Source organism: Enterococcus florum, assembly GCF_004309355.1.
GTDB classification, from domain to species: domain Bacteria; phylum Bacillota; class Bacilli; order Lactobacillales; family Enterococcaceae; genus Enterococcus_A; species Enterococcus_A florum.
Genome location: NZ_BJCC01000019.1, coordinates 1 through 57,671, shown reverse-complemented (window position 1 = coordinate 57,671; position 57,671 = coordinate 1). Strand labels below are relative to the sequence as shown.

The 57,671-nt window shown below is 41.9% G+C and carries 46 protein-coding genes, 12 tRNA genes and 1 rRNA gene (1 of these 59 running past the window's edge); 14 read left to right on the top strand and 45 right to left on the bottom strand.

Annotated elements, in window-relative coordinates:
• Positions 1-824, top strand: partial view of a ClC family H(+)/Cl(-) exchange transporter gene (locus tag NRIC_RS11890; RefSeq protein WP_146622923.1) — the 3' portion only. Its footprint begins 721 nt before the window's first position; only the last 824 of its 1,545 coding nucleotides appear in the window; its start codon lies off the left edge, out of view; the stop codon is at positions 822-824.
• A 69-nt stretch (positions 825-893) separates the two neighbouring features.
• Here NRIC_RS11890 and NRIC_RS11885 read toward each other — a convergent pair whose 3' ends face one another.
• The gene (locus NRIC_RS11885) at positions 894-2,354 is read right to left on the bottom strand and encodes an alpha-amylase (RefSeq protein WP_146622922.1); all 1,461 of its coding nucleotides are present in this window, start codon (positions 2,352-2,354) and stop codon (positions 894-896) included.
• A 160-nt stretch (positions 2,355-2,514) separates the two neighbouring features.
• Here NRIC_RS11885 and NRIC_RS11880 point away from each other — a divergent pair, with 160 nt between their 5' ends.
• The 3 genes from NRIC_RS11880 to NRIC_RS11870 are packed head-to-tail and all read left to right on the top strand — an operon-like array spanning position 2,515 to position 6,104.
• The gene (locus NRIC_RS11880) at positions 2,515-3,267 is read left to right on the top strand and encodes a DeoR/GlpR family DNA-binding transcription regulator (protein WP_146622921.1); all 753 of its coding nucleotides are present in this window, start codon (positions 2,515-2,517) and stop codon (positions 3,265-3,267) included.
• Complete coding sequence (pfkB, locus tag NRIC_RS11875) at positions 3,264-4,178, top strand: 1-phosphofructokinase (protein WP_146622920.1); 915 nt, start codon at positions 3,264-3,266, stop codon at positions 4,176-4,178. Before NRIC_RS11880 ends, pfkB begins: the two co-directional genes overlap by 4 nt.
• Positions 4,179-4,190: 12 nt before the next feature.
• The gene (locus tag NRIC_RS11870) at positions 4,191-6,104 is read left to right on the top strand and encodes a PTS fructose transporter subunit IIABC (protein ID WP_146622919.1); all 1,914 of its coding nucleotides are present in this window, start codon (positions 4,191-4,193) and stop codon (positions 6,102-6,104) included.
• A 245-nt stretch (positions 6,105-6,349) separates the two neighbouring features.
• Here NRIC_RS11870 and NRIC_RS19865 read toward each other — a convergent pair whose 3' ends face one another.
• From NRIC_RS19865 to NRIC_RS11860, 3 genes are all read right to left on the bottom strand, one after another.
• Positions 6,350-6,457, bottom strand: coding sequence for a hypothetical protein (locus NRIC_RS19865; RefSeq protein WP_373862078.1), 108 nt, complete (start codon positions 6,455-6,457; stop codon positions 6,350-6,352).
• A 360-nt stretch (positions 6,458-6,817) separates the two neighbouring features.
• On the bottom strand, positions 6,818-7,006 hold the full coding sequence (locus NRIC_RS11865; protein WP_146622918.1) for a hypothetical protein: 189 nt from the start codon (positions 7,004-7,006) through the stop codon (positions 6,818-6,820).
• 13 nt (positions 7,007-7,019) lie between these two features.
• Positions 7,020-8,345 carry a hypothetical protein gene (locus NRIC_RS11860; RefSeq protein ID WP_146622917.1) on the bottom strand — a complete coding sequence of 442 codons (1,326 nt, stop codon included), beginning with the start codon at positions 8,343-8,345 and terminating at the stop codon, positions 7,020-7,022.
• Between the two features lie 128 nt (positions 8,346-8,473).
• Between NRIC_RS11860 and NRIC_RS19300 the strand changes: the two genes are divergently transcribed.
• Positions 8,474-8,623, top strand: coding sequence for an SPJ_0845 family protein (locus NRIC_RS19300; protein ID WP_175580069.1), 150 nt, complete (start codon positions 8,474-8,476; stop codon positions 8,621-8,623).
• On the opposite strand, the gene yihA is transcribed toward NRIC_RS19300, so the two are convergent.
• The 7 genes from yihA to NRIC_RS11825 form a co-directional block, all read right to left on the bottom strand.
• Positions 8,620-9,216, bottom strand: coding sequence for a ribosome biogenesis GTP-binding protein YihA/YsxC (gene yihA, locus NRIC_RS11855; RefSeq protein ID WP_146622916.1), 597 nt, complete (start codon positions 9,214-9,216; stop codon positions 8,620-8,622). The two genes, NRIC_RS19300 and yihA, sit on opposite strands and share 4 nt — an antisense overlap.
• Before the next feature lie 76 nt (positions 9,217-9,292).
• Positions 9,293-10,537, bottom strand: coding sequence for an ATP-dependent Clp protease ATP-binding subunit ClpX (gene clpX / locus NRIC_RS11850; RefSeq protein WP_146622915.1), 1,245 nt, complete (start codon positions 10,535-10,537; stop codon positions 9,293-9,295).
• A gap of 187 nt (positions 10,538-10,724) precedes the next feature.
• On the bottom strand, positions 10,725-12,008 hold the full coding sequence (gene tig, locus NRIC_RS11845; RefSeq protein WP_146622914.1) for a trigger factor: 1,284 nt from the start codon (positions 12,006-12,008) through the stop codon (positions 10,725-10,727).
• A gap of 110 nt (positions 12,009-12,118) precedes the next feature.
• Complete coding sequence (locus tag NRIC_RS11840) at positions 12,119-13,045, bottom strand: hypothetical protein (RefSeq protein WP_146622913.1); 927 nt, start codon at positions 13,043-13,045, stop codon at positions 12,119-12,121.
• Complete coding sequence (locus tag NRIC_RS11835) at positions 13,032-13,610, bottom strand: RDD family protein (protein WP_146622912.1); 579 nt, start codon at positions 13,608-13,610, stop codon at positions 13,032-13,034. Before NRIC_RS11835 ends, NRIC_RS11840 begins: the two co-directional genes overlap by 14 nt.
• Position 13,611: 1 nt before the next feature.
• Entirely contained in the window at positions 13,612-14,637 is a 1,026-nt protein-coding gene (sppA, locus tag NRIC_RS11830) for a signal peptide peptidase SppA (protein ID WP_146622911.1), read from the bottom strand.
• Positions 14,638-14,666: 29 nt separating this feature from the next.
• On the bottom strand, positions 14,667-14,954 hold the full coding sequence (locus NRIC_RS11825; RefSeq protein ID WP_146622910.1) for a hypothetical protein: 288 nt from the start codon (positions 14,952-14,954) through the stop codon (positions 14,667-14,669).
• Positions 14,955-15,347: 393 nt separating this feature from the next.
• Here NRIC_RS11825 and glmS point away from each other — a divergent pair, with 393 nt between their 5' ends.
• Positions 15,348-17,156: a glutamine--fructose-6-phosphate transaminase (isomerizing) gene (gene glmS, locus NRIC_RS11820; protein ID WP_146622909.1), complete on the top strand. Its 1,809-nt coding sequence runs from the start codon at positions 15,348-15,350 to the stop codon at positions 17,154-17,156.
• 222 nt (positions 17,157-17,378) lie between these two features.
• On the opposite strand, the gene glmM is transcribed toward glmS, so the two are convergent.
• The 4 genes from glmM to nifJ form a co-directional block, all read right to left on the bottom strand.
• Positions 17,379-18,734, bottom strand: coding sequence for a phosphoglucosamine mutase (gene glmM / locus NRIC_RS11815; protein WP_146622908.1), 1,356 nt, complete (start codon positions 18,732-18,734; stop codon positions 17,379-17,381).
• A 30-nt stretch (positions 18,735-18,764) separates the two neighbouring features.
• Positions 18,765-19,847, bottom strand: coding sequence for a CdaR family protein (locus tag NRIC_RS11810; RefSeq protein WP_146622907.1), 1,083 nt, complete (start codon positions 19,845-19,847; stop codon positions 18,765-18,767).
• A complete protein-coding gene (gene cdaA, locus NRIC_RS11805) occupies positions 19,848-20,729 on the bottom strand; it encodes a diadenylate cyclase CdaA (protein ID WP_146622906.1) in 882 nt (293 codons plus the stop codon).
• Between the two features lie 181 nt (positions 20,730-20,910).
• Positions 20,911-24,579, bottom strand: coding sequence for a pyruvate:ferredoxin (flavodoxin) oxidoreductase (gene nifJ, locus NRIC_RS11800; protein WP_146622905.1), 3,669 nt, complete (start codon positions 24,577-24,579; stop codon positions 20,911-20,913).
• 147 nt (positions 24,580-24,726) lie between these two features.
• Between nifJ and NRIC_RS11795 the strand changes: the two genes are divergently transcribed.
• Entirely contained in the window at positions 24,727-25,242 is a 516-nt protein-coding gene (locus tag NRIC_RS11795) for a thioredoxin domain-containing protein (protein ID WP_146622904.1), read from the top strand.
• Positions 25,243-25,278: 36 nt separating this feature from the next.
• Here NRIC_RS11795 and whiA read toward each other — a convergent pair whose 3' ends face one another.
• From whiA to uvrB, 7 genes are all read right to left on the bottom strand, one after another.
• Positions 25,279-26,208 (bottom strand): DNA-binding protein WhiA, encoded by a 930-nt coding sequence (gene whiA / locus NRIC_RS11790; RefSeq protein WP_146622903.1) that lies wholly within the window; start codon positions 26,206-26,208, stop codon positions 25,279-25,281.
• Between the two features lie 14 nt (positions 26,209-26,222).
• The gene (locus NRIC_RS11785; RefSeq protein ID WP_146622902.1) at positions 26,223-27,221 is read right to left on the bottom strand and encodes a gluconeogenesis factor YvcK family protein; all 999 of its coding nucleotides are present in this window, start codon (positions 27,219-27,221) and stop codon (positions 26,223-26,225) included.
• Positions 27,218-28,105, bottom strand: a complete 888-nt coding sequence (gene rapZ, locus NRIC_RS11780; RefSeq protein ID WP_146622901.1) for an RNase adapter RapZ — start codon at positions 28,103-28,105, stop codon at positions 27,218-27,220. Before rapZ ends, NRIC_RS11785 begins: the two co-directional genes overlap by 4 nt.
• 91 nt (positions 28,106-28,196) lie before the next feature.
• On the bottom strand, positions 28,197-28,907 hold the full coding sequence (locus NRIC_RS11775) for an amino acid racemase (protein ID WP_146622900.1): 711 nt from the start codon (positions 28,905-28,907) through the stop codon (positions 28,197-28,199).
• Between the two features lie 3 nt (positions 28,908-28,910).
• Complete coding sequence (locus tag NRIC_RS11770) at positions 28,911-30,164, bottom strand: carboxylate--amine ligase (RefSeq protein ID WP_146622899.1); 1,254 nt, start codon at positions 30,162-30,164, stop codon at positions 28,911-28,913.
• 95 nt (positions 30,165-30,259) lie between these two features.
• The gene (uvrA, locus tag NRIC_RS11765; RefSeq protein WP_146622898.1) at positions 30,260-33,088 is read right to left on the bottom strand and encodes an excinuclease ABC subunit UvrA; all 2,829 of its coding nucleotides are present in this window, start codon (positions 33,086-33,088) and stop codon (positions 30,260-30,262) included.
• A 96-nt stretch (positions 33,089-33,184) separates the two neighbouring features.
• Positions 33,185-35,176, bottom strand: a complete 1,992-nt coding sequence (gene uvrB, locus NRIC_RS11760; RefSeq protein WP_146622897.1) for an excinuclease ABC subunit UvrB — start codon at positions 35,174-35,176, stop codon at positions 33,185-33,187.
• 245 nt (positions 35,177-35,421) lie between these two features.
• On the opposite strand from uvrB, the gene NRIC_RS11755 reads away from it, so the two are divergent.
• Together NRIC_RS11755 and NRIC_RS11750 are read left to right on the top strand one after the other, a co-directional pair.
• The gene (locus NRIC_RS11755; RefSeq protein ID WP_146622896.1) at positions 35,422-37,587 is read left to right on the top strand and encodes an amino acid ABC transporter substrate-binding protein/permease; all 2,166 of its coding nucleotides are present in this window, start codon (positions 35,422-35,424) and stop codon (positions 37,585-37,587) included.
• Position 37,588: 1 nt separating this feature from the next.
• Positions 37,589-38,326, top strand: a complete 738-nt coding sequence (locus NRIC_RS11750) for an amino acid ABC transporter ATP-binding protein (protein WP_146622895.1) — start codon at positions 37,589-37,591, stop codon at positions 38,324-38,326.
• A gap of 39 nt (positions 38,327-38,365) precedes the next feature.
• Here NRIC_RS11750 and NRIC_RS11745 read toward each other — a convergent pair whose 3' ends face one another.
• On the bottom strand, positions 38,366-39,403 hold the full coding sequence (locus NRIC_RS11745; protein WP_146622894.1) for an iron-containing alcohol dehydrogenase: 1,038 nt from the start codon (positions 39,401-39,403) through the stop codon (positions 38,366-38,368).
• 107 nt (positions 39,404-39,510) lie between these two features.
• The gene (gene tuf, locus NRIC_RS11740) at positions 39,511-40,698 is read right to left on the bottom strand and encodes an elongation factor Tu (protein WP_146622893.1); all 1,188 of its coding nucleotides are present in this window, start codon (positions 40,696-40,698) and stop codon (positions 39,511-39,513) included.
• A 218-nt stretch (positions 40,699-40,916) separates the two neighbouring features.
• Between tuf and NRIC_RS11735 the strand changes: the two genes are divergently transcribed.
• The 4 genes from NRIC_RS11735 to NRIC_RS11720 are packed head-to-tail and all read left to right on the top strand — an operon-like array spanning position 40,917 to position 43,319.
• Positions 40,917-41,642 (top strand): DNA alkylation repair protein, encoded by a 726-nt coding sequence (locus NRIC_RS11735; RefSeq protein ID WP_146622892.1) that lies wholly within the window; start codon positions 40,917-40,919, stop codon positions 41,640-41,642.
• Positions 41,643-41,659: 17 nt separating this feature from the next.
• The gene (locus NRIC_RS11730; protein ID WP_146622891.1) at positions 41,660-41,914 is read left to right on the top strand and encodes a hypothetical protein; all 255 of its coding nucleotides are present in this window, start codon (positions 41,660-41,662) and stop codon (positions 41,912-41,914) included.
• A gap of 20 nt (positions 41,915-41,934) precedes the next feature.
• Positions 41,935-42,561, top strand: coding sequence for an ABC transporter ATP-binding protein (locus tag NRIC_RS11725; RefSeq protein ID WP_146622890.1), 627 nt, complete (start codon positions 41,935-41,937; stop codon positions 42,559-42,561).
• On the top strand, positions 42,558-43,319 hold the full coding sequence (locus NRIC_RS11720) for an ABC transporter permease (RefSeq protein ID WP_146622889.1): 762 nt from the start codon (positions 42,558-42,560) through the stop codon (positions 43,317-43,319). The genes NRIC_RS11725 and NRIC_RS11720 overlap by 4 nt, the downstream gene beginning before the upstream one ends.
• Before the next feature lie 39 nt (positions 43,320-43,358).
• On the opposite strand, the gene ilvA is transcribed toward NRIC_RS11720, so the two are convergent.
• From ilvA to NRIC_RS11685, 7 genes are all read right to left on the bottom strand, one after another.
• On the bottom strand, positions 43,359-44,615 hold the full coding sequence (gene ilvA / locus NRIC_RS11715; protein ID WP_146622888.1) for a threonine ammonia-lyase IlvA: 1,257 nt from the start codon (positions 44,613-44,615) through the stop codon (positions 43,359-43,361).
• A 20-nt stretch (positions 44,616-44,635) separates the two neighbouring features.
• Positions 44,636-45,631, bottom strand: coding sequence for a ketol-acid reductoisomerase (gene ilvC, locus NRIC_RS11710; RefSeq protein WP_146622887.1), 996 nt, complete (start codon positions 45,629-45,631; stop codon positions 44,636-44,638).
• Positions 45,632-45,683: 52 nt separating this feature from the next.
• Complete coding sequence (ilvN, locus tag NRIC_RS11705) at positions 45,684-46,160, bottom strand: acetolactate synthase small subunit (protein WP_146622886.1); 477 nt, start codon at positions 46,158-46,160, stop codon at positions 45,684-45,686.
• Between the two features lies 1 nt (position 46,161).
• Positions 46,162-47,871 (bottom strand): biosynthetic-type acetolactate synthase large subunit, encoded by a 1,710-nt coding sequence (ilvB, locus tag NRIC_RS11700; RefSeq protein WP_146622885.1) that lies wholly within the window; start codon positions 47,869-47,871, stop codon positions 46,162-46,164.
• Between the two features lie 11 nt (positions 47,872-47,882).
• Positions 47,883-49,565, bottom strand: a complete 1,683-nt coding sequence (ilvD, locus tag NRIC_RS11695) for a dihydroxy-acid dehydratase (RefSeq protein ID WP_146622884.1) — start codon at positions 49,563-49,565, stop codon at positions 47,883-47,885.
• A gap of 390 nt (positions 49,566-49,955) precedes the next feature.
• Positions 49,956-51,761, bottom strand: coding sequence for an ABC transporter ATP-binding protein (locus NRIC_RS11690; RefSeq protein WP_146622883.1), 1,806 nt, complete (start codon positions 51,759-51,761; stop codon positions 49,956-49,958).
• Entirely contained in the window at positions 51,742-53,484 is a 1,743-nt protein-coding gene (locus NRIC_RS11685; protein ID WP_146622882.1) for an ABC transporter ATP-binding protein, read from the bottom strand. Before NRIC_RS11685 ends, NRIC_RS11690 begins: the two co-directional genes overlap by 20 nt.
• 74 nt (positions 53,485-53,558) lie before the next feature.
• On the opposite strand from NRIC_RS11685, the gene NRIC_RS11680 reads away from it, so the two are divergent.
• Positions 53,559-54,392 (top strand): MerR family transcriptional regulator, encoded by an 834-nt coding sequence (locus NRIC_RS11680; protein ID WP_146622881.1) that lies wholly within the window; start codon positions 53,559-53,561, stop codon positions 54,390-54,392.
• A gap of 449 nt (positions 54,393-54,841) precedes the next feature.
• Here the strand turns inward: NRIC_RS11680 and mnmH are convergent, their stop codons facing one another.
• The 14 genes from mnmH to rrf all read right to left on the bottom strand — a co-directional run bounded on the left by mnmH (position 54,842) and on the right by rrf (position 57,534).
• Positions 54,842-55,882, bottom strand: coding sequence for a tRNA 2-selenouridine(34) synthase MnmH (gene mnmH, locus NRIC_RS11675; protein WP_146622880.1), 1,041 nt, complete (start codon positions 55,880-55,882; stop codon positions 54,842-54,844).
• Positions 55,883-56,257: 375 nt separating this feature from the next.
• Positions 56,258-56,341, bottom strand: a tRNA-Leu gene (locus tag NRIC_RS11670).
• A 21-nt stretch (positions 56,342-56,362) separates the two neighbouring features.
• A tRNA-Cys gene (locus NRIC_RS11665) sits at positions 56,363-56,433 on the bottom strand.
• Positions 56,434-56,503: 70 nt separating this feature from the next.
• Positions 56,504-56,575: transfer RNA gene (locus NRIC_RS11660), tRNA-Gln, on the bottom strand.
• Between the two features lie 15 nt (positions 56,576-56,590).
• Positions 56,591-56,663: transfer RNA gene (locus NRIC_RS11655), tRNA-His, on the bottom strand.
• 12 nt (positions 56,664-56,675) lie between these two features.
• A tRNA-Trp gene (locus NRIC_RS11650) sits at positions 56,676-56,746 on the bottom strand.
• 10 nt (positions 56,747-56,756) lie between these two features.
• Positions 56,757-56,837: transfer RNA gene (locus NRIC_RS11645), tRNA-Tyr, on the bottom strand.
• A 1-nt stretch (position 56,838) separates the two neighbouring features.
• Positions 56,839-56,914: transfer RNA gene (locus NRIC_RS11640), tRNA-Phe, on the bottom strand.
• Positions 56,915-56,944: 30 nt separating this feature from the next.
• Positions 56,945-57,020, bottom strand: a tRNA-Asp gene (locus NRIC_RS11635).
• Between the two features lie 3 nt (positions 57,021-57,023).
• Positions 57,024-57,096: transfer RNA gene (locus tag NRIC_RS11630), tRNA-Val, on the bottom strand.
• 13 nt (positions 57,097-57,109) lie between these two features.
• A tRNA-Glu gene (locus NRIC_RS11625) sits at positions 57,110-57,181 on the bottom strand.
• A gap of 16 nt (positions 57,182-57,197) precedes the next feature.
• Positions 57,198-57,286 (bottom strand) — tRNA-Ser (locus tag NRIC_RS11620).
• A gap of 51 nt (positions 57,287-57,337) precedes the next feature.
• A tRNA-Asn gene (locus NRIC_RS11615) sits at positions 57,338-57,411 on the bottom strand.
• Positions 57,412-57,418: 7 nt separating this feature from the next.
• A 5S ribosomal RNA gene (gene rrf / locus NRIC_RS11610) occupies positions 57,419-57,534 on the bottom strand.
• Positions 57,535-57,671 lie beyond the last annotated feature (137 nt).

Sequence of the window (57,671 nt, the reverse complement as noted above, 5' to 3'; positions counted from 1 at the left end):
TTTGTGGGTATCTCTATCAACATAGCTTACTCGCTTTGCCGAAACTGTTTCGGTGGACTCGATTGCCTAATTATTTCTACGGGGTTATTCCTTTTTTATTGATCGTGCCGATCGGGTACTATTTTCCCAGCAGTTTGGGCGGAGGCAATCAATTGATTTTAGCCTTTACATATCAGCATTTTTCTATCCTATTTTTAATTGGTCTGTTTTTCTTGCGCTTCGTTTTTTCAATGATTTCTTACGGCGGCAATCTGCCAGGAGGAATCTTTTTACCTATTTTGACATTAGGCGCATTACTCGGAGGGCTTTACGGAACCTTGCTGCACAGTCAATTTGGAATGGACAGTCAATTCATTCGCGATTTCGTTGTATTTTCAATGGCAGCTTACTTTACAGCAATTGGAAAGGCTCCTTTAACAGCCATCATTTTGGTCTCTGAAATGGTAGGCAGTTTCATGCATTTGATGCCGCTTGCCGTGTGCTCCTTGACCGCTTACATTGTTAATGATTTTCTGGGCGGCGATCCTATTTACGAATCACTGTTAGAACGCTTGATCAAGCACCCAATAAATTCAATCGATGGGTCTAAAACGATCATTGAATACCCCGTAACAGTTGAAAGTGCTTTAGATGGAAGAATGGTGAGGGATGTTTATTGGCCCAAGGAGATGCTGCTGATCTCAATTCGTCGAGGATCCTCTGAAATATTGACACATGGCGACACAGTGATGCGTGCAGGAGATCAGTTGATTATTTTGACAGATGCACAGCATGCAAAACAAATAAAACAACATATTCGAGCAGCTTCCCAAACATATATTTGAACAAAAAAGCCTTTCACTTCATCACACCCTTACGAGTATCTAAAGAGTGGAGAAGTGAAAAGCTTTTTCTTATTGATTTATTTTTTTCGCCAGCTTTTCATTGACGTAGACAGAAACCTGCCCATCATTGACTGGAAAGACCCCTTGCCCATTCTTGTCCAGCACGACTTTAACCTCATTATTTCCCAAGACATCGACAAAAGTTTCTCCTTGATGGATAGCACTGATCGTCATTTCTTTTTCGCCGCCGCCAGCATTAGTCATAACAACAGCCATCCCAGAATGCGCTTGCTCAAAATCTCCTGTACAGGTCCAACCTACAATATTTGCATCATCAAAGTAGTCTGCCATGCTGCCAAAAACCAGCTGGTCGCGCAGTCGCATCATCGTCGTAAGAATCGGTCCCACAGGCTCCACATCCTTTGTGCCGTACAGATCGCCCCAAAAAACTACAGGTGTTCCTTGGTTACGCAGCAGAATCAAAGAGTATGCATGACCTTTGAACCAGCCTTCGATCCAAGATTCTAAACTCTGACCTTTTTGAGTGTCATGATTGTCAACAAATGTCACTGCCCAATCTGGCCGTGTTTCGATTAAAGTATCCGTAAAAATTTGACGCATATCGAAATTTCCCATCGAATTTGAAGCCTGATACAAATTAAAGTGCAGTGGAACATCGAACAGCGAAATAAGATTGCCAGAAGAATCAAGGTATTCATGCAATTTTTCTAATTCATCGCTCCAGTATTCTCCCACCACAAATAGTTCATCATACTTTTCCTCACGACGGTGCAGCAGCCAATCTACGAATAAATCAAAACGAATGTGTTTTACTGCGTCCAATCGATACCCGTCGATTTCAGTCAATTCTTGGTACCACTTTCCCCATCGATCCAATTGTTCAACTGTCTCAGGGTTCTCCATGTCTAGGTTGCACCCCATAAGATAATCGAAATTGCCGTTTTCATCATCAACTTGCGGCTCCCAACCCTTTCCAGCAAAATTAAAAATGGCATGGTCTCTGTTGCGTGCATCATAATCAACACCGGAAAAGTTTTCCCAATGCCAATGATAATCATTGTACGCTCCTTTTCTACCGGGAAATGTGAATTTTGTCCATGCGTTGATCTCTTTCTCATCGGAAATCGGTTGGGTCCGATCATCGAAACGATATGCGACAGCTTGGACGCTTTCTTTCTCATCTGCACCCATAAAATGGTCAAAAACAATGTCCGCATAAACTTTTATGCCCTGTGCCTTCAAAGCTTTGATGCAGGCTAGGTACTCATCCTTTGTTCCATACTTGGTTGCGACCGTGTTCTTTTGGTCAAATTCTCCTAAATCATATAGATCATAGGTGCCATACCCTACATCTTCTACACCTGCCGCCCCTTTGTAAGCTGGCGGCAGCCATACCGCTGTGACCCCTAATCGATTAAGTTCATGACTCTTTTCAGCAATGCGATTCCAATGCTGACTATCCGCTGGCAAATCCCATTCAAATCCTTGCACGATCATTTCATTCCTCATACATACGCCTCACTTTTTATTTTTATTTTACATTGAAATGACAAAATCGCGAAGAAAAGGCTCTGATTGCATCAGTTAAACGTTTCCGAACGTTTTTGACTGTTTTTGGTTGATTTCCAAATTGTATTGTGATAATATGTTCGGTGAGGGAGGGTTGAAAATGCTTACAGAAGAGCGCCGGAAACAAATTATTGAGTTATTAGACCAACACTCTATTGTGAAATCACAGGATCTTATCACCTTATTGGATGCCTCTGAATCAACGATACGCAGGGATTTACATGAACTGGAAAAAGCTGGCTTGTTGGAGAGGGTTCACGGAGGAGCCCAGCGTCCCCAATATCTTGAAAAAGAATTAGGGATGGTAGAGAAATCGTCCAAAAACGTTCATCAAAAACAGGCAATTGCCAAAATGGCTGCTGATTACATTGTTGAAGGAGATGTCATTTATTTAGATGCTGGTTCGACAACGCTAGAAATGATTCCTTTCTTGAAGGGGAAAATAATGACTGTGGTAACAAATTCAGTTGGTTTAGCAGCAAAGCTGGTGGAACAGGAGATTCCTACAATCGTTTTAGGTGGACGCATCAAATTATCGACAGATGCTGTGATCGGAAATCAAGCCATCGAGCAATTATCAAATTATCGTTTCAATAAAGCTTTTATGGGAATGAACGGCGCACATCTCGAACATGGGTTTACTACACCTGATACTGAAGAAGCCGCTTTAAAACGAATAGCCATGGACCATGCTCAGGAATCGTTTGTATTGATCGATTATTCAAAATTCAATCAAGTCAGTTTTTCGCGCGTTGCCCCACTGGAAGCTGCTACGATCCTGACAGATAAATGTCCGATGATCATTTATGATCGAATAAAAGAGCTGACAACACTTAAGGAGGTCACTGTATGATTTATACAGTCACACTAAACCCTTCGATCGACTACATTGTTCATGTGGATCAATTAGCCATCGGAGACATTAATCGCATGAAAAGTGATTTGAAACTACCTGGCGGAAAGGGAATCAATGTATCACGAATTCTGCAGCGCATTGGCAGCGCATCTACTGCTTTAGGCTTTCTAGGAGGTTTCACTGGTCACTTCATCGAAGACTGGCTGAAAAAAGAGACCATTTTTTCCGATTTTACATCAGTCAACGATGATACACGGATCAATATCAAATTGAAGGCTGCAGAAGAAACAGAGATCAATGGTCAGGGGCCTGTAATCTCGATAGACGAAATGAATGCCTTGAAGGAAAAACTGTCGACCATTTCAGCTGAAGACGTTGTTGTTTTGTCTGGAAGTAAGCCTGCAAGTATCCCAGACGGGTTTTATCAAGAATTAATTGAGATCATCCGTTCTAAAAATGCATCATTTGTTATTGATACAACAGGGGCCGATTTATTAAATGCCTTGCCAAAGAATCCATTATTGGTCAAACCGAACAACCATGAATTGGCTGAACTTTACAATACCAGTTTTCAAAATGTGGAAGACATCTTTCCATATGGAAAAAAATTACTGGATGATGGGGCACGATTTGCTTTAGTATCGATGGCTGGAGACGGTGCCTTATTGTTCACGAGTGATGGGATTTACCAATCTAACGTACTAAAACATCCTGTTAAGAATTCTGTGGGTGCCGGAGACTCTATGATTGCTGGTTTTGTTGGGAACTTCAGTAAATCAAATGATCCCGTTGAAGCATTTAAATGGGGCGTTGCTTGCGGGAGTGCAACCACCTTCTCTGATGACCTGGCTACCAAGGCTTTTATTGATACGCTGTTGCCCGAAGTTGAAATTACCAAGATTGATTAGGAGGAATTATTTATGAATATTAAGGATTTATTGATTAAAGATGCCATGATTATGGACCTGCAAGCCACTGATAAGAAGGCAGCCATCGACGAAATGGTTCAGAAAATGTTTGATGCTGGCCGCATCAGCGATATTGCTATCTATAAGGAAGGTATCTTAAATCGTGAAGCCCAAACATCTACAGGTTTGGGAGATGGAATTGCCATGCCGCATGCTAAAAACAGCGCAGTGAAAGAAGCGACTGTTTTGTTCGCTAAAAGCAGCAAAGGCGTCGACTACGAGGCATTGGACGGGCAACCAACCTATCTATTTTTCATGATTGCAGCGCCAGAAGGTGCAAATGACACTCACTTGCAGGCATTGGCTGCATTGTCTCGTTTGCTGGTTGATCCGAATTTCGTGGCACAGTTAAAACAAGCAAACACGCCAGACCAAGTGCAAGAGTTATTCGATTCCGCAGAAAAAGCAAAGGCGGAAGCAGAAAAACAAGAAGCCGCTGAAGAGGAAGTAAAAGACTTTAATCGTCGTTATATCGTTGCGGTAACTGCTTGCCCTACAGGAATTGCCCACACGTACATGGCGGAAGATGCTCTAAAGAAAAAAGCCAAAGAAATGGGCGTAGATATCAAAGTTGAAACGAACGGTACGGAAGGTGTTAAACACCGTCTAACAGCTGAAGAAATCGCCCGTGCAGACGGTGTGATCGTTGCAGCAGATAAAAAAGTTGAAATGAATCGTTTTGATGGTAAAAATTTAGTCAATCGTCCTGTTAGTGACGGAATCAGAAAGCCTGAAGAGTTGATCGACATGGCGCTTAGCGGGAAAGCACCTGTTTTTCATGGTGATGGTTCCAGTGCTTCTGAAGGTGAAGCAAATGACAGTTCCTCAGTTGGCCAAACGATCTACAAAGATTTGATGAATGGTGTTTCTCACATGCTTCCATTCGTTATTGGCGGTGGGATCATGATCGCACTCTCCTTCATGATCGATCAATTCATGGGGGTTCCTAACTCCGAATTGGCGAATTTAGGGAACTATAATCAAGTTGCCAGCATGTTCAATCAAATCGGAGGAGCCGCATTTGGTTTCATGCTTCCAGTACTAGCTGGGTTTATCGCTTCTAGTATTTCCGATCGTCCTGGATTGATTGCTGGTTTTGCTGCAGGTACCTTAGCGAATGCGGGCGGCGCTGGATTCTTAGGTGCATTGATCGGCGGTTTCTTAGCTGGTTACGTGATCGTCTTCTTACGTAAGATTTTCAGCGGTCTGCCAAAATCACTGGAGGGAATTAAGTCAATTTTATTTTATCCTTTCTTCGGTCTTATGATTACTGGTTTCTTGATGCTGCTGGTGAACATTCCGATGAAAGCAATCAATGATGGTCTAAATGGTTTCTTGACTGGTCTAGGTGGCTCAAATGCGATCCTTTTAGGTGCACTGTTAGGTGGTATGATGGCAGTCGACTTAGGTGGCCCAATCAACAAAGCAGCTTATGTTTTTGGTACTGCAACCTTGGCAACTACTGTCTCAACAGGTGGTTCGATCGTCATGGCAGCAGTCATGGCCGGCGGGATGGTTCCTCCACTAGCTATTTTCATTGCTACACGTTTGTTTAAAAACAAATTTGAGAAGAGCCAAGTGGATGCTGGCCTTACAAATATCGTCATGGGATTATCCTTTGTTACGGAGGGCGCGATTCCTTTTGCGGCAGCAGATCCAATTCGTGTTATTCCAAGCTTTGTGGTTGGTTCCGCAGTTGCAGGCGGTTTGGTAGGAGCATTTAGCATCAAGCTTTTGGCTCCCCATGGCGGAGTTTTCGTTGCACTTTTGGTAAGCAACCCAGTAATGTACTTAATTTTTATTATTATCGGTGCAATCATTTCTGGTGTCATTTATGGAATGGTCAAAAAACCGGTTGAAGCTTAAATTAAAAAAGCGGCTTGTTCATCTTCAAGGTGAACGAGCCGCTTTTCTGTTGTAACGCTCTACTTTACTATCCGTACCAATGCCTCAGCAACTACTTGGTATCGAACTTGATTCAATGCTGATTCGGTCAATTCGAAATGAAGTAACGAATTTTCCGCTGAACCCTAATAATTCAATAAATCCGTTAGCACTTTTTGGATGTATTCTGGCAAAAAAATCTTATCCGAGTCATAGTTTTTGAGTTTCTACTCAAAAACTGGGTTCGAATTCAAAGATGTATTGGTAATCGGATAATCAGCAATGATATCTGCATCGAAAACCCCAGCAGCACGCAACAAAAGTACTTTAACGATCCCCTACGACCCTTCCTAGCTTACATAAAAAAATCCTCGTTGTGAATTGGCAAAAACATCAAAAATTTTCACACTATTTTCTGAATACCATTGAAGCGTCTCAACATAGAAATCTTCCATCGGATCAATCATGTGTGCCGCGACATTTTTTGTGGTGTCTACAAGATTTCTTGTGAGCAATGGCATGTACAGATTTTAAATCAAATCCAGTAGAATGCGTTGGTGCTTCGATCCTTTTAAGATTGCTGCATTTAAATCCTTTAAACTGAGTCGCTTTTTTTTGACGGGTATCCTCTTAGAATTTTTCGATGGATGTATATAAAAATCCCTCAACCGTTCAATCGTTGAGGGAAATCAATCTTAATTTCTACGATCGTATTTACTTTTCGCTCGCACAACCTGTGGTTGAGGTCTAAACAACAAAGCAGCTGCTCCTAACACAAGGAGCGATAGAACAACTGGCATATTTCCATCAAATAACGGTAATAATGCCAATGAGGCAATAGCAATGGTCGCTAAACTTCCTATCCATTTTACATAATGATTCATACGGTTCTCCTCCTTAAACTTCAAGTGCACTCAATTGATTTTTCATCGCGATATTTTTTTGGTCCACAAACAAAACAGTCAGTTGGTTGCTTCCTTTTTCCAAAGAGAGAGCAAATCCATCCTTTCGATCCTTGACTTGTTGAATCGTCACGTCGTTTAATCTTGCTGCCAGTTTTTCTAACGGAAACTCATTCAGCGCATTTCCAGGAATGAAGAATTGTAAGATCGCGGTATATTTTCTGAAGCGTTCATCATTTATGTCCAAATCCATTACGTCTCGGATATAATACTCATACGCGTCTATTCCTTGATCGATCGTCATTTCTGGATGGATCACATGATAATTCATCATCTTCTCGTTGTCATCGTCAATCCACGGAAAGTAGGCAAGTACATTCAGGGCCCCCTTCATGCGGTGTACCCGGTATTGATCATTCAAAAAATCATAGGTACGAGTCACAAAGTAAGCCGCATTCCTTTTTTCTGTTGGTTGAAATTGCTCATTTTGGTACTGAACAGTCTGAATCACAGTATCCTCAAAGGCGAATTCAATGTATGGCTGTGCCAATAATCCCACACCGTTCGTGTAAGAAAGCTGAGCAACTCCCAACTGATCACGAAATAACCGTTGAAAACGGATATTGCTTGGTTCCTTCCACTGAAACGGGTCCTTGTACAACTCGATAAAGACACCCGATCCAAGTTCCCTTACCTTTTCCACCTGCTGAATTTCCAGCAACAGTTGTTTAGGAAAAAGCTGTTTGTAGGCACTTCCAAAGAACATCCGCCAGCAAGAGGTTAGACAAAACCCCTTATGAAAAACATCAAACCCTGGAAACCTATTGCAGTCAACAATAACTTCCCCATTAACCCCTTTCATTTTTGGCAGCGCATCTGATTCCTGTGCAGATTCAAAAGCTCTTCTCTTGTCGATTTGGCTCGTGTTATGGTACAAATATTCGTCATAATCACGAATATAAGCAAAAAGTCCTTTGTGCTTCATTCTTTCATTTAAGTAATCCAAAAAAACAGCTTCCCAAGTCTCATAGCTTTTTCTCGTCACCAACGTTTTTTCTAGCAGCGTTTCGCCCCAAATGTGGAGACTTGATTCCGCTTCGTTGTTGCTGATCTGAACTAAAAGATCCTCCTCTGTCGTGACTGAAGCGATTTGGTCTTTTAGTTTGGAAAGATCAAAAGCTGTTTTACGCCCGTTGATCATCATTTCTACAGGTTCCAACAACAGGCGCGTCATCACTAGCCAATCCGCTGCTGCCGCTCTTAGATCTTCTTGATCCATCCGATGCAATTGTGCAACACTATATAATTGCTTTTCTCCCATTGTCTTTCCCCCTTGTTTCTCTATATAATAATTATAACGTAAACTTTTTAAAAATGATAAGAAATTGATTGAAAGTTTGCCAAATCACTTTGAATTGACTATAGTATGACATGTGGAGGTGTCAACTTATGGGATTAAAATTTGAACGTACAGATAATTTAGACAAGCTTTTTGAAGAGTTCGCCATCGACCCGGATAAAAAGGAAGAGATCCAACCCAATGAAAAGATTGAACAGTTTTTAAAAGCAGAGGACAAAAAGAAAGAGGACAAAGCTTAGACTTTGTCCTCTTTTATCATTTTTTCGATCGCTTTCCAAGCTTCTTCTTTTCCCTGCTTCGTTTCGGAAGAGAACAAAATGAAGGTATCTTTGGGATCAAAATCCAATTTTTTCTTAATAACACTGGTATGCTTATTCCATTTTCCCCGTGGAATCTTATCGATCTTCGTTGCTACGACAATAACGGGTATGCCGTAATACTTTAAAAATTCATACATTTGAACATCTTCAGTACTAGGTTCGTGCCGTGCATCTACTAGCGACACCACTGCTTTTAACTGTTTCCGGGACGTGATATACGTTTCAATCATCTCTCCCCATTTGGCACGCTCCGTTTTTGAGACCTTGGCATAGCCATAGCCGGGAACATCTACAAAGTGTAAAGCATTTTCGATCAAATAAAAATTCAACGTTTGGGTCTTCCCTGGTTTGCCAGAGGTACGGGCAAGATTTTTACGATTAATTAGTGTGTTGATAAAAGAAGACTTTCCAACATTGGACCTGCCTGCTAAAGCAATTTCTGGAAGATCGCTTTCAGGATACTGCTTAGGAGAAACTGCACTAATCACTATTTCTGCCTGATGAACTTTCATATAACACCCCTTTAGTTATTTTGCAAAAAAGACTGGTCGAAAAAGTCCGATCGACCTTTTGTCCCAGTCTGTTTATCTAACCTGCTTTTTTCTCATTTAAATACTGGATCACTGGTTTTCCGGTTCCTTCGACTGCTTCTTTAGTCAAGACAACCTTCTGGATCGTATCGTCTGACGGAATATCAAACATCACATCCATCATAATATCTTCAATGATCGACCGTAATCCACGGGCACCAGTATTGCGAGAGATCGCTTTTTCAGCAATAGCACGCAAGCCTTCATCTTCAAATTCTAACTCCGTGTCATCGTAAGACAACAGCTTTTGGTATTGTTTGACCAATGCATTTTTAGGTTCTGTTAAAATACGTACCAAATCATCAACGGTCAATTTCTCCAAAGCGGCAGTAACAGGCAATCGTCCGATAAATTCAGGAATCAACCCGAATTTTAACAGATCTTCTGGAATGATCTGTTGCATGATACTTTCGCTTTCATCGATTTTTTTGTTGTTGGTTCCAAATCCGATTGTTTTTTCACCCATCCGATTTTTGACGATAGTCTCGATGCCATCAAATGCCCCGCCAACGATAAACAAGATATTGGTAGTGTCGATTTGGATAAATTCCTGATGAGGATGCTTGCGTCCACCTTGTGGGGGAACGCTAGCTACCGTTCCTTCAAGAATTTTCAGCAGAGCTTGCTGAACGCCCTCTCCAGAAACATCGCGAGTAATCGATACATTATCTCCCTTACGAGTGATTTTGTCGATTTCATCAATATAAATAATCCCTTTTTCAGCGCGCTCGACGTTATAATCGGCAGCTTGTAAAAGTTTCAATAAGATATTCTCCACATCTTCACCGACATATCCAGCCTCAGTCAAACTCGTAGCATCAGCAATAGCAAACGGAACATTCAACGTCCGAGCCAGCGTTTGTGCCAAAAAGGTTTTCCCGGAACCCGTAGGACCGATCAAGCAAATATTGCTCTTTTGCAATTCCACTTCATCTGAAACATCCCTTTCTGTATTCACACGCTTATAATGATTATACACAGCAACTGACAAGGCGCGTTTTGCGCGATCCTGACCAATCACGTATTCATTCAACACGTCCAAGATTTCTTTTGGTTTCGGTACGTCAATAAACTCCCGAATGGCTTCTTCGTGGAATTCCTCATCGATGATTTCCTTGCACAGATCAATACATTCATTACAGATGTAAACCCCAGGGCCTGCAACAATTTTTTTAACTTCTTCTTGAGTCTTACCGCAAAAAGAACAACGTACTGTATCCCCTGCACCAGTGCTCTCATACATAGCCTTCACCTCTTGTTTCATTTTCCACAAGTGTTTCCACGATTGCAGTCTTTATCTATAATAACATATACGTAAAAAAAGACAAAGATAGTCGCTGAATTTAGATTATTTTTAATCAATCACATATCAGCATCAAGCGATGTGAAACCAAAAATGCACGACCCTTAAAGGATCGTGCACTCTGACTCTATTTTTCTACGGCAGTCCCAGTAACAAGTTCAACCGCTTTTTTAACTTTAATGTCGTGTTCAAGCATATCTTCTGTTAAGACACGACGAATTTGATCTTCTGGCATTTGATACATTTCAGCCAAATCCTTGATCTCTTTTTCCACATCTTCTTCAGATGCTTCGATTTTTTCAGCTTCAACAATAGCTTCCATGACTAAATTCGTTTTCACGCGATTTTCAGCTTCTCCTTCAAATTGAGTATGAAGGTCTGCTTCTGTTGAACCAGTTAGTTGGTAATACATTTCTGGAGAAATTCCTTGACGCTGCATGTTGTTTAGAAACTCATCCATTGAACGGTGTACTTCGTCATGAACCATCACATGCGGCAACTCAACTACCTCAGCATTGTCGACTGCTTGCTTGATCGCTGCTTCTTCAACAGCATCTTTAGCTGCTTGCTCTTTTTGTTCAGTCAATTCTTTACGGTATTTTTCTTTCAACTCGTCTAAAGATTCAACTTCATCATCTACGTCTTTTGCAAAATCATCGTCTAATTCTGGTAGTTCTTTTGATTTTACTTCATGTACTTTCACTTTGAAGACCGCTTCTTTTCCAGCAAGATCTTCTGCTTGGTAGTCTTCAGGGAAAGTTACTGTAACGTCGAACTCATCACCGGCTTTGTGACCAACCACTTGTTCTTCAAATCCAGGAATGAATGAACCAGAGCCAAGTTCAAGCGAGTAGTTCTCGCCTTTCCCGCCTTCAAAAGATTCTTCTCCAACAAATCCTTCGAAGTCAATGACTGCTGTATCGCCATCTGCTGCAGCTTCGTCTTCCTTAATCACTAATTCAGCTTGACTTTCTTGTTCGCGTTTCAAACGTGCTTCCACGTCTTCATCCGTTACTTCCATATCCTGCTTAGGCACTTCTAAATCCTTGTAATCACCTAATTTTACTTCAGGTTTTACGGTTACTTCCGCTTTGATGACCCAATCTTGCCCTTTTTCCATGCTTTCTACATCGATTTTAGGCTGAGAAACTGGATCAATCCCAGCTTCCTTAATCGCTGCTTCATAAGCGGCAGGTAATACATCGTTCAACGCATCTTCATAGAGCGCTTCTTCACCGTACATACGGTTAAATACTTGGCGAGAAACTTTTCCTTTACGGAAGCCAGGTACATTCAGATTTTTTTTCACTTTGTTGAAGGCATTTGTCAATCCTTTTTGGATTTCTGCTTGTTCAATCGAGAAAGTTAATACACCATCATTGGTGCCAGTTTTTTCAAATGTTGCAGTCAAGTTGGTTCCCTCCGAATACTAATATACTTGCATTTTTGCATACTATTAAATAGTACACTACTGGTTGTCAATTGTAAATATAAAGCTATTGAAATGGCTGACTTTCTCACTTAAAGAACCACCATTGCCTTCTTTAAAATCCCTCTGATTTTCTCAATCCTTGGATGAAGAGACAGTGGTCGTTCGAGGTACTCTGAATAAAGGCTCGCTGTCCATCCTTTTGGATCATCGTAAGCTGATTGGATCGGATAGAGAAGAGCCATTTCCAGACGCAATTCCTCCAACAGATTCTCTAATAAAACAGGGTCCGTGTCAGCCAACTCCTGTTTCATTTTTTCGGCAATGGATCGCTCCAGCACGCTATACTCAGGCAAACCGATCTCTACCGGATTCAATTTGAGTCTGCTTCCATCAACAGCGATGATCTCAATTTCTTGATTGACCCCGCTTCTGGACAATTCTTCAAATAGAAAATTTCGAACGATCGGTGTAACGGATGGATTAGTCAACATTTTCTGGCTCAACTGGACCTTTTGTTTTAATGACATTGCTGCAATTTCTTTTACCTGAACCATCTGCTCATAGGCTGTCTGATTTGGTAAATCCTCCAAGCGTTTCTTGATCTCCTTGATCATCTGCTGACGTTCTACCTGATGGAGCTGTTCCTGCAATTCTAACTGATAATCAAAGCCGTGCTGTTCTTCTTCAGAAAACAGCTTTCGCTGCTTTGTATCCCACAGAACTTTTCTCGCTAAGTCAAATTGCTTAACAACTAGAAGTGCTTGGAAGTATAAGGTAAATCGTTCGACAGACTCCAAATAAAAGGCCTTTTCCTCATTCATATAGTTCAGTGCTTTAACAAATTCTCCCAATTCAAAAGCTGTAGAAACGATCAGCCAATTGACAATTGTTTCTTGTTTTTTTAGATACGCTTCTTCTAAAAAATACAATCCCTCAGATAAATGACCTGCCTCCAATGCTTCTCGACCTTTTGATAAATAGAAATCATAATTCCTTGGAAACTCAATATTGCTCATTGGATAAATTGATTCCTTCCATTTCAGCACGAAGCAGATTGATCGTTACGACACTTGTATCTGTAAAAAAATCTCCCAAGTGCTGTTTATTCGGTGTAAACAAAACCAGCAAATAGCCTAACATGAAGAAAGGGTTCTTTAGAATAAACCGACAAGCCCCTTCACGAATCAGAACAGTTTTCCAGCTCAGTATCTCTTCCTGGAAGCAGACGACACGAATCCCGAATGCCATTTTTCCAATTGTTTGCCCGTGATTGATTTTAGTCAAAAGAATAAAATAGAGAAGATAAACGACTAAGGCCGCTACTCCATACGGACTAAACAGTTCTGAGTGCTTTTCTAAATTGATCAGATTGAAGATAGAACCGATCAATACATTGGTAATTGCCGTTATACATAAGGTGTCCAGCAAGAAGGCAAACATGCGAATCCAAAAGCCTGCATAATAATAATTAGGGTAGCCATGAAACTGCTGAATGATGGTTTTATCCTGCTGGATCGCAGCTTGAGACAATCGTTCTTGCGCTGTTTTCGGCCCAACCGCTGGCTTTTTATCCTCAGTCATTTTACTCACCTCCGTATAGGTACATGGCTTTCGGAGCTTGAGGGGTTCCTACACTTTCAAGAATTCCTTTGATCGTTTGTTCTTGCGTCGGTTTTAACCCCTGAATTTCCGCCAATTGATTACCTAACCAGCTGTTGATGAAGTCCGTACTGCCATCTGAATAGGAGACAACTTTAGCTCCCTCTAGATCTTGTTCCTTTTTGAGCGCAGCTAAGGCTTCATCCGGGTAGCCGATTTCATCGATTAATCCATTTTCCTTCGCTTGATCGCCATCATAAATGCGTCCATCCGCTAGCTCACGAACTCTGGCTTCATCCATTTCGCGCCCTTGTACGACGACATCCACAAATCGGTTGTAACTATTATCAATGTACGCCTGCAACACTTCGCGGTCTTGATCCGTTTGTGGCCGAGAAGAGGATCCAATGTCTTTTAACGCACCACTCTTGATTGTCGCATCCGTGATTCCTAATTTTTCCATCAGTCCCGAATAATTCGTATTGGACATAATCACACCGATTGATCCTGTGATGGTCTCATCGCTAGCGAAAATCTTGTCTGCATGTGCTGAAACATAATAACCTCCGCTAGCCGCTTGATTTTTCATGGCAACATAGACAGGAATATCTTCGCCAATTTTTTTAAGTTCTTTTGTGATCTCAGCGGTCTCGTACACTGTACCGCCAGGTGTATTTACTTCTAATAAAATCCCTGCTATTTCGCTATCCTGCTGGACTGTCTTTAATTGATTCATAAATGATTGATGATTGTACCCTCCTGACGAAAACAAACTACTGCTTCCGTCATTCATAATGGTCCCTTCAATACTCAATTTTACAATTTTCTTGCTGCTGGTCCCCTCTTCTTCAACCACTTCTTCAGGCTGTCCACTTCCAAAAAGCATTTGGTTGACCTGACTCATACTCCTATTCGTTTGCTCCTCGTTTCTAGTGACTCTTGACACCACTCCTGAAAAAACAAATAAAATAATCGCAATTCCAACAGCAGCCCATCTTCGTTTGTTCATCGTTTATCCCCTTATCTAATTGGTTCTCTTTAATACAAATTACGAATGACAACTACCTTCTCAATGTCACCAGAAGCCTGCATTTTTTCTGCTTTTTCTGTTAACGTATATCCAAGAAATACCTCTTCATTGAGTGGATCCTGAATCTGAAACGTTTGAGCTCCCTCCACGCTTAATGCGTCCGACAATACCTCTTGAAGACTATCCCAACCAGTATCCAGAAAGATTTTCGTCTCATCATTGATTGCTTTATTCTCTTCCAGCTTTTTCATAAAGGCCTTCAACTGGCCAACATTCAATTGATTGATGGTTTCCATGTTTCTCCTCCTTTGTTTTCTTTTTTATTGTACATTATTTCCAATAGATATGGAAATAGACGTGATGCTGCAGCTTTAGAGGCCAATTTCCCTTTCTTCCAATTATACCAATTTAAATTTTACGGCAAAAAAGGTTGACTTAATTCGGCATTTATATTATATTTATCAGTGTTTCCGTTAGAAATACCAAAAAATCTAATTGGTTAGACCAATAAAGATAGCGCCAGACCTTTTTCAGAGGTGACGAGGAAGAAGCTGATCGAAGATTTCGGCGGATAGCTTCAGGGTGCCACACTCTATAGGTTATTTTAAATCCTTTTTGCAAAAGAAGGGACAAAAAAATATCCCCGTGGTACGGAAACATATAATGATGATGAAAGTAGGAAAGACATTATGTGTGGAATCGTAGGAATCGTAGGAAATAGCAAAGCAGCAGACATTTTGGTTAAGGGTTTAGAAAAGTTGGAGTATCGTGGGTATGACTCAGCAGGGATCTTTGTGGCTGATTCTTCAACAGATCATCTCGTAAAATCTCAAGGCAGGATCAAGGATCTAAAAGGCAAAATTGATAGCAGTGTTCAAGGAAAAATCGGGATTGGACATACTCGCTGGGCAACTCATGGAGAACCTAGCGAACAAAATGCTCATCCTCATACTTCCGAAAATGGCCGGTTTGTTTTAGTGCACAATGGCGTAATTGAAAATTATGATGAGCTGAAAAAAATTTTTTTGGAAAGCGATCATTTTTATGGAGAAACAGATACTGAAATTGCTGTTCATTTGGTAGAATATTTCTCAAAACAGGGATTAGACACAAAGGAAGCGTTCAAACAGGCAGTCGCTGAAATTCGCGGCTCTTATGCGTTTGGTCTGATTGACAAAGAAGATCGTACAGTCATTTATGTAGCGAAAAACAAAAGTCCCTTATTGATCGGTTTAGGTGAAGGATTTAACGTAGTATGCAGTGATGCAATGGCAATGTTGGAGCAAACCAATCAATTTGTAGAAATCAATGACGGGGAGATTGTGATTGTCACAAAGGACAGTGTTCAAATTGAAGACCAAACAGGAACGATCATCGAACGCAGCCCTTACGAAGCAAAAATCGATCTATCTGATATGGAAAAAGGGACCTATCCTTACTACATGTTAAAAGAAATCGATGAACAACCTGCTACGATGCGTCGGATTATCAGTGAATATACCGACGAAACAGGAGCCGTAGCAGTTGATCAAGAGCTTCTAACCAGCTTACTAGCAAGTGATCGAATCTACATTATTGCCTGCGGGACAAGTTACCATGCCGGTTTAGCCAGCAAGCAAATCATTGAACAGCTTTCACAAATTCCAGTGGAGGCCCACTTGTCGAGTGAATTTGGCTACAATATGCCTTTATTATCTCAAAAGCCGTTCTTCATCTTTTTAAGTCAAAGCGGCGAAACAGCAGACAGCCGCCAAGTATTAGTTAAAACCAGTGAGATGGGTTATCCTTCGTTGACTATTACAAATGTGGCAGGCTCTACCCTTTCTCGCGAGGCGACCTACACGATGTTGCTGCATGCGGGTCCAGAGATTGCAGTCGCTTCGACAAAAGCCTACACCGCCCAAATCGCCGTCTTGACTGTACTGGCGAAAGCAGTAGGCGAAGCGAAGGATGTCTTATCTGCAAAATCCTTTGATCTTCCAATGGAATTAGGAATTGCAGCAAACGCCATGGATGTAATGATCAATGAGAAAGAGTTAATCAGTCAACTTGCGATCGATTATTTAAGCACAACGCGGAATGCCTTTTATATCGGGCGAAGCGAAGACTATTATGTATCAATGGAAGCAGCTTTAAAACTAAAAGAAATTTCCTATATCCAAGCAGAAGGCTTTGCTGCTGGCGAATTGAAACATGGGACGATTGCCTTAGTAGAAGACGGAACACCTGTCATTGGCATCATTACTGAAGCTGTTACTGCTCCACACACACGAGGAAATCTTCGTGAAGTCGAAAGTCGCGGTGCACACACCTTGGTGATCGTTTCCGAGGAGCTAAGTAAAGAAGGCGATCAAATCATCCTCCCAGTGGTTCATCAATTCTTACGCCCGCTGGTATCAGTTATTCCTGGTCAATTAATTGCCTACTTTGCAACGCTTGAACGCGGATATGATGTAGACAAACCACGTAATCTGGCGAAGTCAGTCACAGTTGAATAAGATACAGTTAAGAGGAAATCCTTTGTGATTTCCTTAGACTGTAGACAAAAGACGTTCAATACTCGTAATTTGAGTATTGAACGTCTTTTCTTTTTATCTAATTTCTTTTTTTGCGAAAAGAGGCTTGGCATCACTGTCATAGCCTCTTCAAAAGCCTACAATTGATGCGACTAAAGCAGCTCTTTCTCGAAGCTAACCGCTTCTGTCACAGCCTCATATTTCTTAATCCAATCCAATTTCTTGTTTAACGACAGCTGCGATTTTTTCTACATAATAGTCGACTTTTTCGATTGTTGGTGCCTCTGCCATTACACGAAGCAGCGGTTCAGTACCTGACGGCCGTACCAAGATCCGTCCTTCGCCATTCATTTCAGCTTCAGCATCTTCAATGACCTTCTTGATTGCCGGCACATCCATCGCTCCGTATTTATTGTTTACTCGAATATTCACGAGACGTTGAGGATAAATAGTTACTTCGTCTGCCAATTCTGAAAGCTTTTTCCCCGTTTGCTTCATGATGTTCAACAGTTGGATTCCTGTCAACATGCCGTCTCCAGTCGTGTTGTAATCCAAAAACAAAACATGTCCTGATTGTTCTCCACCTAAATTATAGTCATTCTTACGCATTTCTTCCACGACATATCGATCGCCTACAGCGGTCACAACGTCTTGCAGGCCAATATCTTCGATCGCTTTGTGGAAACCAAGATTGCTCATCACCGTTGTAACGACTGTATCTTTTTTCAGACGTTTGCGCTCTGATAAGTACTTGGCACAAATATACATAATTTGATCTCCATCGATGATTCTTCCGTTTTCATCTACAGCGATTACGCGATCGCCGTCACCGTCAAAGGCTAAGCCGGCATCAGCCTGTTTTTCCAGCACAAACTCTCCTAATTTCTCAGGATGGGTAGAACCCACGCCATCATTGATGTTCAAGCCATTCGGATTTGTTCCCATCGTATAAAAATCAGTTTCTAGATCGGCAAACAAACGATTGACGCTTGTAGAAGTTGCTCCATTCGCTGCATCGATACAAACCGTAATTCCAGCGAGGTCGCCGGGAATAGTTTGCACAAGAAACTGCGAATACTTCAACAACCCCTCATGAAACTCGTCTAACGTTCCTAATCCTTCCGCTGAAGGCCGAGGTAAAAGATCGGTTTCAGCATCCAAGAGTGCTTCGATTTCAGCTTCCTGTTCATCTACCAGCTTAAAGCCGTCCCCTCCGAAAAACTTGATTCCATTATCTTCAGCAGGATTGTGCGATGCCGAAATCATAACACCAGCAGAGGCCTTTTGCAAACGAGTCAAATAGGCAACACCCGGCGTAGAAATCACACCTAGTTGAAATACCTCAATTCCCACCGAAAGCAATCCTGCAATCAATGCAGATTCTAGCATTTCTCCCGAAACACGTGTGTCACGTCCGACTAATACTCGCGGCCGAGAATCACTTTCCTCATGTTGACTTAATACGTATCCTCCACATCGGCCCAATTTAAATGCCAATTCTGGCGTTAACTCCTTGTTTGCAATTCCTCGGACACCATCAGTTCCAAAATATTTACCCATTCTTCTGTATTTCCTTTCTCATCCTTTGATTTAATTCGTAGTTGTAGTGGACTCTCCGCTGCCATCAGGTTGGATCGATGATGACTGTGTAGTTTCACTGCCTTGTATCTCTGAAGTTGATTCATTAGGCTGCTGAGTCGAACTTTCCGTTGTCTCACCAGAGTCAGCCATTATCGGTGTAATTCGAACAGCCACAGAAGTTGGATTGACTTCATAATTCTCTCCAGCTGGTACATCGATCATACGGCGTGTGGCTTGAGTGATCCCCGAAATATTCACTGGCAGTTCAATCGATTCGACTGTATTGATCGCCTCACCAATTCCTCGAATCGTAACGACCGAACGATCAAGCTCAATTTGATAACGTTCTACATCGTCAGGAGTGGTACCTTCCTGGCGTGGAAGCAAGGTCACTTCTTTGCTTGTCATTTCGGATTGGAACGACACCACGACATTTTGCGGTTCAGCTTGGATCGCAAGTGCTTCACCATTGGCATTCAGGGCCTGAACCTGTGCTCGAAGTGAGCTTTCTTCTCCTGTTAATTTGCTTGCATCAACAGTGGCGATCACACGGTCGATCTGTTTCATGGTTTCCTCACCCGTAGTAATCTCAACTCTTTCAGGATTAACAGTTAGATTATCGATCTGCATGTCGTCATTATCCGTTGTATTGCTTAAAACTGGTGTCACATCAAACGTTTTGGTTTGTTTCTTTTCGATCGTGACCGAAATTGTTTGAGGCTCAATCGTCGCAACTATCGAGCTCTGCAGGTTATGAGCTTGCAGCTTCACCTCATGAGTGCCTGCACTCAGATTTTCTAAATCAGCAACGACGCTAAAAGCCCGCGTATCTTCATCGGCTTCCCGATTTAACTGTATTCGATTGGCGCTGCTTAATTTTACAGAGACTGTCGCAGCAAATCCATGAACGAAATACTCATCTGAATCATAGTTCAGCGTAACAGGAACATTTTGAAGTGCTTCCTGATAAGTCAAATTGGAATTAAACACTCGGCTGACACTCTGACTGTTGACATTAAAGAAAAGAGCCAAACTACAGGCCAAAGAAATCAAAATGTATGGAAGGTTTGAATTCTTAAATTTGCCGATCATCTATTTTCCTCCTTTAGAAACGCCATCAATAAAGGCTTGAAATAGATTCTTTTTATCACGATCTTTCTCTTCCAAGATTAGTTCTCTGCGCATGATCCGCAAATATTCCTCTTGCGTCAAATCGTGCAAAAAGTCAGTATTGAAGGTCAAACTGACTCCGCCAGTTTCCTCTGAAACGATGAATGTTAAAGCATCACTGACTTCGCTGATCCCGACTGCGGCACGATGCCGCGTTCCAAACTCTTTTGGAATCAGCATGCTGTCTGACAATGGCAAATAAGCAGAGGCTGCTGCAAGCTTACCGTCCTTTACGATTACAGCGCCATCATGCAAAGGAGTGTTCGGTATGAAGATGTTGATTAGCAGCTCTCCGGATATATCTGCATCGATCGGTATTCCAGTTTCGATGTATTCGTCTAATCCAGTGTTTCTCTGGATTGTTACCAGTGCTCCGATTTTACGGCGGGACATATACTGGATCGCCTTGTCAAAGGCCAAGATCATTCGTTCGTCTTCTCGGTCCTCTTTTTTCGAAGGCATAAAGAAGGAGCTTCGTCCAAGATGTTCGAGGCCACGTCTCACTTCTGGCTGAAAGATTACGACCGCTGCAATCACACCATAAGTAATGACTTGATTCATTAACCAAGACAAGGTATGAAGCCCCATAAATTCAGCTAGGATTCGTATACCGATAAACACGACAACGCCTTTGATTAGCTGAACCGCCTTGGTCCCTCTCACTAATTGAAACAGCTTATAGATCAAAAACCAAACGACCAAGATATCTAAAACATTGGCAATGATATTCCAAGTTGAAAGGTTTTCAGAAAATAAGCTTAGCCAGTAATCGGGTCTGAAAATTTCCACTAAACGATTGGGCATAGGAAACCTCTCTTTCTATACAATTTCTATACAAGTATAACACAGCGTCGCTTTAGGTAAAACACACAAGAATCCTTTCTTAACTCAGTAAAAAAGGCCTCACAAACCAGCCTGCTCATTTGAAGAGCAACTGCCGATTTGTAAAGCCGTAAATTTGCTGAACTGACACGCTCAAACAAAACTATCTATCTTGGCGTTTATCTGCTCGAGCAGCTCTTTTTGCTGCTCGTCGCGCTTCTGCCTCTTGGTCAACAGTTCGCTCTCGTTTTTCCCGATTATTTTTTTCAGCAGCTCGCGTGTTCTTACTTTCCAGCTTACTCCGTAGTTTCTCTTCTTGTCCTGCTAAACGAGCATAGTTGAAGAATCGTCTTTTCGCATCATCCACTGTCTTCGCATACAGTTTTTCCGCAAACTCCGGTTGAATCATAGCTAGAGCAGAAAAACGGACTTGTTTTTTCATAAAGTCAATCATTTGGTCAAAATCAGGTCGCTTATAGTCCAGCTTCATTGGATTTTTCCCGACTTCTCTCAATGCAGGATTGTAACGATACAATGACCAATAGCCAGACGACACAGCATCTTTCGCTTCCTGTAAGCTTTTCCCCATGCCGCCTTTCAGTCCATGATTGATGCAGGGTGTATAGGCAATAATCAAGGAAGGACCAGGAAAATTTTCCGCCTCTTCAAAAGCCTTGATTGTTTGGATTTGATTCGCCCCCGAAGCAATTTGAGCCACATAGACATTTTCATAAGTCATAGCCATCATACCAAGATCCTTTTTAGAAGCGTATTTTCCATTTGCAGAAAATTTGGCAATTGCGGAAGCTGGTGTTGCTTTTGAAGTTTGTCCTCCGGTATTAGAATACACTTCATTGTCCATCACAAGAATATTGACATCCGCTCCACTTGCTAGAACATGGTCGATTCCACCAAAGCCAATATCGTAAGCCCAGCCGTCTCCACCCAAGATCCATTGACTGGTTTTGACAAACAGATCCCGTCTTTCGTAGATCGAGAGAAGCTTCAAGTCATTTAATCCTTCTGCTTCAAGTGCAGCGATCAATTTGACCGCCCGTTGCTGAGTTCCTTTAGAATCGTACATATGGTCGACCCAATCAACCATTAATGTTCTCAAATCCTGAGAAACAAACTCAAAGACTGCTGCCATATCAACAGCTAATGCCTTCCTTCTGGTTTGATTGGCCAACAGCATTCCGTAGCCAAATTCGGCATTATCTTCAAACAACGAATTCGACCAAGCAGGTCCTTGCCCGTATTCGTTAGTTGTATAAGGAGTGACAGGCGCAGCAGCTCCCCAAATCGAAGAACATCCAGTAGCATTCGCAATCATCATGCGATCTCCAAACATCTGTGTCAGCAGCTTCACATAAGGTGTTTCGCCACACCCGGCACAAGCACCAGAAAATTCCAGTAACGGCTGATTGAACTGTGAACCTAACACAGTATTGGGTTTTGCCGGATTTTGCTTTTGCTTCAGAGTCATAGCAAAAGCCCAATTAATAGCTTGATTCTTTTCCTCTTCCAACGGCTTCATCACCAAAGCTTTTTCTTTCGCTGGACAAGCTTCAACGCATAATCCACATCCTGTGCAGTCTTCAACAGAGACCTGTATTCGATACTTTAGTCCGTCGGCACCACGCATTTCACGAACGATGAAACCTTCTGGTGCCTCTTGCATCTCCTCTTCATCGGCCAAAAAGGGACGAATCGCCGCATGAGGGCATACAAAGGAGCACTCATTGCACATCGTACAACGATCTGTGATCCATTCTGGGACTTGTAGAGCAACACTGCGCTTTTCAAATTTCGAAGTACCGACGGGAATCGTGCCATCGGTCATACCATTGTTTATCAATGTTCCCACCGATAATTGATCTCCCTGCAGTGAATTAATTGGTTCTAGGATTTCATCGACATACTTGATCGTCATGGTAGGACGCGCTTTTTTTGAAACGTCGAGGTTCTTCCAATGCTCAGGGACGTGGTATCGATGCAAATGCTCGAGCGTATGATCCATAGCAGCATAATTTTTTTCTACTATCTCTTGTGATTTTTTGCGATAACTGCGGTCAACTTCTGCCTTCAAAACTGGTAAAATCTGATCAAAGGGAATAATCTCTGTTAACTTAAAGAAGGCTGTTTGCATCACCGTATTGATTCGTTGTCCTAGCCCGACATCCATGGCTAATTGAACTGCATTGATCGTATAAAACTGGATTTCATTTTCTGCGATATATCGTTTCATATGTGAAGGAAGCAGTTTTTCAAGTTGTGTCTCATTCCAAGTGGTATTTAATAAAAAGGTTCCCTTAGGTTTAAGACCTTTTAACAAATCATAGGTATGAATATAGGCTGGGGTATGACAGGCCACAAAATCAGCGCTCTCTAACAAGTAGGTAGAACGAATTGGTGTATCCCCGAATCGTAAATGTGAAACGGTTAATCCGCCAGACTTTTTCGAATCATAGTAAAAATAGCCTTGCGCATATTTATCAGTGTTATCTCCGATGATTTTGATGGCCGACTTATTGGCACCTACCGTTCCATCCGATCCAAATCCCCAGAATTTTGCTTGGTAGGTAGAAGGATTGGTCAAATCTACGATCTCACCTGCATCTAGAGAAAGATAGGTAACATCGTCGACGATGCCAATCGTAAACCTTGATTTTGCTTCTTGTTTCGGTTTTTGCAGTTCATGATATACGGCCAGGATTTGATTAGGCGTGACATCCTTTGAACCCAATCCAAAGCGCCCTCCGATAATCATCGGATGAATCTCTGAATCATACATCACACTTTGCACGTCTAAAAGCAATGGTTCGCCATCAGCCCCCGGCTCCTTTGAACGATCCAATACGGCAATACTTTTTACTGTCTTCGGTAATTTGTCTAGAAAGTTGGCTGATGGAAATGGACGATACAAATGAACGTTTAAGCAACCAACCTTGTGACCTTGCCCATTCAAGTAATCCACTGTTTGCTCGATCGTTTGGGTCACTGAACCCATCGCCACGATAACTTCTTTTGCGTCTTCTGCACCATAATACGTAACTAAATCATAATTCGTGCCTCTTAACTGGTTGATTTCGCCCATGTATTTTTGCACGATCGCTGGAAGGTCTTCATAGTAGCGATTGACTGTTTCTCTTTGCTGAAAGTGGATCTCAGGATTTTGATTGGTTCCACTGACCGTAGGATGGTTCGGGTTCATGCCGCGACATCTAAATTCGGCTAGCTTTTCCTGATTGATCAAAGGATGAAGCTCCTCATAATCCAACACCTCGATTTTTTGGATCTCGTGACTGGTGCGAAAACCGTCAAAAAAATTTAAAAAAGGAACACTAGATTCAATGGCCGCCAAATGAGCAACAGCAGAAAGGTCCATGACCTCCTGCACACTGCTTTCCTGAAGCATGGCGAAACCCGTTTGTCTTGCCGCCACCACATCCCCATGATCACCAAAGATATTCAGTGCATTTGTGGTAACTGCTCTGCTGGCTACATGGAAAACCCCAGGAAGCAATTCTCCGGCGATTTTATACATATTAGGTATCATCAATAAAAGCCCTTGCGAGGCGGTATAAGTTGTTGTTAAAGCGCCGGTCTTCAAGGCGCCATGAACAACCCCCGCCGCACCGGCTTCTGATTGCATTTCTGTGATCGTCACAGTCTGCCCAAAAATATTCTTTTTCCCTTGAGCAGCCCACTGATCAACAAGCTCAGCCATGGTTGAACTTGGAGTAATTGGATAGATTGCTGCTAATTCTGTAAAGCCATAAGAAATGTAGGCGGCAGCGGTATTTCCATCCATCGTTTTCATTTTACGCATATGCTTCCTCCTCCATTTTGACGCAATGGGCCTATTATAAACCAATTGCTGGTCTTTTTAAAACAGGTCCTGATTATTATTAAATGAGAACTTATTTATTTTTTCTTTCTTCTTTTTCCTGTACACTAAACTAGAGGAGTGTGATTTATGGATATTTCAATAATCAAAACGGATTTAGTGAACGACCTGAACGGAATAAAAATCGGATCCGAACAAGCACCAAAAAAAATCATCGAATTTGTCAATTTACGCTGTCCCTTTTGCAAACAATGGTTTGAGGAATCTTACGAAGTGTTGAGCGAGGCAGTGGCTACAAAAAAAGTCCAACGAATCATAAAATTATTGGATAAGGACAAAGCAAGTTTACAGCGAGGAAACATTATGCACGAGTATATCAGTTCTGACCCTGAGAAGACTCTCGATCAGCTGAGACAAGCTTTTGACACGCAAGAAATTTGGGGTAGTATGACCTTGGAGCAGGTGGCACAATATGCCGAAGAACAGCTGCATTTAAAACAGCAGCCTACACAAGCTATTCAAAATGAGATTCGCAATGAGGCAGCCCTTGCCAATGTTCGATTTGTACCAAGCGTATTCATTGATCAGCATATTTTTGATGAATCCATTACCCAAAAAGAATTGCTAGATTATCTTGATATGTAAACAATCCCCTGATCGGTTGCGATCAGGGGATTCTGGCTATTTCTTTCTTAAATTATCAGCAAACTCATTGATCTTCCGAATACGATGGTTGATGCCCGACTTTGAGATCATCCCTGAAGGAATCATCTCACCGAGTTCTTTTAAGCTGACTTCCGGATGCTGAATCCGCAGCTCGGCAATTTCTTGCAGCTTTTCCGGTAATGACTGCAAACCAACCGTCGTTTCGATAAAGTGAATGTTCTCAATTTGTTTAGAAGCAGCATCAATCGTTTTATTCATATTGGCCGTTTCGCAATTGACCAGCCGATTGACTGAATTCCGCATATCCCGGACGACACGCACATCTTCAAATTTTAACATTGAATTGGTCGCACCGATCAATGTAAGAAAATCAGCAATTTTCTCTGCCCCTTTTAAATAAGTAATGTAGCCATTCCTTCTAGCTAACGTTCGAGCATTCAGGTCAAAATAATTTAGCAGGTCGCAAATATCCTGGTTGTGTTCCTCGTAAATCGAGGAGATCTCTAGATGATATCGGCTAGTTTCGGGATTATTGACCGATCCAGAGGCTAAAAAAGCCCCTCGCAGATAGGCACGCATTCGCTGATCATTTTCTCTCACCTCTGTTGAAATATGGGATTGAAACATCATACCATCCATAATATTCAAATCAGGTAAGATCTTTTGGGTCTCTTGTTTCAGTCGAACGATGTAGACATTGTTCTTTTTTAACTTCATTTTTCGCCGGACCAACAGTTCGCTTCGTACGCCGTAATGTTCCTTTAACAGCAAAAAAATTCGTCGTGCGATGGCTGCGTTCTCTGTTTGTACATTCAATATGAATTGGTGGTTGCTGAGACTGAGTGACCCATTCATGCGAATCAATGCTGCTAGTTCAGCCTTGGCCAAATCTTTTTGTACAGTCAGACCGGTTAATTCTTTTTTTACTTCTGCAGCAAAAGACATGTCGAGTCCTCCCTTTAAAGTTTTGCTCCAAATACGATACGGAACAATTCATCCACTACTTTGTCGCCATCATGGAAAACGCCGCCGTCCCTTAATTTTAGAAAGTCGGTTGAGATAACGCGACATCCTTCTTCTCTTAGTCCGTTGAAATCATGAGTGACTTGAACGAGATACTCATCATAGATACTCGGATCCATATAACCCTCACAAACCTTTTCGGTATTTACAAGGACTGTATTCACAAACTTCTCTTCCAAATGTTTATGCAACACTCGAACGTGATCAGCATCACTAAAATGTTCCGTTTCACCCTTTTGAGTCATGATGTTGCAAATATAAACAACTTCTGCTTTAGTGTTTTTCACCGCTTCGCCGATCTCGTTGATTACTAAGTTGGGCAAAATACTGGTGAATAACGATCCTGGTCCTAAAACGACCATATCTGCATCCTGTATCGACTGAACGACTTTACGGGCTGCATGGACTTCGTGAGCCTTTTGTTTTCCTGTGACAAATACTCTTTTGATCGTTTTTCGATCCAAAGCGATTTTTGATTCTCCTACGGCTTTCGTTCCATCCTCAAATTCTGCATGCAGAATCAGAGGGCTTTCAGAAGAAGGATACACATGCCCGTCGACATGCATCATATGCGACAACAATTGAATTGCTTCATACGTACTGCCGCGCATCTCAGATAAAGCAGCAATAATCAAATTGCCAATCGTATGATTCGCCAGAAATTTATCTTCTTTTTTAAAACGGTATTGAAACAGATCTTCATATAGCTTTGGCATATCTGATAGAGCAGCCAAGACATTTCGCAGATCCCCCGGCGGTGCCATATCCACTGAATTTCGCAATTCACCGCTGCTGCCGCCATCATCTGCCACGGTAACGACAGCAGTAATGTCAGCACTTTGGTTTCGCAAACTGCTGAGAATGACTGGCAACCCTGTTCCCCCGCCAATGACTACGATTTTTGGTTTGCGGATTCGATACGTCTTCATTTTCATGAGCGATTCACCGTCTCCTTCCGCTTGTCCTTGTCACGGTGTGTAATATTCACACGGTAATCGTTCTCGATCAATGCTTTACCGATTCGTTCACTCAATGCTACAGAACGGTGCTGTCCACCTGTACAGCCGATGGCAATAGTCAATGAACTTTTTCCTTCCTTTACATAACCGGGAAGGATAGCTTTCATCATTTTAAGAAAGTCTTGATAAAACTCTTCGGTCTCAGGAAAAGACATCACATACTCGTAAACTGGTTTATCTAATCCTGTCTGAGGACGTAATTCTTCGATGTAATGCGGATTAGGCAAAAACCGTACATCCATCACAATGTCCGCATCGATCGGCAGACCATACTTAAACCCAAAAGACAGCATTTCAACATGAAACCCATGATCGCCCTTTTGTTTGAATTCTTGATTGATTTTTTCTCTTAACTGCCGCGGGGTAGAATTGGTCGTATCAATTACTAGAGTAGCTCGAATTCTCAAATCTTCTAAAATAGCTCGTTCTTTACGAATTCCTTCCGTTACCAATCCATCCATCGCCATTGGATGCGTTCGTCTTGTCTCTTTATAACGAGCAACCAATTCTTCATCAGAACAATCTAAAAATAAAAGACTTGTATCAATAAAACCTGTATTGTCGATTTCTACTAACATATTTTGAATATCTTCAAAAAAAGAACGAGAACGCAAATCTACGACTAACGCGATCTTCGTGACTTTTCCAGACTCGCGAATCAACTCCCAAAATTTCGGGATCAATCCTGGCGGCATATTGTCAACGCAGAAATACCCCATATCTTCAAAGCTCTGAATCGCTACGGTTTTTCCTGCACCGCTCATTCCAGTGATCACAACTAAATGCAAACTCTCAGTCATTTTGTGCCACTCCTTTCCATCTCTTCTATTCTATCATTCCGGGCGTGTCTATACTACTTTTTTAAAAGATCCTTACAAAAAAACAGAACTTCTAAGAAGATCTGTTTTTTAACGCTAATTCAATTGTCCGGTCTGCCAAGATCGATTGAGCGTCAATGACCGAATACGGATTGTCTTTTGTATGTTCTTGCACCAATGATAGTTCGGTACAGCCAAGAACTGCATGGTTGCAGCCGAGTCCATCAAACACATCTGAAAGAATCTCAAGATAAAGGGCACTGTTGATATAGTCATTCTCTTTTACGTCATGATATATCAAGTAATTGACTTTATCCTGAATTTCCTCATCAGGGTAAATGACTTCGAACCCTTGTGTTTCAAGTTCCTTTTTATAAACGCCAGCCTTCACACTTCCAGCAGTACCTAAAAAAGCAACCTTTTCTCCAGCCTGGCTTCTCTCTTTCAACTTCAAAGCTGCTTCTCTAGGCATATGCAAAATTGGAATAGCAGTTTTCGCTTGCAGCTGCTCGAAGAAATAATGTGCAGTATTGCATGTCAACACGATAAAAGAGGGCTGCAGCAGATTTTGCTTTTCAATATCATCTAATAAATAAGGCAGCGGATTTTTAGCCTTCTCATTCAAAATAAAAGCCGTGCGATCTGGAACCGTTGCATGATTGAATAAGACGTAATTAAGATAATCTTGGTCCTTATGGGCCTTTATTCGATGATTGATCAACCGAACAAAGCTTTCAGTAGCCATCGTACCCATTCCGCCCAAAATACTGAAAAAATTTTCCAATCTTTATCCTTCTTTCTCCTTAAAGAATAATTCGAAACGTCCTTTATACTTGCTGAAGCTGTATTTAGTCAACAACCAGCGCATAGGAGACATGTCTTGTTTATAAAAAACAGTGGTTCCCCAACGCCCTTGATCAATCAACTTTAATGCATGCTGTTTGTCTTCGTTGTCTCGTGCGTATTTAGAAAAGACACTCGTAGGAACACCCATCCACAACATTGCCGTATCTTCAGACGCTTTTCCGTAGGTTGTTTCAATAAATGGTTTCTCAAACACACGATCTTCGACGACAAATCGTGCTAGGTTAAGACCATTTAGCGTTACGAAAAAACTGCTTCTTCCTTGACGAAGGTTAATTTCAAATAATTTGTATTCTCCATCTCTGGGATCATATTTCATATCAAAATTGGCAAATCCTGTATAATGAATCGCCTCCAAAAACCCTTTAATCGTTTGATATATCTTTTCATTGTAATCTGGCATGATCGCTACATAGTTTCCAATCGCTTCAGGAGATGGATCCTCAAGCAAAGGATGTCCCAAACACATCATTCTGACTTGATGATGCTGATCGACATAAGCATTTAAAACCCTCATATTGCTATCGTCGCCAGGAATAAAATCCTGAGCGATCATCTCACTAGTATATCCCGCTTGATAGATCCGCTCCAAAATCGTATCAAATTCTTCTCTTGTGTCAATAATAAAAGCCTTTTTTCGACCTTCAAAATCAATCGAAAGCCATTCAACACTATTCGCAGGCTTCAATGCAACCGGGAATTGAAATGGCAAGTCTTGAGCTAATCTCCCTTTCGACAGCATTTGCTTGCGAATAATCAGCGTTTTTGGATAAGGCAGCTGATATTGCTCACAGATCTCATAAAAACTGACTTTGCTGATCAAGCGCTGCAATAAATCGTAATCAATATAAGGACAGATGAACCATTCGGATAGCTCTTCTTTGTGTAGTGCAACAAGCTCTGAATAGCCATCCCCGCAAGCAATCAACAAATATTTCGTTGATGGGTCATTGTAAACTTCTTGCCCCAGCCGCTTCATTTCTTTGATAAAGACAGGATCTTTGTCAAAGCCAGGAATGGTATGGACATTCACGATTTTACTGTATTTCGTCGGTGCCAGCTGCATGCCAGCATAGGCTTGAGAAACCAATCCAAATTCCTCATGAAAAGATCTGGCCATTCCATAAACATTGATGTCGCTTCCTAATAATAGAGGTACAAATTTTTGATTTTCCATTTTCACTACACCTTTTCCAATTAGTCCTTGATTATCATACCATAAAGAAAAATGCAAGCAAAGGTCAAGTCTTTGCTTTGCATTTTTCGAAATGATTATTCGGCTTTTTTCAAAGATTTTTGCAAGTAATAGCCAGTGTAGCTTTCTGAGACGTTCGAGATTTCTTCTGGCGTTCCTGTTGCTAGGATCGTTCCGCCGCCATCGCCGCCTTCTGGACCTAAATCGATGACATAATCGGCACATTTAATGACATCTAGATTATGCTCGATCACCAATACCGTATTTCCAGCATCAACAAAACGCTCCAATACCTTCAACAAACGAGCAATATCATCTGTATGAAGACCCGTAGTCGGCTCATCTAGAATATAAAAATTCTTTCCATTGGAATTTTTATGCAGTTCGCTGGCCAATTTCATCCGTTGTGCTTCCCCGCCAGAAAGAGTTGTGGCTGGTTGCCCCATCGTAACATAGCCCAAACCGACATCCACGATCGTTTGTAATTTTCGGTGAATCTTAGGAATGTGTTTGAAGAATTCTACCGCATCTTCCACCGTCATTTCTAAAATATCCGCAATATTCTTTCCTTTATAATGCACCTCCAAGGTTTCCGAGTTGTACCGTTTCCCATGACAAACCTCGCAAGGTACGTAAACGTCAGGCAAGAAGTGCATTTCGATTTTGATGATTCCATCTCCACGACAAGCTTCGCAACGACCGCCCTTCACGTTAAAACTGAAACGACCTTTTTTATACCCTCTGATTTTGGCTTCATTTGTTTGAGCAAACAGATCACGAATATCATCAAAAACACTTGTATAAGTGGCAGGGTTGCTTCGTGGAGTACGACCAATCGGGCTTTGATCGATGTCGACAAGTTTCTCAATCGCGTTGTATCCCGTGATTTTTTTAAACTTTCCTGGCTTGTTGGAATTGCGGTTCAATTTTTGTGCCAAGGCCTTTTTTAAAATTTGGTTGACTAAAGTTGATTTCCCAGAGCCTGATACCCCGGTTACTGCAACAAATTTTCCTAGAGGAAACTCTACATCTAAATTTTTCAGATTATTTTCGGCAGCTCCGGTTACCTTGATTTTTTTCCCATTGCCTTTACGGCGTTCTTTCGGTACTGGAATCTGTTTAGCTCCTGACAAGTATTTACCAGTCAGCGATTGTTCATTTTGGGCAACTTCTTCAGGCGTTCCAGCAGCAACGATCTCTCCGCCTTGATCTCCTGCGCCAGGCCCTACATCAATTAAGTAATCTGCCGCACGCATCGTGTCTTCATCGTGTTCAACAACGATCAGTGTATTTCCTAAATCACGCATCTTTTTCAAAGAGTCGATCAAACGATCATTGTCGCGTTGATGCAAGCCGATGGATGGTTCATCTAAAATGTACAACACACCAGATAAATTGGAACCAATCTGCGTAGCTAAACGAATCCGCTGCGCCTCTCCACCAGAAAGACTTCCTGAGGCACGACTGAGTGTTAGATAATCTAACCCGACATTACGCAAAAAGCTTAATCGATCATCGATCTCTTTCAAAATAGGCTTGGCGATCATTGTTTCTTGTTCACTCAGGCTCAGACCTTCAAAAAAATCCAACGCTTGGATAATCGAGTCCTCACTAACCTGACCAATACTAAAGCCGCCGACTTTCACAGAAAGTGCTTGAGGGTTTAACCGATAGCCGTTGCAGGCTTGACAGGTCAATTCAGTCATGTACAAACGCATTTGGTCTCTGGTAAAGTCACTGCTTGTCTCGCGGTATCTACGATCAATGTTCGGCAAAATTCCTTCAAATGGCACCTCGACATCCCGTACGCCGCCAAAATCATTTTCATAATGGAAATGGAAGTTTTCCCCGTTTGAGCCATAGAGTACGATCTCTTGATGTTCTTTAGGCAGTTCGTCAAATGGGGTATCCATATCGATATTAAAGCTTAGACAAGCTTGTTCCAGCATTTGCGGATAGTACTGCGAGCTGATAGGATTCCAAGGAACTAAGGCTCCTTCACGCAACGTTTTGGAAGGATCAGGAATGACCAGTTCCTTGTCCACCTCTAATTTGACTCCCAATCCATCACATTCAGGGCAGGCACCAAAGGGCGCATTAAACGAAAACAGCCGCGGCTCCAACTCTCCAACTGTAAATCCACAGTAGGGACAAGCATAATGCTCACTGAAAAGCATTTCCTCTTGGCCGATCACATCGACCAGTGCGTATCCGTCAGCCAACCGAAGCGCAGCTTCAAAAGAATCAAATAGACGTGAACGAATCCCTTCTTTCACAACGATGCGGTCAACGATGATCGCAATATCATGCTTTTTGTTTTTTTCTAATTCTGGCGCTTCAGATACATCATACATCTCGCCGTCAACACGCATTCGTACGTATCCTTCGCGCTGAATCAGTTCAAAAACTTTTTTGTGCTGACCTTTCTTTTTGGTTACTACTGGCGCAAGTATTTGGATTTTTGTACGCTCTGGCAATTCGAGCACCTTGTCCACCATTTGCTCCACAGACTGAGAAGTGATCTCAATATGGTCGTTGGGACAAATAGGGTGTCCAACACGTGCGTACAACAACCTTAAATAATCATTGATTTCTGTTACTGTACCGACTGTCGAACGAGGATTCTTGCTGGTGGTTTTTTGGTCAATCGAAATTGCTGGGCTTAATCCATCAATACTGTCTACGTCAGGTTTATCCATTTGGCCTAAGAACTGACGTGCATAGGCAGATAAGCTTTCCACATATCGCCTTTGTCCTTCTGCGTATAACGTATCAAAGGCTAAAGAACTTTTTCCAGAGCCTGAAAGTCCAGTCACAACAACCATTTTGTCTCTGGGAATTGTTACGTCGACATTTTTTAAATTGTGGGCTCTTGCCCCATGGATCACTATTTTATCGTTTGCCATATCGTTCTCCTAATTCTTATCAAGGCAGCCAGTTTTATCTAAAACTGACTGTCCAACTTTATCTAATCACTCATTGCCGCTGAGCCCTTTTCATTTCTACTCAGCTGCTTTTAGTTCCAAAATCGTATCACGCAGTGTTGCTGCGGTTTCAAAGTCCAGCGTCTTGGCAGCTTCACGCATCTCATCCTCTAGTTTAGCGATCATCAGATTGCGTTCTTCTTTGGAAAGCTCATCGTAAGAACTCAAATCATACGTCTCGCCATCCTCAGTCACTTTGCTGATGGCAATCAGATCGCGTACCTCTTTAATGACCGTTTTAGGAGTGATTCCATGCGCCTGGTTATACGCCTCTTGGGTTTCCCTTCTTCTAGAAGTTTCATCCATAGCCCGCTGCATAGAATCGGTGATCTTGTCCGCGTACATAATTACTTTTCCTTCAGAATTTCGCGCCGCCCGTCCAATGGTTTGAACCAGTGAACGTTCGCTCCGTAAGAAGCCTTCCTTGTCTGCATCCAAAATCGCCACCAACGAAACTTCTGGAACGTCCAAGCCTTCTCTTAATAAGTTGATTCCGACTAAAACGTCAAACTTGCCAAGCCGCAGGTCGCGAATGATCTCTGTCCGTTCCAATGTTTTGATATCACTGTGCAGATATTTCACCTTGATACCTAATTCCTTAAAGTAATCGGTAAGGTCTTCTGCCATTTTTTTAGTTAATGTAGTGACAAAGACTCGTTCATCCTTTTCAGATCGCTCATTGATTTCTCCAACAAGATCATCAATCTGTCCCATGATCGGACGCACCTCAATTACCGGGTCTAAAAGCCCGGTCGGCCGAATAATCTGTTGAATCACTGTATCTGTCTGTTCTGCTTCGTAAGGCCCAGGTGTGGCAGAAACATAGACGATTTGATTGACACGCTCTTCAAACTCCTCCAATCGCAACGGCCGATTGTCTAAGGCCGAAGGAAGACGGAAACCATAGTCAACAAGCATCTGTTTTCGTGCCCGGTCTCCATTGTACATTCCTCTGATTTGCGGCATAGTGACGTGGGATTCATCGATCACAATCAAAAAGTCATCTGGAAAAAAGTCGATTAGAGTATATGGGGGCTGTCCTTCAACACGGCCGTCCATGTGACGAGAATAATTTTCGATCCCAGAGGTGTAGCCCATTTCTCGCAACATCTCGATATCATAGTTCGTTCGCTGCTCCAAACGCTGTGCCTCCAGCAACTTATTTTCATCTCTCAAAACAGCTAACCGTTCTTCCAGCTCATTTTGAATATTGCTGATGGCGATTTCCAGATTGTGTTCATTCGTCAAAAAGTGTGTTGCGGGGAAAATCGCTACGTGCTCTGTTTCACCAAGAACCTCGCCTGTCAAAGCATCGACTTCTCGAATTCGATCGATTTCATCACCAAAGAACTCTACTCTTAATGCTCGTTCATCTCTCGATGCGGGAAAAATCTCAACCACATCGCCACGAACCCTGAATCTTCCGCGCTGAAAGTCGATATCATTACGTTCAAACTGAATATCAATTAAATTTCTCAACAGCTGGTTGCGATCCATCTCCATACCGACACGCAAGGAGACGACTTGTTCTTGGTATTCTTTTGGTGAACCCAAACCAAAAATACAAGAAACGGAAGCCACGACGATAACATCATTTCGCTCAAGCAATGCACTGGTAGCGGAATGACGTAATTTGTCTATCTCATCATTAATACTGGAATCTTTCTCGATATACGTGTCGCTGGAAGGAACATAGGCCTCTGGTTGATAATAATCATAGTAGCTGACAAAATACTCTACAGCATTATTGGGGAAAAATTCTTTAAACTCTCCATACAATTGTCCAGCTAACGTTTTGTTGTGAGCAATGATCAATGTCGGACGATTGACTTCCTTGATCACGTTAGAAATCGTGTAGGTTTTTCCAGTTCCGGTTGCTCCTAAGAGTACTTGTGCCTTCTTACCATCGATTAAGCCTTCTGTTAAATGCTTGATCGCTTCTGGCTGATCACCAGCTGGTTGATATTTGGAGTGTAGATCAAAGGTGTTGTTTGTTTCTCTTTCAATCACACAGCGTCCCCCTTTTGCTTCTTTAATAATGGATAAAATCTCAGTCTTAAGATTATAACACACCGAACATACTTTCGCCAATTTTTGTCTTTTGCTTATACATTCCTTAACATCACACATGTGAGATGTTTTGACGTATCATGTTAGGTATTTCAGTTTTTTTTCCTTCATCATGTTAAAGAGCTTGTTTTCCTATAGTGTTCTAATTTATAATAGTTCAATAGTAAAATTATAGGAGGTATGTTATGAAAAAGGGAAAAGTTTTCTCGCTACTATTATTCATGATGGCAACTATTGTAACACTGGGAGTTGCTGATAAAGTCCAAGCGGCTGAAACTACCTATAAAATAGGAACTGATTTAACATTTGCACCCTTTGAATTTCAGGATTCAAACGGAGAATACATAGGGATCGATGTAGATCTGCTTCATCAAATCGCAGAGGACCAGGGCTTTGAAGTCGATTTGAGACCGCTTGGATTTGACAGCTCGATCCAAGGTGTCCAATCTGATCAATTGGACGGCATGATTGCTGGAATGAGTATCACAGATGAGCGAAAGAAGACCTTTGACTTTTCAGAGCCTTATTTCGACAGCGGCATACAAATGGCGGTTCGCAACGACAATTCAGATATTTCTGATTACGAAGATTTAAAAGGCAAAACTGTTGCGGCTAAAATTGGCACGGAAAGCGCCGCTTTTCTTGAAGAAAATAAAGACAAGTATGGCTACGAAGTGAAAAACTACGAAGCCGCCGACGCAATGTACAATGCTTTAACAAACGACAACGTACAAGCTATTTTTGACGATTACCCCGTCCTTGGCTATGCAGTGTCCAATGGACAGCCGTTCAAGCTGATCGGCGAACCCGAAAGCGGAAGTTCTTACGGTTTTGCTGTCAAAAAGGGGCAGAACAAAGAATTGTTAGACAAGTTTAATAAAGGCTTGAAAGAAATAAAAGCGGACGGAACCTATGATAAAATCGTCAACAAGTATATTTCTGCTGGAGATGAAAAGCCTGCTCCCTCAGGCGAGATGAAAAAGATCGAGCCGAAAAAGGATACTTATACTATTGTAAGTGACTCAGCCTTTGCTCCTTTTGAATACCAAGACAGCGATGGCGAGTATAAAGGAATCGATGTAGACTTGCTGAAACGCATTGCTGAAATGCAAGGCTTCAATTTAGATTTCAAGTTCATCGGCTTCTCCGCTGCTCTGCAGGCGTTGGAATCTGGACAAGGCGATGGGATGATCGCTGGAATGAGTATCACAGACGAACGCAAGCAAAATTATGATTTTGGCGACCCTTATTTTGAAAGCGGGATTCAGCTGGCTGTCGCCAAAGACAATGATGATATCACTTCTTATGAAGACCTTGAAGGAAAGACCGTTGGTGCCAAAGTTGGAACTGAAAGTGCGGACTTTATCAAAGAACACCAGGAAGAATATGGATATACAGTTAAGAACTTTGATGCTGCCGATCAGCTTTACGATGCACTAAAAGTGGGCTCTATCGATGCTATGATGGATGATTACCCGGTCATAGGGTATGCCATCAAACAAGGTCAAGCATTAAAAACTCCGATCGAACGTGAAAGCGGCGGCGAATACGGATTCGCTGTCAAAAAAGGGCAGAACCAAGAATTAGTTGAGATGTTCAACGAAGGATTAAGAGAATTAAAACGTACGGGAGAATACGATCAAATCGTCAATACGTATATTGGCGAAGACGGTGCCGCATCACAAGAAAACCAAGTGGATGAATCTACGATCGGCGGATTGTTGAAAAACAACTACCCTGCTTTGTTAGAGGGACTCTGGAAAACCATCGTGTTGGCACTGGTTTCCTTTGCGTTAGCGTTAGTACTAGGTGTCATTTTTGGATTGTTTAGAGTTTCGCCAGTCAAAGGATTGCGCGTGTTGTCAAGTGTCTATGTCGATATCATTCGCGGCATCCCAATGATGGTGCTGGCCTTCTTTATCTTCTTTGGATTGCCGGGTATGACGGGTATCAAGATTCCTGACTTTATGGCAGGGGTAATCACACTGACCTTGAATGCGAGTGCGTATATTGCTGAGATCGTGCGTGGGGGGATTAATGCCGTTCCGATCGGTCAGATGGAGGCTTCACGCAGCTTAGGCCTTTCCTATAATAAAGCCATGCAAAAAATCGTTCTTCCGCAAGCAGTGAAAATCATGATTCCTTCTTTCATTAACCAGTTTGTTATTAGTTTGAAGGATACTACGATCATTTCAGCGATTGGTGTGGTTGAACTGCTGCAAACCGGGAAAATCATCGTTGCCCGTACAACACAAAGTTCTTACGTTTACTTGATCATTGCAATTATGTATTTGATCTTGATTACATTGCTGACCAAATTAGCAAATCGTTTAGATAAGAAGGTGAATTAAGATGGCTGAAAAAATAGTGGTGAATCATTTAGTGAAAAAATTTGGCGATAATACCGTCTTAGATGATTTGAATATCACGATTAAAGAAGGCGAAGTTGTTTGTATCATTGGCCCCTCTGGTTCTGGGAAAAGTACATTTCTTCGCTGCATGAACGCTCTTGAGGAAGCGACTGAAGGCCACGTAGTGATCGACGGGAAAGATTTGACCGACAAAAACACGGATATCAACTTAGTTCGCCAACATATTGGAATGGTTTTTCAGCATTTCAATCTTTTCCCTCATTTAACTGTTTTAGAAAACATCGTCCTCGCACCGATGGACTTAAAGGGCGAATCGAGAGAAAGCGCGGAAAAACGCGGAATGGATTTGCTGGCTCAAGTAGGTCTTGAGGAAAAAAGAGCGGTTTATCCGGAAAGCTTATCGGGTGGGCAAAAACAACGTGTAGCTATTGCTCGGGCATTAGCGATGAACCCAGATATCATGCTGTTTGATGAGCCAACCTCAGCCCTCGATCCTGAAATGGTCGGAGACGTATTGCGAGTTATGAAGGATCTGGCTTTGCAAGGGATGACGATGGTGATCGTTACGCATGAAATGGGCTTCGCAAAAGAAGTAGCAGATCGCGTGATTTTCACTGACGGGGGGAAAATCTTGGAAGATGGCACACCGGAGCAGGTTTTCAATGATCCGCAAAATCCTCGAACGAAAGATTTCTTGGAAAAAGTCTTAAATATCTAAAAAGAAAGCGTGAATCTGTTTCTGATTCACGCTTTTTCTCTAGAAATATTTTTTTAATACGTTCTTCAATTCCTCTTTAGTGACAGCCACGCGGCTTCGGACAATACCATCATCTGCAGAAAATGCCAAGTTACAAATCAGCAACAGCTGCTCTTCAGTAGGAAAAAGTCCTAACTCGGACAGCGTTGTCGGCAACTGCAATCGTTTGAACAATTGGTTGTATTCAGCGACTTCAGATGGTCGGTCGATTTCCAGATGGATCAAGGTCGTTACTGCGATGATTTGACCATGACTTGCTTTGATTGCTGAGCCAAAGACGCTGGTCAACGCATTATGCAGCGCATGTGCTGTACTCAATCCACCAGATTCAAAGCCAAGTCCGCTCAATAGGATGTTCGCTTCGACAACCGCATTAAAAGCCTCTCCGATCGTTTTTTGCTGATTTTCTCGAACGGCTTGCTCTCCGTAACGTAAAAGAATATCTCTACATTTTTCAGCGATCGCAAAAGCTGTTATCGTAGGGCGCGCATTCAAGGTGTTGACCCCTCCATTTTCCCAAACGGTTCTCGCTTCAACAAAAGTGGATAGCCCATCCGCAATTCCAGCAGCTAAAAAATGCGCTGGGCTGTTGATCAATACCTGTGTATCGACTATGACCAGATCTGGTCCTTGAATAAAATAGTCGTATTTTTTAAAAAAGCCTTCTTCGTCATAATCAACGGATATTCGAGACGTAGGTGCATCGGTTGAAGCCGCTGTAGGGACCACAATACAGGACAAACCATTACTCAATGCTGCTTTTTTTCCTTGATCGATTGCTCTACCTCCGCCAATTGCCAAAACAAATTCCGTTTCAATTATAGGTTGACTCAGCTGAGTTTGATCGACCAAACAAACCTCGATCTTGCATCCTTTTTTCTTTAATCCATTGATCAAGTCCTTTGCGATCAGCTGATACACAAATGAATCGGTGACGACCAATCCATTCGTCCCAAATTCAAGCAGCTTAGGCAAATGAGTATTTAACACATCTTCCCCTTGAATGTACATTCCTGGACTCACAAATAATTTTTCCATGTTTTTCGCTCCTTTTTACTATCTTAGCTTATTCCGGATACGAAAAAAAGAAATTCTTCAACTTGCGAAATGGATACAAAAAAAACGCCACAAGGGCGTTTTTTAGTTTAAGCTTCGATGTCAGTTACAATACCTGATCCAACTGTTCGGCCACCTTCACGAATGGAGAAAGTGGTTCCTTTTTCTACAGCGACTGGATGGATCAATTCAACATCGATCGTTACATTGTCTCCAGGCATTACCATTTCAGTATCTGCCGGCAACGCAATGTTTCCTGTCACATCCGTCGTACGGAAGTAGAACTGTGGACGGTAGTTATTGAAGAATGGCGTATGACGGCCACCTTCTTCTTTCGACAACACGTACACTTCAGCCTTGAACTTGGTGTGAGGTGTAATTGAACCTGGTTTAGCAATGACTTGACCACGCTCGATTTGATCACGGGTGATCCCACGCAGCAAGATCCCGACGTTGTCCCCTGCTTCCCCATAATCCAGTGTCTTACGGAACATTTCAAGTCCTGTAACAACTGCTTTTTGAGTTTCAGGTTTGATTCCGACGATCTCGATTTCATCGCCGACATTTACTTTCCCGCGATCGATACGTCCAGATGCAACAGTTCCTCGACCAGTAATTGAAAATACATCTTCCACTGGCAGTAATAAAGGTTTGTCATTGTCGCGTTCTGGAGTTGGGATATACTCATCAACGGTATCCATTAGGTCCATGATCACTTGTTCTTGTTCAGCATCGCCTTCTAAAGCTTTTAATGCAGAGCCCTTCAAGACTGGGATGTCATCGCCTGGGAATCCGTATTCTGATAATAGTTCACGAACTTCCATTTCAACCAAATCGATCAATTCTTCATCATCAACTAGATCAACTTTATTTAAGAAAACGATCAAGTATTTTACACCTACTTGACGTGATAACAAGATGTGTTCGCGTGTTTGAGGCATAGGTCCATCCGTTGCTGATACTACTAGGATCGCCCCGTCCATTTGAGCTGCACCGGTGATCATGTTCTTCACATAATCCGCGTGCCCTGGTGCATCGATATGCGCATAGTGGCGTTTTTCAGTTTCATATTCTACGTGTGCGGTATTGATCGTAATCCCACGTTCACGTTCCTCTGGTGCAGCATCGATACTTGCGTAGTCTTGAGGGTTTGCTAGACCTTTTTTGCCTAATACCGTTGTGATTGCTGCTGTCAAGGTGGTTTTCCCATGGTCAACGTGGCCAATGGTTCCAATATTCACGTGTGGTTTACTTCTATCATAATGTTGTTTTGCCATAATAATACAAACCTCCTAATAAGATTGAGCCTTCTCGACTCACGGATACATTATAAAGCTTTTCCTTGAAAAAAGAAAAGAATTTGGCTTCTTACTATTCGTAAGCAACCTTGAATGTATCATACATCAAAGATGGTCAAACTCAAAATCATTTGACTCGGAAGTTTGTTTGTTGAATAATTCTAGATAAGAGAAATACAAACAAGGAGGCTTTCTTAGTGACTCAATCGACTTACGATATTGTGAACCACTTAAAACATATCTCTTCTGATAAGTACAAAACCAACGTCATCAAACTCGGGATCCCTGAAGAGGATGCCCTCGGAGTACCCACCTCTGAATTAAGGAAAATAGCTCGAACCTTGCCAAAGGACAAACTTTTTTTATATGAGCTTTGGAAGACCGGCTATCATGAATGCAAACTGTTAACAGTGTTGTCGTTAAAACCAAAAGAATGTACAGAAAACGAAATTCTTGCTTTAATGGAAGAGATCGATTCATGGGATCTGTGCGATTTATTCTGTAAAACAATTTTGATCAAACGTGATTTTGATTTCTATATACACCTATGGATCCAATCTGAAGAACTATTTAAACGACGAGCAGCCTTCACTTTAATTGCCAGTAAATCGACCCATGCCAAGCTCTCTGATGAAGAAATAGCGGATTATTTGAAATTGATCGAACAACACTCTGATGACGAGCGGTTGCTGGTTAAAAAAGCGGCATCTTGGGCCTTGCGTGAATTAGGGAAAATCAGTTATGACGCTAAAGAGCGCAGCATAGAGACCGCAACGGCTTTATTGCAACAACCTTCTAAAACACAGCAATGGATTGCAAAAGAAGCTTTAAAAGAATTACAGACCTTGGTAAAAGTCGATGGACGTTCCCGTCTGATCTCTAACAAATCAAAAATGGGAAAAGAAGTATCCAATCCTAAGTAAGCGAAAGGAGACAAACTATGCAGGAATTTGTAAACCAATATGAGGATTTACCGAGTGAAATCAAAACTGCTCTAAGCGTAGGCTTTGTCTTTGTAAAGCAACGCCATGACTTCTGGCACTTTCCTGCCCGAGAATGGACGCAGCAGCAGATTATGGACTATTTTCAGCACAGATTCAATAACGAATGTCATTTTGTCGATCACAAAGAGCTGCGACTCAGGCAATTAATTGTAGAAAAGCATCCTGACCTGCTTGTGATCGTCCCCTATTAAAGAAAGGAAGCATCTGCACCATGTCTTTACTTGAGCTTAAACAAGTCTCTTATCAAACGATTCTAAAGGACGTCTCCTTACAAATCGAAAAAAATGCCTTCCTGACTATCTCCGGACCTTCAGGAGGAGGAAAAAGCACTCTTTTGCGTCTGATTGCTTCATTACTAACGCCTACTCAAGGAAAGATTCTCTTTGAAGAACGGGAACAATCCGATTATCCTTATACCACTTATCGTCAGGAGGTCTCTTATTGTTTTCAGCAGCCTGCTCTTTTTGGGGACACGGTTCGAGACAATCTGGCCTTTCCTTATCTTATTCGGGATAAGGATATAAACCAGGCAGAAATGCTTGAGTATTTAAATATGGTTGATCTTCCTAAAAGCGATCTGGATAAGTCCATCACACTGCTTTCTGGGGGCGAACGACAAAGAGTTGCCTTGATTCGCAATGTGTTGTTTTTGCCAAAGGTCCTTCTTTTAGACGAGGTGACAGTTGGATTAGACGAAAGGACAAAAGCCATCATCCATCAGCTGATTCTAACCATTCATCAAAAAGGCTGTACCATTTTACAAGTCACTCATGATGAAGCAGAGATCAAAACAGCTGATGATTTATTGTTGGTTCAAGAAGGGAGGCTGATGAAATGAACCAGTTAGCAGTCAATAACATGTCTCTCGTCTTCTCCTTTTGTTTAGTTCTTATTGCAGTTTTCATTAGTTCTAGGGAAAAATTAGGCCTCTCAAAAGACATTATGTACAGTATCGTGCGAGCTGTGATTCAGTTGGTCATTGTTGGGTATGTGCTGAAGTACATTTTTCAAGTGAATCATGTGTTTCTAACGATTGCTATGAGTCTCTTCATTGTGTTGAACGCTTCTTGGAACGCACATAAACGTAATCCAAGCAACCACAAAAAGTACCTTCATTCGTTAATGGCCATTTTTATCAGCACTTATGTTACATTAGGTGTTTTGGTTCTGTCAGGAGCGATCGAACTGGTCCCCTCACAAATTGTCCCGATCACAGGAATGATCGCCAGTAACTCCATGATAGCGATCGGTTTGTGCTACCGTTCATTGGATACGCAGTTCCACGATCAACGACAGCAGGTTTTAGAAAAATTAGCATTAGGTGCATCCGTCAAAATGGCTTCCCAGCCGATTTTGAGACAAAGTATTAAGACAGCTATGCAGCCGACGATTGATTCAGCCAAAACAGTTGGCTTAGTCAGTTTGCCGGGAATGATGTCTGGGCTGATATTCGCAGGGTTAGATCCAGTGCATGCGATCAAGTATCAGATCATGGTCACCTTTATGCTGCTTTCAGCAACTAGTTTGGGCGCCATCATTGGTGGATACAATGCTTACAAGAATTACTTTAATGAACAGCACCAACTGATCAATTAAAAAAAGTTTCGATCACTTTAAACGGATCGAAACTTTTTTTTATACCAATAATCCATACAAGGTTTGATTCTCACTCAAATCGATATAATTTGGATCAAATTCCTTGAGGTTTTTCAATAAGGCCGGCAAATCTTCCTTACGTTTCAAAAGAATTCCCAGCATTACAGGGCCTGAGCCTCGATTGATTTTTTTTGTATATTCAAACCGGGTAATATCATCATCCGGCCCTAATACCTCCGTTACAAACTCTTTCAAAGCACCCGGACGCTGCGGGAAACTCACAACGAAGTAATGCTTTAGTCCCTCATAAATAAGCGAGCGTTCTTCGATCTCAGCCATTCGATTAATGTCATTGTTCCCCCCGCTGATAATGCAAATCACAGTTTTGCCTTTGATCTCATCCTTCAAAGGCTCCAATGCCGCTACACTCAATGCGCCTGCCGGTTCAGCAACGATTGCCTGCTTGCCGTACATTTCCAAAATGGTCGAACAAACCAACCCTTCATCGACCGTGACTAATTCGTCTACGTATTGATTCGCATGGGAATAAGTGATTTCCCCGACCTTTTTCACAGCAGCTCCATCAACAAATTTATCGATTTCCTTTAACTCGATCGGTCCATCATTTTCAAAAGCCGCTTGCATTGAAGGGGCTCCTGCAGGCTCTACACCAATCACCTTAGTCGTAGGCGATGTATTCTTCACATAAGAAGACACACCGCTGATCAACCCGCCGCCACCAATCGCTGCTAAAATGTAATCAGGCTTAAAGCCTTCTCGCTCAGCATCTGTCATCATTTCCAAGGCCAAAGTTCCTTGCCCAGCAATAATACTAGGATCATTAAAGGGATCGATAAACGTCATCCCCTGCTCTTCGCAGTAGGTACGGGCTGCTTCTGCAGAGGCATCAAAAGTATCTCCAACTAAAAATATCTTCACATGTTCTCCACCAAAAAACTGAACCTGCGAAACCTTTTGCTGTGGTGTAGTACTAGGCATAAAAATAGCTGCCTGGCATTTTAGTTCATTGCACGTGTAAGCCACTCCCTGTGCATGATTTCCGGCACTTGCACAAACGACCCCTTTTTTTAGTTCTGCATCGGACAATTTTTTGATTGCATAATAGGCGCCGCGTAATTTAAACGAGCGGACCTTTTGCAGGTCCTCTCGCTTAAATAGGACATTGGCTTGGTACTTCTCCGACAGGTAACGGTCATATTGGAGCGGGGTATGTGTCACTGCGTTTTTTAACAACTGATAAGCAGTTCGTACATCACTATCTTTGACGATCTCCATCTTCCACACTCCCTATATAATTAGTCCTTACGTGATACGAAAGGCATCATTTTACGCAATTCAGCACCAACTTGCTCGATTTGGTGTCCAGCACTTTCTTTGCGCATTCTCTTGAATTCAGGGAAGCCGTTCTTATTGTCTTCAATGAACCCATTCGCAAAATTACCATTTTGGATATCGGTTAGCACTTCTTTCATTCCTGCTTTCGCCTGTTCTGTAATAACGCGAGGTCCCGAAACATAATCTCCGTATTCTGCTGTATTAGAGATTGAATCACGCATTTTGCCGAATCCACCCTCATAGATCAAATCGATGATCAGTTTCATTTCGTGGCAGACTTCAAAGTAAGCCAATTCAGGTTGATAGCCAGCTTCAACCAATGTTTCAAATCCAGCTTCGATCATGCTTGTTAATCCACCGCATAAAACAGCTTGCTCACCGAATAGATCGGTCTCAGTCTCTTCTTTAAAGGTCGTTTCCAAAACGCCCACTCGAGTCGCACCAATGCCTTTTGCATATGACATTGCAACATCTTGAGCAGTTCCTGTTGCATCTTGATAAACGGCGAATAAAGCAGGTACTGCAAACCCTTCAGTAAACGTACGACGAACCAAATGTCCTGGTCCCTTTGGTGCTACTAAGAATACATCAACATCTTTTGGAGGGTTGATTACATCAAAATGAATGTTGAACCCATGAGCAAAGGCTAACGCGTTGCCTGCTTCTAAGTTAGGTTGGATCTCATTTTCATATAACGCACCTTGAATCTCATCTGGTGCTAAAATCATTACGACTTCAGCCTTTTTCGCAGCTTCGCTGACTGGCATTACTTCAAAGCCGTCTTCACGAGCTGCTTCAGCAGATTTCCCTTCACGTGCACCAATGATGACTTCATGTCCTGTATCACGTAAATTTTGCGCATGAGCATGTCCTTGAGAACCATAACCGATAATCGCAATTGTTTTTCCTTCCAGTACATCTTTCTCTACTGCATCATCATAATAAACTTTAACCATAAATGTATTCTCCTCCATTTTTCAACTATCTATTAAAAGCAAATTTTTGCGTTTAACCTCTGGTAAATCCTGTTACACCTGTCCGAGCCATCTGTTTGATTCCATACGGTTTTAAAACCTCAATACAGGCATTGACCTTATCTGTCGACCCTGCAACTTGAACAACGATTGACTTTAAAGATACATCAACAATGTCTGCACGAAATGGATCAATCATTGCTTGGATTTCAGATCGAACGGGTGCAGGTGCACTGACTTTGATCAGCGCCAATTCACGCTCCAAATGTGGTTCATCTGTAATATCAGATACTTTTACTACTGCGATTTGTTTATTCAGCTGCTTAGTCACTTGTTCAACTTCAGCCAGCGTATCTGCCTGAATGATCATGGTCAATCGTGATATTCCTTCTGTTTCCGTTGTTCCGACCGATATGTTGTCGATATTTACTTGTCGACGGTTCAGGATACTGGTAATACGGCTTAACGTGCCTGATTGGTTGTGAACCATTGCAGTAATCATTCTTCGCATGTTAATCCACCCCCAACATTTGATCATTCGGCTTTCCTGCAGGGATCATCGGCAACACATGTTCACGATTGTCAACCACCACTTCAATCAGTACTGACCCTTTCATTGCAAAAGCAGCTTCTAACTGTTCGTCTAATCGTCGCGGCTCGGTGATTTTCACACTTTGGATGCCATAAGCTTCAGCCATTTTCATAAAGTCTGGTTGAACATCCAACACGGATTGCGAACGACGTTCCCCAAAGAATCTTTCTTGCCATTGTCGAACCATTCCTAAAGAATGGTTGTTCATAAGAATGAATTTGATATCTAAATCATAAATATTTAAAATACCCAATTCCTGATTGGTCATTTGGAATCCGCCATCGCCAACAAACACAACGACTGAACGATTCTTCTTGCCAAACTTCGCTCCAATACCAGCTGGGATCCCGTACCCCATTGTTCCTAATCCGCCACTGGTGATAAGTTGCTTGGGAAAACTAAATGGATAGAATTGCGCAACCCACATTTGATGCTGACCAACGTCTGTTACTACAAACGCATCGCCTTTTGTAAGTTCCCCCACAATTTCAACTACCTTTTGTGGTTTGATTTTTTCATCGCTGTCTTGGTACTGCGAAGGATGCTGCTGACTCCTATCTTGACACAATGCCACCCATTCAGAACAATCAGGCTGATCAACTGTTGTCTCCAGCATTTGCTGCAAAGCGATCTTTGCATCAGCCACGATCGGAATATCTGTTGCAATCAATTTACCAATCTCAACAGGATCGATATCAATGTGTGCAATGACTGCATTTTTGGCAAAGGCTTCCGGATCACAAGCTAAGCGATCATCAAAACGACACCCAATACTGATCAGCAGATCTGCTTCCATCATCGCCATATTTGCTGCGTATGTTCCATGCATGCCGCCCATTCCAAGAAATAATTCGTGATTGTTCGGCACAACTCCAAGTCCTAGCAAACTGGATACAACAGGAACTTGATAGCGTTCAATGAGCTGACAGAGTTCTTTGTGTCCTTCTGCTGCGACCACTCCCCCACCTATTAGGACAACAGGCTTTTTCGCTTTGGAAAGCTGATTCATCAGACGATCGATCTGCAACTTAGAAGGTTTCGTATTTGGCTGATAGCTTTCTAAATGAACCACATTGTCACACTCTGCATAAGCTTCCAAAACAGTCATGTCTTTGGGAAGATCGATCACCACAGGTCCTTTTCTTCCAGTAGTCGCAATGTGGAATGCTTCGTGAATGATTTTTGGCAACTCTTCAATATCTCGAACCTGGTAATTGTTTTTTGTGATTGGCAACGTGATTCCCAGCACGTCCGCTTCCTGAAAAGCATCTTTCCCAATTCCTGGTGTAGTGACCTGTCCAGTAATAACGACTAAAGGTACTGAATCTCCCATGGCGTCTGCAATACCTGTTACCGCATTGGTTGCTCCAGGACCGCTGGTTACGATCACTACTCCAGGTTTTCCCGTCGCTTTAGCATAGCCCTCGGCAGCATGAACTGCTCCTTGTTCATGACGAGTTAAAATATTTGGTATGTTAGTTTCATCATAAAGAGCATCATACAAAGGTAAAACCGAACCCCCTGGATATCCGAAAATGATCTCTACTCCCTGCTTATGAAGGCAATCCAGGAGCAGCTTCGCTCCCGACATTTTCTGTTTTTGCTGTGTCTGAGCTTTCGCTTTTTCCATAACGATTCCCCCTAATCTTCTGGTAATTTCATGATTCCGCCGGTATGGGCAGAAGTAACAAGTGCAGAATAACGAGCCAACCATCCTGTTTTAACTTTAGGTTCAAATTTTACAAGTCGATCGTTGCGTTTTTTCATTTCCTCTTCTGTGATCTCCGCATTTAATGTCCGGTTAATGAGATCGATGATGATCGTATCACCATCTTCTACCAACGCTAAGGGACCACCAGCAGCTGCCTCAGGTGAAATATGCCCAACCGCGATTCCTCTTGTGGCACCTGAAAAGCGCCCATCCGTAATCAAGGCGACATCTTTTCCAAGTCCTCGGCCCACGATGCTCGACGTCGGAGCCAGCATTTCCGGCATGCCAGGTCCACCTTTTGGACCCTCATACCGAATAACGACCACATGTCCTTTTCCGACCGTATGATTGTCAATCGCTTCAACCGCTTCATCGTGTGAACCGAAACAAATCGCTTTTCCTTTGAATACTTTGATACTTGGATCTACCCCTCCAACTTTGATCACACTGCCTTCTGGAGCAATATTTCCATATAATATCGATAGTCCACCAACAGCACTGTAGGGATTCTCTTTTGGATGAATCACCTCTTGGTTTTTGATTTTCCATTCCTTAACACTCTCTCTTAACGTCTGTCCAGTAACAGTGATCCGATCCGGATGAATCGCTCCTTCAATCGAAACAAGTTCATTTATGATTGCCGGAACTCCGCCTGCCTCATGCACATCATGCATTGAATAAGCAGAGGACGGTGCGATTTTAGAAAGATAAGGCACTCGTTTAGCTATTTCGTTGATGTCCTCTTGGTCGTACTGGATTTCTGCTTCATTCGCAATAGCCAACGTATGCAAAACGGTATTGGTCGAACCTCCCATTGCCATATCTAAGGCAAAAGCATCATCGATTGCTTCCTTGGTGACGATGTCTCTTGGTTTAATTTGTTTGTCTACCAGATCCATCAATTGCAGCGCAGATTGCCGCACTAGCTCGCGGCGTTCGTCAGATACAGCCAAAATCGTCCCGTTGCCTGGCAAAGCCAAGCCCAGCATTTCCAATAAGCAGTTCATTGAATTCGCTGTGAACATTCCGGCACAAGATCCACAGGTAGGGCAAGCATTTTGTTCCATGAAGGTGAAATCAGCTTCGGACATTTGACCTTCTTTAAAGGCGCCTACAGCTTCAAACATGGAAGATAACGTTGTTTGATGTCCCTTAGGATCAATCCCGGCTTTCATAGGACCGCCTGAACAAAAAATAGAAGGAACATTGGTTCGAACAGCCGACATAATCATGCCGGGTGTGATTTTGTCACAGTTTGGGATGTAGAATACTCCGTCAAACCAATGAGCATTGATGACCGTTTCAGCCGCATCAGCAATCAACTCTCGACTAGGCAGTGAATAACGCATTCCGATATGTCCCATCGCGATCCCATCATCTACACCGATCGTGTTGAATTCGAACGGGATTCCGCCAGCTTCACGAATCGCTTCTTTCGCGACATCAGCCAGTTCTCTTAAATGAACATGTCCTGGAACAATGTCGATGTAAGAATTACAAATGGCGATAAACGGTTTGTTCATATCCTCAATATTTTTTACTTGTCCTGTTGCATAGAGTAAACTTCTGGCGGGTGCTGCATCGATCCCTTTTTTAATTTGATCACTTCTCATACGTTTCATCTCCCGTTCCATTTAAAAAAGCATCCCAACGATACATTGGGATGCTTTTGCAAGAATCCCATTCCTTAACGCAAATAGGACTCAAACATTCGGATAAACATTCCTCCGGTGTTCTAAGTCCTGTACTCAATAATTAATAAGACGATTTGATTCATCTGATCGTACTTGCGCATAAAAAACGGCTCCTAACATTAGCAAATGTCTAATTGTTTTTTCATTAATTTCATTAACTATACCGCTAATAAAATTAAAAGTCAATGAGTTTTCAGAATATTTTTATAATCTGGTGAAATTGGATAAACTGTTTCATTCATTTAAACAGCCAGAGCCATTTTCACCAGAAATTGCTAATGAAAAGAGAGGTTTAACTAGTATGATTTCTTACGTAGCAGCAAATTGACTATTGTATAGATTGGCATAGAAATCATCCTTCTTCATCAAACTAGTATGATCTCCCTGTTCAATGATCGAGCCATCCTTCATGACGAGAATCAAGTCCGCATTTTTTATCGTCGATAGCCGATGGGCGATAATAAAGCTAGTTCGTTCACTCGTTAAGTGATCCATTGCCTGTTGGATCATTTCTTCCGTTCGCGTGTCCACACTTGAGGTAGCCTCATCCAAAATCAAAATCTGAGGATCTGCCAAGATTGCTCGAGCAATCGTCAACAATTGCTGCTGTCCCTGTGAAAGTTGTCCATCTTCAGAGGAAACAATGGTATCGTACCCGTTTGGGAGTGTTCGAATGAAATGATGACATTGAGCGGCCTTGGCTGCTTGAATGATTTCCTGGCGTGTCGCCTCTGGTTTTCCATACGCAATATTCTCAGCAACACTTCCTTCAAACATCCAGGTATCTTGCAGCACCATTCCAAACTTCCGGCGAATATCCGCACGAGAGAAATGGGTAATTTTTTTTCCATCCAATTCAATTTGGCCGCTGTTTATATCATAAAAACGCATAAGGAGGTTGATCATTGTCGTTTTACCGGCCCCAGTCGGACCAACGATCGCTACCGTTTGCTTTGGCTTAACGTTGAACGTAACATCCTCCATTAATAATTTTTCAGGATTGTACCCAAACGCAACGTGCTTAAAGGCTACTTCCCCTTTCAACCGTTCTGGAATGTTTACTGTTAGAGCAGGTTCAACCTCTTCATCCATATCTAGAATCTCGAAAATTCGCTCTAAAGCCGCAAACGCGCTTTGCAAACTGTTGATCACGTAGGAAACCTGAGTGATAGGTTCAGACACTTGATTAACATATTGTAAATAAGCCTGAACTAGACCAATCGACATTTGACCATTCACTACCATTATCCCGCCTATCACCGCACTGGTGACAAACCCTAGCTGATTGATCAACCGAATGAGTGGATTGATCGCAAAACTGACGAACTGAGCTTTTTTAAAAGCTTGAAATTGTGCCTCGTTCAACGCATTTAACTCACCGATCGTTTTTTCCTGTCGATTGTAGGCTTTGATTACTAAATTTCCAGAGTAGCTTTCTTCTGCTTTGGCTCCAACAGCGCCTAATGCTGCTTGATTCTCAGAAAAATAATCTTGATTCTTCTGTGCTAGATAGTTTGTTAAAAAAAGACTAATCAGCAAAATGGCCAAAATTCCGATTGTCAAGAAAGGACTCAAATAAACCATTACTCCTATCCCGACAACGATCGAAAGTAGGGCCGAGATCAGCTGCATCAACCCGACTTGCAGTACTTCAGAAACCTTATCTAAATCTAAAGTCGCTCGGGTCAAAATATCGCCGGTTTTATATTGGTCAAAGAACTGCATTGGCAAGTGATTCATTTTTTCTGACAATGTTCTTCTTAAACGCAAGGTTAGTGTTTCTGCCACACTTGCCATAGTATACTCTTGAAGTAGGGAAAAAAGCGACACCCCTCCCCAAGCAACTAACAGAAGTAATACAGGCTGACCCAAAACTGAGAGCAATGCGTGGATAGAAAGCTGTTGATTTTGCAAAAGTCGTATGATCCCATCGAGTCCCCATCCTAAAATCAAAGGTGTTGCAGCCATTAGAGCTGAAAAACACACAGCTGAGAATACAATGATGATAAAGCGCTTTTTTTGTTCAAGTAGTAATTGAAAAAGACGGAAGCCCGTTTGTTTAAAATCTTTTGGCTTCTCTGTCATTATTTGCTCTTCAGCTTGCTTCGTGCTCATGTTTCTTCTCCTCCATTCCTTGTGATTTAGCGAATTCCTGGTATACATTACAAGAAGCCATTAATTCATCATGGTTCCCTTTGCCAATTATTTTTCCCTCTTCTAGAACGATGATTTGATCTGCATCCTTTATTGTAGAGAGTCGTTGGGCTACAATGACGATCGCTGCATCTGTCAAGTAATTTTTTAAGGCCTGCCGCAGCTTGGCATCTGTTTGATAATCCAATGCAGAGAAACTGTCGTCGAAAAAATAAAGATCTGCAGGTTTGATTAGTGCTCGTGCAATACTTAATCGCTGTTTTTGTCCACCAGAAAAATTGTTGCCTTTTTGAGCAACCGGTGCTTGGTATTTCTTTTCCAAACCATTGATAAATTCTGCAGCCTGAGCAATGCTGGCAATTTTTTCCATCTCTTCTTTTGTTGCCTCAGGATTCCCGAAAAGGAAATTATCCTCGATTGTTCCGCTGAAAAGAAATGCTTTCTGAGGGACATAGCTGATCCTTCTTCTTAAAGCATCTTGCGTGACTTCTTTGATCGATTTTCCTAGAAATCGAATCTCCCCCTTGGATGCATCCTCAAACCGCATCAAAGCCTTAGCAATCGTGCTTTTTCCTGAGCCAGTTCCACCGACAATGGCTGTTACCCCTCTTGGAATTTCGAAAGTAATATCCGATAGGACAGATTCTTCTGCACCGTTGTAAGAAAATTCAACATGATCAAAAACAGCGATTGGTTCTCCTTTAGCAGATTGAAATTGAACCTGTTCTCCATCCGAAATAGTCTCCTCTGTTTCAATAACTTCATTGATCCGTTCTAGGGAAGCCAAACCTTTAGGAATCATGACGATCACCATGGCAGCCATCGTCAAGAACCATAAACTCAAAATAGTGTATTCACTGATAGCCGTCAAACTCCCGATCGGAACGGCCCCTTGAAGTACGAGCGATCCCCCATAAGCCAGTACAAATGTCATACTGATTCCCATGACAAGATTTACAGTTGGATTTAACACAGCGAATAGTTTATTTACATGGATCATCACGTGAGAGTAATCAACAAAAGTCTCATCTGTACGTGTCTTTTCAAACGATGCTTTGTCAAAAGCCCGGATAACGCGTACCCCCGTATAAAACTCACGCAGTACCTTCATCATCAAGTCCATTCTTTGCTGCATTTTTTCTGCTAGAGGAATACTCTTCTTAATAACGAATAAAGAAACCAAAGAAAACAAAAGGATCGATAAAATAGGGATCCAGATGAATCGCCATGAAATCATACCCGTTAAAATGATGGACGCTAAACAAATCAACGGCGCCGGAATGATCATTTGGAAAACCATCATCAGAATTTGCTGAATATTTGTGATATCACTAGTTGTACGTGCCAGCAATGTCGGTGTTCCAAATTCTTCCATTTCAGTTAACGACAGGCTCTGAGTTTTTTTCACTAATTGCTCTCTCAAAAAAAAGCCGAAACGGCCGGCTAGAATAGCAGAATAATAACTTGATGCTATGGCTACAATCCCCGTCAGAATAGCAATGAGCAACATATACCCTCCATTCCTCCAAATAGCCTCCAGGTTTTGAGTAATAATTCCGTCATCAATAATCTCTGCAACAAAATAAGGGATCATAAGTGTTCCAATAGCTTGCAACAACATCAAAATGAAGGTGCCAAAGAACATTTTTTTATAATTGATAAAAAAACCTTTCACTAATTTCATCTTCTTTTCCTCCTTCTCAGATGTTAGAATAGACTGTAACGCAACGTCACAGTCAAGCGAAAGGAGCAACTTTTATCAAGAAATTCTTATCTATCAGCGAAATGGCAAAATATGCCGGCATTAGTCGCCGCACATTGATTTATTATGATCAAATCGATCTTTTTAAACCAGCGAAAATCGGTGAGAATCACTACCGTTATTATGGAATCGATCAATACTTTGAATTAGATGTCATTTTATTATTGAAAAACATTGGGATGCCTCTAGAAGAGATTCAGAAATTTTTGAAAAATCGGAACGTGGATTATGCTCTAACAGAGTTTCAAGCACAACGAGCAAAGGTGGATCAGCAAATTGATCAATTAAAAGAAATTCGCGCCTCATTGAATAGTTTTATTGACCGATATGAGCGATTGAAGGACTTCGATCTTGAATCAATTACGTATGCGTTCAGAGAAGAGGAATCATTTGTCGTCTCAGAAATCATTGATACAATTGACGATATAGATTCCGTACAAGTTTATGGAAGATTTTACTCATCCGTGGAGAGCAGGGATCTGTTCAGCGGGTATCCTATCGGTTTTTTAGTCGAAGGTGCAGCATTTAATGAAGAAAACTTTCATGCCGCTCCCTATCGAGCATTGGTAAAAATACCCGACGATCGTTTGGCTCACTATCGCTCAAGTAAAATCGTCACCCGTCCAGCTGGATTTTATGTTTCCGGATTTATCAAAGATGAGATTCACCATATCAATATCTTCAACAATCGTTTTAAAAAATACCTAAAAGAACACAATCTGGTCATCGATGGAGATATCTGGGAACTGCTTTGGCAGGACGAAGCAACTTCCGAACAACCTGAAGATCAAATATTTGAAGTGTTGATTCAAGTCAAACAGATTGTGTAAATCTGAAAAGATACTAAAAACCATCAAACTTAGCCTATTTTCACAAAATATTCGCTTTCTTAGAACCACCTTTAGAATTCTCATCTTTCAAAGGTATACGCATTTTGAGATACTTTTGCTTCAAGAAGTTGATAGGCTCCGACAAAAAATACGTTTAGCAGGTACCAAGGTATGATATGCAGCGCATTATCCCTATGCAAAAGGAGAGGGGTTACTAAGTGGCTTCTTCGAGAACCCTGATCGTTGGAAATTGGGGAATCCAACAGCTTGTGCTTTTAATTGAATTAAGTAGAGTAGCCTGTCGGACTTTTGACAGGCTGCTGTTTTTGGAAAAAAATTTGCTAGATAACGCATATTTGATTTGAATGACTTAAGCTAGCTACTATTTCTAATACTGGGATATACATTTCGTAATTAATCACCACATAGTACACACTCGTAATTATTTTCTAGCTATTTCTCTCAAAGGTTAGCCAATCAATAATTTTCTCAGCTGTCTGGCGGCAATTTAAATTCGTAAAAGTTTTTTGATATTCTTTCTTTTGATAGCTGTATTTAGGATCATAATAAGATGTAAGCAGCTTTTCAATGACGGCATTCGTCTGGTTCGCACCTAGCTGCTTTTGAAATTCTTGTACACGTTCTGGATTGATTACGTGCTTCAAGCCTTCGATAGTTTTCGTTAATTCTATCAAGTCGTTATCTTGAATATAATCTTTGTGAATTTGGTTGACTCGATATTCTAAGGAAGCATCAATAAAGATTTTTGTATCCTTTTGAATGGCAGAAAAAAGCTTTTTTGGAAGGATAACATTCCCCACTCTTTTACTCTCTCCTTCAGTGAAGATGATGTCTCCAGTTTGCCAGTCTCTGCTGATATCAAAAAGCAAAGCTTCAAACATCTTTTGTGAATGAGGTTGTGAAAGGCCAATGCCACCAAGTAAAGATCCTCGATGATTTGCACAAGCTTCAATATCAAGAACCTTTTGTCCCTGATCAGCCAACTCTTTAAGAATTTCCGTTTTACCACTGCCGGAAAGTCCATAAAGCGTAACAAAATGAACCTTTGATAACTGCTCATCTAAATGTTCAACAACATAGCGTCGATACCCTTTAAACCCACTTTCCATTCTGCTAACCGGCATGCCGATTGCTTTTAACAAGGAAAAAATCGTGTTCGAACGCATTCCACCTCGACTGCAAAAAAGAACTAACTCATCATATTCTTGACATAGCTTTTGATATTGATCGTACATGGCAGGAAGCCTTGCTGAAGTCCATTCAATTGCAAATCGTTTGGCCTCATTGAATTTTCTTTCCGCATAAAGAATTCCCACAGTTTCGCGGGCTTGATTATCTAAAATAGGAATATTATGTGCTCCTGGTATCGTAGAATGCTGATATTCTCCTGGACTGCGAACATCGACAAAGCCGATATGTCTATCCCTCTTAATCTTTAATATCTCTTCATAGGTAATAGTTGGTTTCATTGGATAATCACTTTCTAATTCAAAATGTTGTACTAATTATTTTACCACAACCAAAATGACAATCTTATTCGAAATTATCCAGTCGTTTAATAATTGTTTTAGCAATGTCATTCTGGAGTAGAGATAAACGTCCATCTTCCTGCTTTCTGTAGGAATTATTTTTCCGCTGAAATTAATTTCCAAATCTTTGTGATTTGCTAGATTGCCAAATTGGTGTCTGGTATAAAATTTCTCTTCTCTATCCTCATATCTTACTATTTTTTTTGCTAATTCATTTTTGCTACATAAAGTAAAATATCATGCTTTTGGTATACACGATTCAAAAAAAATGGTATAGCTAAACGAACCTTTCGGAAACGTTGCTATACCATTCAATACCGGCGGCCGGGGTCGAACCGGCACGCCCTCGCGGGCACTGGATTTTGAGTCCAGCGCGTCTGCCAATTCCGCCACGCCGGCATGTTTTAATATTTAGTACTAAGGCGGTAACCGGATTTGAACCGGTGATGAAGGTTTTGCAGACCTCTGCCTTACCACTTGGCTATACCGCCATTATACTATTGTTTTTCCATTAGAACAAGACTTTCAGAAACCTTTCTGAATATATTATTCCAATAAGAACTGGGGTAGCTGGATTCGAACCAACGCATGACGGAGTCAAAGTCCGTTGCCTTACCGCTTGGCTATACCCCAATATTAGTTACAAAGGGCGACCGATGGGAATCGAACCCACGAATGCCGGAGCCACAATCCGGTGCGTTAACCACTTCGCCACGGTCGCCATAATTAAAAACAGGGGCAGCAGGAATTGAACCCACACTAACGGTTTTGGAGACCGCTGTTCTACCTTTAAACTATGCCCCTATGAAATATATGGAGGAGAGTGGATTCGAACCACTGAACCCTAAGGAACGGATTTACAGTCCGTCGCGTTTAGCCACTTCGCTACTCCTCCATGGTGGCGCGGGACAGAATCGAACTGCCGACACACGGAGCTTCAATCCGTTGCTCTACCAACTGAGCTACCGCGCCATATTATAATAGTTTAAAGTTTTAATCAAATGGCGGTCCCGACGGGATTTGAACCCGCGATCTCCTGCGTGACAGGCAGGCATGTTAACCCCTACACCACGGAACCAAATGGAGGTTAACGGGATCGAACCGCTGACCCTCTGCTTGTAAGGCAGATGCTCTCCCAGCTGAGCTAAACCTCCATATTTAATTAAATGACCCGTACGGGAATCGAACCCGTGTTACCGCCGTGAAAGGGCGGTGTCTTAACCGCTTGACCAACGGGCCAGATATGAAAACGAAACGGAGAGTAAGGGATTCGAACCCTTGAGACAGGATTACCCGCCTACATGATTTCCAATCATGCTCCTTCGGCCGCTCGGACAACTCTCCAAGTCTGGAGCATAAAAGCCCAACACTCTACTATTTTTCTCTCTTGAGAAACTCCGGCAGTAGGACTCGAACCTACGACATCATGATTAACAGTCATGCGCTACTACCAACTGAGCTATGCCGGAATGATCTGCGTGGCGACGTCCTACTCTCACAAAGGGAAACCCTTCACTACAATCGGCGCTAAGAAGCTTAACTTCTGTGTTCGGCATGGGAACAGGTGTATCCTTCCTGCTATCGCCACCACACTTTATTATTCTTGAGTAAACTTCGTTCACTCAAAACTGGATCAAAAAATCAAATCTCACCAAGAATCTTTCTTTTGGTTAAGTCCTCGATCGATTAGTATCAGTCCGCTCCATACATCACTGCACTTCCACTTCTG

Excerpts from the sequence above, each read along its gene's own strand:
- NRIC_RS11720 (WP_146622889.1), top strand. The coding sequence starts at position 42,558 with ATGAACCAGTTAGCAGTCAATAACATGTCTCTCGTCTTCTCCTTTTGT.
- rapZ (WP_146622901.1), bottom strand. The coding sequence starts at position 28,105 with ATGACTGAGAGTTTGCATTTAGTTGTGATCACTGGAATGAGCGGTGCA.
- glmS (WP_146622909.1), top strand. The coding sequence starts at position 15,348 with ATGTGTGGAATCGTAGGAATCGTAGGAAATAGCAAAGCAGCAGACATT.
- ilvA (WP_146622888.1), bottom strand. The coding sequence starts at position 44,615 with ATGGAGATCGTCAAAGATAGTGATGTACGAACTGCTTATCAGTTGTTA.
- NRIC_RS11785 (WP_146622902.1), bottom strand. The coding sequence starts at position 27,221 with ATGAAAATGAAGACGTATCGAATCCGCAAACCAAAAATCGTAGTCATT.
- NRIC_RS11755 (WP_146622896.1), top strand. The coding sequence starts at position 35,422 with ATGAAAAAGGGAAAAGTTTTCTCGCTACTATTATTCATGATGGCAACT.
- NRIC_RS11860 (WP_146622917.1), bottom strand. The coding sequence starts at position 8,345 with ATGGGAGAAAAGCAATTATATAGTGTTGCACAATTGCATCGGATGGAT.
- yihA (WP_146622916.1), bottom strand. The coding sequence starts at position 9,216 with ATGAAAGTTCATCAGGCAGAAATAGTGATTAGTGCAGTTTCTCCTAAG.
- NRIC_RS11840 (WP_146622913.1), bottom strand. The coding sequence starts at position 13,045 with ATGAGCAATATTGAGTTTCCAAGGAATTATGATTTCTATTTATCAAAA.
- mnmH (WP_146622880.1), bottom strand. The coding sequence starts at position 55,882 with ATGAAACCAACTATTACCTATGAAGAGATATTAAAGATTAAGAGGGAT.
- NRIC_RS11690 (WP_146622883.1), bottom strand. The coding sequence starts at position 51,761 with ATGAGCACGAAGCAAGCTGAAGAGCAAATAATGACAGAGAAGCCAAAA.
- ilvN (WP_146622886.1), bottom strand. The coding sequence starts at position 46,160 with ATGCGAAGAATGATTACTGCAATGGTTCACAACCAATCAGGCACGTTA.
- NRIC_RS11880 (WP_146622921.1), top strand. The coding sequence starts at position 2,515 with ATGCTTACAGAAGAGCGCCGGAAACAAATTATTGAGTTATTAGACCAA.
- whiA (WP_146622903.1), bottom strand. The coding sequence starts at position 26,208 with ATGTCTTTTGCTGCAGAAGTAAAAAAAGAATTAACCGGTCTGACTGTA.
- NRIC_RS11725 (WP_146622890.1), top strand. The coding sequence starts at position 41,935 with ATGTCTTTACTTGAGCTTAAACAAGTCTCTTATCAAACGATTCTAAAG.
- NRIC_RS11750 (WP_146622895.1), top strand. The coding sequence starts at position 37,589 with ATGGCTGAAAAAATAGTGGTGAATCATTTAGTGAAAAAATTTGGCGAT.
- NRIC_RS11810 (WP_146622907.1), bottom strand. The coding sequence starts at position 19,847 with ATGATCGGCAAATTTAAGAATTCAAACCTTCCATACATTTTGATTTCT.
- ilvB (WP_146622885.1), bottom strand. The coding sequence starts at position 47,871 with ATGGAAAAAGCGAAAGCTCAGACACAGCAAAAACAGAAAATGTCGGGA.
- nifJ (WP_146622905.1), bottom strand. The coding sequence starts at position 24,579 with ATGCGTAAAATGAAAACGATGGATGGAAATACCGCTGCCGCCTACATT.
- ilvC (WP_146622887.1), bottom strand. The coding sequence starts at position 45,631 with ATGGTTAAAGTTTATTATGATGATGCAGTAGAGAAAGATGTACTGGAA.
- NRIC_RS11885 (WP_146622922.1), bottom strand. The coding sequence starts at position 2,354 with ATGAGGAATGAAATGATCGTGCAAGGATTTGAATGGGATTTGCCAGCG.
- NRIC_RS11730 (WP_146622891.1), top strand. The coding sequence starts at position 41,660 with ATGCAGGAATTTGTAAACCAATATGAGGATTTACCGAGTGAAATCAAA.
- ilvD (WP_146622884.1), bottom strand. The coding sequence starts at position 49,565 with ATGAGAAGTGATCAAATTAAAAAAGGGATCGATGCAGCACCCGCCAGA.
- NRIC_RS11825 (WP_146622910.1), bottom strand. The coding sequence starts at position 14,954 with ATGGAAACCATCAATCAATTGAATGTTGGCCAGTTGAAGGCCTTTATG.
- glmM (WP_146622908.1), bottom strand. The coding sequence starts at position 18,734 with ATGGGTAAATATTTTGGAACTGATGGTGTCCGAGGAATTGCAAACAAG.
- NRIC_RS11865 (WP_146622918.1), bottom strand. The coding sequence starts at position 7,006 with ATGAATCATTATGTAAAATGGATAGGAAGTTTAGCGACCATTGCTATT.
- tuf (WP_146622893.1), bottom strand. The coding sequence starts at position 40,698 with ATGGCAAAACAACATTATGATAGAAGTAAACCACACGTGAATATTGGA.
- NRIC_RS11685 (WP_146622882.1), bottom strand. The coding sequence starts at position 53,484 with ATGAAATTAGTGAAAGGTTTTTTTATCAATTATAAAAAAATGTTCTTT.
- NRIC_RS11745 (WP_146622894.1), bottom strand. The coding sequence starts at position 39,403 with ATGGAAAAATTATTTGTGAGTCCAGGAATGTACATTCAAGGGGAAGAT.
- NRIC_RS19300 (WP_175580069.1), top strand. The coding sequence starts at position 8,474 with ATGGGATTAAAATTTGAACGTACAGATAATTTAGACAAGCTTTTTGAA.
- NRIC_RS11770 (WP_146622899.1), bottom strand. The coding sequence starts at position 30,164 with ATGGAAAATCAAAAATTTGTACCTCTATTATTAGGAAGCGACATCAAT.
- clpX (WP_146622915.1), bottom strand. The coding sequence starts at position 10,537 with ATGTATGAGAGCACTGGTGCAGGGGATACAGTACGTTGTTCTTTTTGC.
- cdaA (WP_146622906.1), bottom strand. The coding sequence starts at position 20,729 with ATGCCCAATCGTTTAGTGGAAATTTTCAGACCCGATTACTGGCTAAGC.
- sppA (WP_146622911.1), bottom strand. The coding sequence starts at position 14,637 with ATGAACAAACGAAGATGGGCTGCTGTTGGAATTGCGATTATTTTATTT.
- NRIC_RS11870 (WP_146622919.1), top strand. The coding sequence starts at position 4,191 with ATGAATATTAAGGATTTATTGATTAAAGATGCCATGATTATGGACCTG.
- NRIC_RS11795 (WP_146622904.1), top strand. The coding sequence starts at position 24,727 with ATGGATATTTCAATAATCAAAACGGATTTAGTGAACGACCTGAACGGA.
- pfkB (WP_146622920.1), top strand. The coding sequence starts at position 3,264 with ATGATTTATACAGTCACACTAAACCCTTCGATCGACTACATTGTTCAT.
- NRIC_RS11835 (WP_146622912.1), bottom strand. The coding sequence starts at position 13,610 with ATGACTGAGGATAAAAAGCCAGCGGTTGGGCCGAAAACAGCGCAAGAA.
- uvrA (WP_146622898.1), bottom strand. The coding sequence starts at position 33,088 with ATGGCAAACGATAAAATAGTGATCCATGGGGCAAGAGCCCACAATTTA.